This window comes from Xanthomonas sp. Leaf148 (genome assembly GCF_001423585.1).
GTDB lineage: Bacteria > Pseudomonadota > Gammaproteobacteria > Xanthomonadales > Xanthomonadaceae > Xanthomonas.
Genome location: NZ_LMOP01000012.1, coordinates 459,088 through 516,758 on the forward strand (window position 1 = coordinate 459,088; position 57,671 = coordinate 516,758).

45 protein-coding genes and 5 other RNA genes (2 of these 50 only partly in view) are annotated in these 57,671 nt (G+C 65.5%); 15 read left to right on the plus strand and 35 right to left on the minus strand.

Going from position 1 to position 57,671, the window contains the following annotated elements; all coding sequences use genetic code 11:
* Positions 1-27 carry the 5' portion of a YbhB/YbcL family Raf kinase inhibitor-like protein gene (locus ASF90_RS19100; RefSeq protein WP_055853760.1) on the minus strand. Its footprint begins 585 nt before the window's first position, so 27 of the gene's 612 nt are visible here — the first part of the coding sequence; it begins with the start codon at positions 25-27; the stop codon falls past the left edge of the window.
* Between the two features lie 937 nt (positions 28-964).
* Positions 965-3,037, minus strand: coding sequence for a tetratricopeptide repeat protein (locus ASF90_RS19105; RefSeq protein WP_055853764.1), 2,073 nt, complete (start codon positions 3,035-3,037; stop codon positions 965-967).
* A gap of 675 nt (positions 3,038-3,712) precedes the next feature.
* Here ASF90_RS19105 and ASF90_RS22945 point away from each other — a divergent pair.
* Positions 3,713-3,787, plus strand: a non-coding RNA gene (locus tag ASF90_RS22945) — sX9 sRNA.
* 3 nt (positions 3,788-3,790) lie between these two features.
* Here ASF90_RS22945 and ASF90_RS19110 read toward each other — a convergent pair.
* The 11 genes from ASF90_RS19110 to ASF90_RS19155 form a co-directional block, all read right to left on the minus strand.
* Positions 3,791-4,777, minus strand: coding sequence for an alpha/beta fold hydrolase (locus tag ASF90_RS19110; protein WP_055853767.1), 987 nt, complete (start codon positions 4,775-4,777; stop codon positions 3,791-3,793).
* Positions 4,778-4,840: 63 nt separating this feature from the next.
* Positions 4,841-5,740 (minus strand): lysophospholipid acyltransferase family protein, encoded by a 900-nt coding sequence (locus tag ASF90_RS19115; RefSeq protein WP_193552551.1) that lies wholly within the window; start codon positions 5,738-5,740, stop codon positions 4,841-4,843.
* Positions 5,741-5,761: 21 nt separating this feature from the next.
* On the minus strand, positions 5,762-6,190 hold the full coding sequence (locus ASF90_RS19120) for a hotdog fold thioesterase (RefSeq protein WP_055853774.1): 429 nt from the start codon (positions 6,188-6,190) through the stop codon (positions 5,762-5,764).
* A gap of 254 nt (positions 6,191-6,444) precedes the next feature.
* Positions 6,445-6,518: non-coding RNA, sX9 sRNA (locus ASF90_RS22950), on the minus strand.
* A gap of 73 nt (positions 6,519-6,591) precedes the next feature.
* Positions 6,592-8,607 (minus strand): phospholipase D family protein, encoded by a 2,016-nt coding sequence (locus tag ASF90_RS19125; RefSeq protein ID WP_055853778.1) that lies wholly within the window; start codon positions 8,605-8,607, stop codon positions 6,592-6,594.
* Positions 8,604-9,176 (minus strand): YceI family protein, encoded by a 573-nt coding sequence (locus ASF90_RS19130; protein ID WP_055853781.1) that lies wholly within the window; start codon positions 9,174-9,176, stop codon positions 8,604-8,606. The genes ASF90_RS19125 and ASF90_RS19130 overlap by 4 nt, the downstream gene beginning before the upstream one ends.
* A 3-nt stretch (positions 9,177-9,179) precedes the next feature.
* Positions 9,180-9,656, minus strand: a complete 477-nt coding sequence (locus tag ASF90_RS19135; protein ID WP_055853785.1) for a histidine phosphatase family protein — start codon at positions 9,654-9,656, stop codon at positions 9,180-9,182.
* A 15-nt stretch (positions 9,657-9,671) separates the two neighbouring features.
* On the minus strand, positions 9,672-10,304 hold the full coding sequence (locus tag ASF90_RS19140) for a ParA family protein (protein ID WP_055853787.1): 633 nt from the start codon (positions 10,302-10,304) through the stop codon (positions 9,672-9,674).
* Positions 10,305-10,456: 152 nt separating this feature from the next.
* Entirely contained in the window at positions 10,457-11,515 is a 1,059-nt protein-coding gene (locus tag ASF90_RS19145; protein WP_055853984.1) for a hypothetical protein, read from the minus strand.
* Between the two features lie 66 nt (positions 11,516-11,581).
* On the minus strand, positions 11,582-12,499 hold the full coding sequence (locus tag ASF90_RS19150) for an AEC family transporter (protein ID WP_055853790.1): 918 nt from the start codon (positions 12,497-12,499) through the stop codon (positions 11,582-11,584).
* A 599-nt stretch (positions 12,500-13,098) separates the two neighbouring features.
* Entirely contained in the window at positions 13,099-13,734 is a 636-nt protein-coding gene (locus ASF90_RS19155; protein ID WP_055853793.1) for a hypothetical protein, read from the minus strand.
* 195 nt (positions 13,735-13,929) lie between these two features.
* Here ASF90_RS19155 and ASF90_RS19160 point away from each other — a divergent pair, with 195 nt between their 5' ends.
* The 3 genes from ASF90_RS19160 to ASF90_RS19170 all read left to right on the plus strand — a co-directional run bounded on the left by ASF90_RS19160 (position 13,930) and on the right by ASF90_RS19170 (position 19,697).
* Positions 13,930-17,622 (plus strand): indolepyruvate ferredoxin oxidoreductase family protein, encoded by a 3,693-nt coding sequence (locus tag ASF90_RS19160; protein WP_055853795.1) that lies wholly within the window; start codon positions 13,930-13,932, stop codon positions 17,620-17,622.
* A 117-nt stretch (positions 17,623-17,739) separates the two neighbouring features.
* Positions 17,740-18,423, plus strand: a complete 684-nt coding sequence (locus ASF90_RS19165; RefSeq protein ID WP_236699314.1) for a helix-turn-helix transcriptional regulator — start codon at positions 17,740-17,742, stop codon at positions 18,421-18,423.
* Entirely contained in the window at positions 18,420-19,697 is a 1,278-nt protein-coding gene (locus tag ASF90_RS19170; RefSeq protein ID WP_055853798.1) for a type II toxin-antitoxin system HipA family toxin, read from the plus strand. Before ASF90_RS19165 ends, ASF90_RS19170 begins: the two co-directional genes overlap by 4 nt.
* Positions 19,698-19,755: 58 nt before the next feature.
* Here the strand turns inward: ASF90_RS19170 and egtD are convergent, their stop codons facing one another.
* A complete protein-coding gene (gene egtD, locus ASF90_RS19175) occupies positions 19,756-20,742 on the minus strand; it encodes an L-histidine N(alpha)-methyltransferase (RefSeq protein ID WP_055853801.1) in 987 nt (328 codons plus the stop codon).
* Positions 20,739-22,028 (minus strand): ergothioneine biosynthesis protein EgtB, encoded by a 1,290-nt coding sequence (gene egtB / locus ASF90_RS19180; protein ID WP_055853805.1) that lies wholly within the window; start codon positions 22,026-22,028, stop codon positions 20,739-20,741. Before egtB ends, egtD begins: the two co-directional genes overlap by 4 nt.
* Positions 22,029-22,093: 65 nt before the next feature.
* Here egtB and ASF90_RS19185 point away from each other — a divergent pair, with 65 nt between their 5' ends.
* The gene (locus ASF90_RS19185; protein ID WP_055853808.1) at positions 22,094-23,275 is read left to right on the plus strand and encodes an aminotransferase class V-fold PLP-dependent enzyme; all 1,182 of its coding nucleotides are present in this window, start codon (positions 22,094-22,096) and stop codon (positions 23,273-23,275) included.
* A gap of 536 nt (positions 23,276-23,811) precedes the next feature.
* On the opposite strand, the gene ASF90_RS19190 is transcribed toward ASF90_RS19185, so the two are convergent.
* The 4 genes from ASF90_RS19190 to ASF90_RS19205 all read right to left on the minus strand — a co-directional run bounded on the left by ASF90_RS19190 (position 23,812) and on the right by ASF90_RS19205 (position 27,657).
* The gene (locus tag ASF90_RS19190; RefSeq protein WP_055853811.1) at positions 23,812-25,284 is read right to left on the minus strand and encodes a glycine betaine ABC transporter substrate-binding protein; all 1,473 of its coding nucleotides are present in this window, start codon (positions 25,282-25,284) and stop codon (positions 23,812-23,814) included.
* On the minus strand, positions 25,281-26,018 hold the full coding sequence (locus ASF90_RS19195; protein WP_055853989.1) for an ATP-binding cassette domain-containing protein: 738 nt from the start codon (positions 26,016-26,018) through the stop codon (positions 25,281-25,283). The genes ASF90_RS19190 and ASF90_RS19195 overlap by 4 nt, the downstream gene beginning before the upstream one ends.
* A gap of 48 nt (positions 26,019-26,066) precedes the next feature.
* On the minus strand, positions 26,067-26,384 hold the full coding sequence (locus tag ASF90_RS19200) for a calcium-dependent protein kinase 21 (protein ID WP_082473630.1): 318 nt from the start codon (positions 26,382-26,384) through the stop codon (positions 26,067-26,069).
* Positions 26,385-26,451: 67 nt separating this feature from the next.
* Entirely contained in the window at positions 26,452-27,657 is a 1,206-nt protein-coding gene (locus ASF90_RS19205; RefSeq protein WP_055854001.1) for a fatty acid desaturase, read from the minus strand.
* 151 nt (positions 27,658-27,808) lie between these two features.
* Between ASF90_RS19205 and ASF90_RS19210 the strand changes: the two genes are divergently transcribed.
* Complete coding sequence (locus tag ASF90_RS19210) at positions 27,809-28,645, plus strand: ATP-binding cassette domain-containing protein (RefSeq protein WP_055853814.1); 837 nt, start codon at positions 27,809-27,811, stop codon at positions 28,643-28,645.
* A gap of 4 nt (positions 28,646-28,649) precedes the next feature.
* On the opposite strand, the gene ASF90_RS22960 is transcribed toward ASF90_RS19210, so the two are convergent.
* Positions 28,650-28,727, minus strand: a non-coding RNA gene (locus tag ASF90_RS22960) — sX9 sRNA.
* A 317-nt stretch (positions 28,728-29,044) separates the two neighbouring features.
* Here ASF90_RS22960 and ASF90_RS19215 point away from each other — a divergent pair.
* Positions 29,045-30,064 carry a TIGR00266 family protein gene (locus ASF90_RS19215; RefSeq protein WP_055853817.1) on the plus strand — a complete coding sequence of 340 codons (1,020 nt, stop codon included), beginning with the start codon at positions 29,045-29,047 and terminating at the stop codon, positions 30,062-30,064.
* Positions 30,065-30,163: 99 nt separating this feature from the next.
* Here the strand turns inward: ASF90_RS19215 and ASF90_RS22965 are convergent.
* Positions 30,164-30,240, minus strand: a non-coding RNA gene (locus ASF90_RS22965) — sX9 sRNA.
* Between the two features lie 426 nt (positions 30,241-30,666).
* Here ASF90_RS22965 and ASF90_RS19220 point away from each other — a divergent pair.
* A complete protein-coding gene (locus ASF90_RS19220) occupies positions 30,667-31,704 on the plus strand; it encodes a patatin-like phospholipase family protein (RefSeq protein ID WP_055853820.1) in 1,038 nt (345 codons plus the stop codon).
* Between the two features lie 805 nt (positions 31,705-32,509).
* Here ASF90_RS19220 and ASF90_RS19225 read toward each other — a convergent pair.
* Together ASF90_RS19225 and ASF90_RS19230 are read right to left on the minus strand one after the other, a co-directional pair.
* Positions 32,510-34,711 (minus strand): TonB-dependent siderophore receptor, encoded by a 2,202-nt coding sequence (locus ASF90_RS19225; RefSeq protein WP_055853822.1) that lies wholly within the window; start codon positions 34,709-34,711, stop codon positions 32,510-32,512.
* Between the two features lie 362 nt (positions 34,712-35,073).
* Positions 35,074-35,556 (minus strand): Lrp/AsnC family transcriptional regulator, encoded by a 483-nt coding sequence (locus ASF90_RS19230; protein ID WP_055853825.1) that lies wholly within the window; start codon positions 35,554-35,556, stop codon positions 35,074-35,076.
* 129 nt (positions 35,557-35,685) lie between these two features.
* Here ASF90_RS19230 and phhA point away from each other — a divergent pair, with 129 nt between their 5' ends.
* Complete coding sequence (gene phhA, locus ASF90_RS19235; protein WP_055853828.1) at positions 35,686-36,576, plus strand: phenylalanine 4-monooxygenase; 891 nt, start codon at positions 35,686-35,688, stop codon at positions 36,574-36,576.
* A gap of 315 nt (positions 36,577-36,891) precedes the next feature.
* Complete coding sequence (locus ASF90_RS19240) at positions 36,892-37,536, plus strand: DUF4375 domain-containing protein (RefSeq protein WP_055853834.1); 645 nt, start codon at positions 36,892-36,894, stop codon at positions 37,534-37,536.
* Positions 37,537-37,770: 234 nt separating this feature from the next.
* Here ASF90_RS19240 and ASF90_RS19245 read toward each other — a convergent pair whose 3' ends face one another.
* Positions 37,771-39,507 carry a peptidase M61 gene (locus ASF90_RS19245; RefSeq protein ID WP_055853839.1) on the minus strand — a complete coding sequence of 579 codons (1,737 nt, stop codon included), beginning with the start codon at positions 39,505-39,507 and terminating at the stop codon, positions 37,771-37,773.
* Positions 39,508-39,708: 201 nt separating this feature from the next.
* Positions 39,709-40,833 (minus strand): GDSL-type esterase/lipase family protein, encoded by a 1,125-nt coding sequence (locus ASF90_RS19250; protein ID WP_055853840.1) that lies wholly within the window; start codon positions 40,831-40,833, stop codon positions 39,709-39,711.
* Positions 40,834-40,845: 12 nt separating this feature from the next.
* On the opposite strand from ASF90_RS19250, the gene ASF90_RS19255 reads away from it, so the two are divergent.
* The gene (locus ASF90_RS19255) at positions 40,846-41,163 is read left to right on the plus strand and encodes a hypothetical protein (RefSeq protein ID WP_156364987.1); all 318 of its coding nucleotides are present in this window, start codon (positions 40,846-40,848) and stop codon (positions 41,161-41,163) included.
* A 520-nt stretch (positions 41,164-41,683) separates the two neighbouring features.
* Here the strand turns inward: ASF90_RS19255 and ASF90_RS19260 are convergent.
* From ASF90_RS19260 to ASF90_RS19300, 9 genes are all read right to left on the minus strand, one after another.
* Positions 41,684-42,340 (minus strand): RpiB/LacA/LacB family sugar-phosphate isomerase, encoded by a 657-nt coding sequence (locus tag ASF90_RS19260; protein ID WP_055853843.1) that lies wholly within the window; start codon positions 42,338-42,340, stop codon positions 41,684-41,686.
* Between the two features lie 282 nt (positions 42,341-42,622).
* Complete coding sequence (gene kduD / locus ASF90_RS19265; protein WP_055853846.1) at positions 42,623-43,378, minus strand: 2-dehydro-3-deoxy-D-gluconate 5-dehydrogenase KduD; 756 nt, start codon at positions 43,376-43,378, stop codon at positions 42,623-42,625.
* A gap of 181 nt (positions 43,379-43,559) precedes the next feature.
* A complete protein-coding gene (gene kduI / locus ASF90_RS19270; RefSeq protein WP_055853850.1) occupies positions 43,560-44,414 on the minus strand; it encodes a 5-dehydro-4-deoxy-D-glucuronate isomerase in 855 nt (284 codons plus the stop codon).
* 368 nt (positions 44,415-44,782) lie between these two features.
* The gene (locus ASF90_RS19275; RefSeq protein ID WP_055853853.1) at positions 44,783-45,841 is read right to left on the minus strand and encodes a LacI family DNA-binding transcriptional regulator; all 1,059 of its coding nucleotides are present in this window, start codon (positions 45,839-45,841) and stop codon (positions 44,783-44,785) included.
* A 141-nt stretch (positions 45,842-45,982) separates the two neighbouring features.
* Positions 45,983-47,566 (minus strand): family 43 glycosylhydrolase, encoded by a 1,584-nt coding sequence (locus ASF90_RS19280; protein ID WP_055853855.1) that lies wholly within the window; start codon positions 47,564-47,566, stop codon positions 45,983-45,985.
* 99 nt (positions 47,567-47,665) lie between these two features.
* Positions 47,666-48,949: a TRAP transporter large permease gene (locus ASF90_RS19285; RefSeq protein WP_055853858.1), complete on the minus strand. Its 1,284-nt coding sequence runs from the start codon at positions 48,947-48,949 to the stop codon at positions 47,666-47,668.
* Positions 48,949-49,470: a TRAP transporter small permease subunit gene (locus ASF90_RS19290; RefSeq protein ID WP_055853860.1), complete on the minus strand. Its 522-nt coding sequence runs from the start codon at positions 49,468-49,470 to the stop codon at positions 48,949-48,951. The genes ASF90_RS19285 and ASF90_RS19290 overlap by 1 nt, the downstream gene beginning before the upstream one ends.
* Before the next feature lie 10 nt (positions 49,471-49,480).
* The gene (locus ASF90_RS19295; protein ID WP_055853862.1) at positions 49,481-50,479 is read right to left on the minus strand and encodes a TRAP transporter substrate-binding protein; all 999 of its coding nucleotides are present in this window, start codon (positions 50,477-50,479) and stop codon (positions 49,481-49,483) included.
* Between the two features lie 37 nt (positions 50,480-50,516).
* A complete protein-coding gene (locus ASF90_RS19300) occupies positions 50,517-51,338 on the minus strand; it encodes a 2-keto-4-pentenoate hydratase (RefSeq protein WP_055853865.1) in 822 nt (273 codons plus the stop codon).
* Positions 51,339-51,476: 138 nt separating this feature from the next.
* Between ASF90_RS19300 and ASF90_RS19305 the strand changes: the two genes are divergently transcribed.
* Both ASF90_RS19305 and ASF90_RS19310 read left to right on the plus strand, forming a co-directional pair.
* Positions 51,477-52,529 carry an alpha/beta hydrolase gene (locus ASF90_RS19305; RefSeq protein WP_055853868.1) on the plus strand — a complete coding sequence of 351 codons (1,053 nt, stop codon included), beginning with the start codon at positions 51,477-51,479 and terminating at the stop codon, positions 52,527-52,529.
* Positions 52,526-54,145, plus strand: a complete 1,620-nt coding sequence (locus ASF90_RS19310; RefSeq protein WP_055854006.1) for a carboxylesterase family protein — start codon at positions 52,526-52,528, stop codon at positions 54,143-54,145. Before ASF90_RS19305 ends, ASF90_RS19310 begins: the two co-directional genes overlap by 4 nt.
* A gap of 150 nt (positions 54,146-54,295) precedes the next feature.
* Here the strand turns inward: ASF90_RS19310 and ASF90_RS22975 are convergent.
* Positions 54,296-54,370: non-coding RNA, sX9 sRNA (locus ASF90_RS22975), on the minus strand.
* A gap of 109 nt (positions 54,371-54,479) precedes the next feature.
* On the opposite strand from ASF90_RS22975, the gene ASF90_RS19315 reads away from it, so the two are divergent.
* The gene (locus ASF90_RS19315; protein WP_115560349.1) at positions 54,480-55,433 is read left to right on the plus strand and encodes a rhamnogalacturonan acetylesterase; all 954 of its coding nucleotides are present in this window, start codon (positions 54,480-54,482) and stop codon (positions 55,431-55,433) included.
* 250 nt (positions 55,434-55,683) lie between these two features.
* On the plus strand, positions 55,684-57,671 hold the 5' portion of the coding sequence (locus tag ASF90_RS19320) for a TonB-dependent receptor (RefSeq protein ID WP_055853871.1). It continues 1,096 nt past the right edge of the window; the window shows 1,988 of its 3,084 coding nt (coding positions 1-1,988); it begins with the start codon at positions 55,684-55,686; its stop codon lies off the right edge, out of view.

Consider the following 57,671-nt stretch of genomic DNA (forward strand, 5'->3'; position numbering starts at 1 on the left):
TTCGATGCTGTTGCTGGTCAGACGCATGCAAAGTCTCCGTGGATCGAAGCCCTCAGCCTGCCTGGATTGGCACGGCAGCGGAAGCGGTCGCAATGGAACCTTGTGTGGCGCGGTTGGGTGCATGCGTTGCGAAACAGTTGACCGTGCAGCGAGTAGTGCGGCCTTGGCTAGCACTGCCGGCCACCCGATGTCACTCCACTGCCGCGGATCGCATGCATCGTTGATCGCGCACATGTGATCTGTAGCCCGCCGTCCACGCGCACCGCGCCATCCGAACATCCGTAGGAGCGGACCTGGCCGCGATGGGCTTCACCGGTATCGGTAACGCCTCATCGCGGCCGGGTCCGCTCCTACGACAGCACTGCGGCTGCGAGATGTAAGCGGCAGGCGGTGTGCTGGTCAGTGTTCAACATCTTCCGTCGATGCCATGGCGAGCGGCGCGGCGGCGGCGAACACCACACCAGTCGTACCTGTGTCACCGCTATAGCGCGGATCGCTGCCATCGTTATCCGTAGCCCGCTTTATCCGCCGCCCGCGTCCACGCGCACCGCGACATCCGGACATCCGTAGGAGCAGACCTGGCCGCGATGGGCTTCACCGGTATCGGTAACGCCTCATCGCGGCCGGGTCCGCTCCTACGACAGCACTGCGGCTGGGAGATGTAAGCGGCAGGCGGTGTGCTGGCCAGTGCTCAAGATCTTCCGTCGATGCCATGGCGAGCAGCGCCGCCGCAGCGAACACCACACCAGCCGTACCTATGTCACCGCTATAGCGCGGATCGCTGCCATCTTTATCCGTAGCCCGCTTTATCCGCCGCCCGCGTCCACACGCATCGCGACATCCGGACATCCGTAGGAGCGGACCTGGCCGCGATGGGCTTCACCGGTATCGGTAACGCCTCATCGCGGCCGGGTCCGCTCCTACGACAGTACTGCGCCTACGAGTACAAGCGGCAGGCGGTGCGTCAGTCCTGCGGATACCCGAAGCGCACTGCGATCAAGGTGAGCAGGTCGAACTGGGCGCCGAGTACGCCGCGATAACTGCGCCAGCGACCGGACGCCAGGCGTGCCGGGCCGCGCGGTTCGACCAGCGGGAAGTTCAGTCCGAACGCCTGCTCCAGCGCCGTGGAAATGCCCTGCGGATCGCTTTCGATGCCATCCAGGCGGATGATCCGGTGCGGGTACAGATCGCGTTCGTGCAGCACGGCCAGCTGTTCCAGCGCAGCCAACAACCAGTCGGTGGCCTGCTGCGGCGACTGCACGGCCAGCGGCGCGGATGCGCCGGCCGAGAGCCAGTCCAGCAGCATGTCGCGCGGGTCGCGCAGCGCGATTGCCAGGCGCCCCTCCGGCAGATGCGGGCGTAGCGCGGTGAGCAGGGTGTTGTCCCACCACAGCAGCCAGTCGATGACATTGCCATCGTCGATACCGCGGCGCAGCAGCTGCGCTTTCCAGCCTTCCACCAAGGCCATCGGCGCCAGTTCCCCGGATGCCAACTGCTCGACGCTGCGGTAGCTCTGCAACGCATCGGACGGCGGCGTGGAGCCGTAACGGTCGCCGCGCACCAGCGGGGTGGCGGCGTCCATCACCGCGATCAGGCGTTCGACATGCGAGCCCGGGGTGCCCCAGACGAACAGCGGACGCGCGGTAACGGTGTCGGGAATGCTACCCAGCGCCGGCCACTGCATCGGTTGTTTGGCAGCCTGCGGCGGCAACGGCAGGCGGTGCTGGGCCTGTTCGCGATGGAACTGCATCCAGGTGGCCAACGCGGCGTCGGGCTGGCCGGCGCGGTCTTGCACATTGCCTAGCCACGGCCGCAGCACGGTCTGCTGCGGTGCGGGCAACGACTCGATCAAGGATTCGACACAAGCGATCGCCGCCGGCGGGTCGCGCTCCAGCAGCGCTTCGACGATGCGCTGTTCGCCGCTGATGCGGCCCGGCTCCACCGCCACGATCTGCCGCGCCACCATTTCCGCGTCCTCGGCGTGGCCCTGCATGTCGTGCACGCGCATCAACGCTTCCAGCGCCGGCAGGTGCTCGGGCATGCCGAGCAGCCAACGCTCGATCACCGCCTGCGCCTGCGGCCCGCCGACCGGCTCCACCGCCAGCCGTGCCAGCCATAGATCGTGCGCATTGCTGGAGGTGGCCAGCGCCGCATCCAGGGTGTCGCGCGCATCGTCCACCGCGCCCAGACGCTCCCAGGCGGTGAGCAAGGCATGCAAGGTGCGGCGGTCGGCAGGCCAGTGGGCCAGCGCCAGGCGCAGATGCGCAGCCGCCTGATCGGGGCGACCGGCCTGCAATTCCATCTCGCCGGCCAGCCGGCGCATCGCCGGGATGTCGCCATCGGGCTGGGCCAGCACGCCCTGCATCGCGGTCAGCGCATCGTCCAGGCGGCCCTGGCGCTGAGCCAGCTGGGCGATGAACGCGCGCAGCGCGGTGCCCGGCGGATTGAGCTCGACCACGCGCTCGAACGCGCGCTCGGCAAACGCAAAATGTTCCTTCTGCAGATACGCAAAGCCCAGCGCGAACATCACCCGTGGGTCGTCCGGCAGCTGCTCGGCAGCGCGGGTCAGCAACGACAGCGCGCGGTCGCTCTGGCCGCGACGCATCTCCACCACGCCATCGACCGCCAGCAGCTGCGGGTGGTCCGGCGCCAGGCGTGCGGCGGTACGGCTCAGTCGCTCGGCGTCGTCCAGATCGCCGCGCCCCACCGCCAAGTGCGCCTGCATCACGTAGGCGTTGAACTGGTTGGGGTCCAGCGCGGTGCTGCGCGACAACGCGGCATCGGCAGCCGACAAATTGCGCGTGGCCAGCAGCAGCCCGGCGTGCAGCAGGTGCAGATCGGCGTCTTCCGGGGTCAGCGTCAGCGCGGTTTCGATGCTGGTCAGCGCCAGCGCCGGTTGGCTTTGCTGTTGCAAGGACAGCCCGAGCCAGCGGTGCGCGGCAGCGCTATCGGGCGCGGTGGTCGCCCACTCGCGGGCCAGCGCCACCGCATCGTCGGCCGCATTGCGGCGCAGGGCTTGAAGAATGGCGTCTTGCATGGCGGCGGCGTGTCCCGGACAAACCGCTATTGTAACGATGCGCGCTGCGGCGGCTTGGTGTGCGACCGACGCTGCGATCTATCGCCACGCCCGCGTTGTGACTGCCCGGCGTTCAAGTGGAAGTTCAACGCCTGTGCAAGGCCCTGCATCCAGCGCCATTGCGGTTCTCAAAGCGATTGATCGCGCGGGTCGGGCGTTGAGACGCGTGCCGACATCCGGCGCAGCACGCTTGCGCCGTCGGCCACGCAGAGCATCCCAAGGACCAGATGCCCCGTGTACCAGATCGCAGCTTGGGGACCAACGGAGGCCGGCCCGAGGCGTGGACGGAACAGGATCTAGCCGGTCTGCAGAGACGCGTAGAGCCTGATCGAGCTGAAGTAGGCCATCAGACCGCCTGTAACCGCTGATAAAACCGCGACCAGGGCATCCAGAGACGGATGTCTTTTCAACATGACTTAAGGAAGCTCTGAACAACTCTTTCATAGGCTTCCGATCGATCCCTTGGACAGACTAAATCACGCGCAAGTGCTTTATTTTAAGCGCCGGCGATTGTCTTGATTAGGCTAGATTGCAACTCTCTCTCGCTGGGCCATGAGTTATTCAGAGGTTCCTTAAAAGTAGCTAACAAAACTCCTAGGCGGCCGCCAGGCGGACGCGGCCGGCGCTCGGTACGGAATGGACCACGCATACACGCCGGTTCTAAGCGCGCCGTCCGCAGCCACCTGACCACTGCTCGCTAAGGTTTGAGCCGCCCTAAAGAGCGGAGGCCAGCCGCTCGGCCACCCAGCGTTCGGCAAAACCGTCGCCGCGGGCGTTTTCCAGAAAGCCGCAATGCCCGCCCCAGCGCGCGATTTCCAGATGCGCGTGCGGCGGCAATTGCCAGCCGGCGAAGTCTTCGAACGGAATCACCGGGTCGTCTTCGGCCATCAGGATGTCCGAAGGCACCTGCAGGCCGGCCAGGCGCTCGCCGGCGATCGAATAGCTGTCGAAATACGCTTCCAGCGAGCCGTGGCCGGTGTGCTGCACCGCCAGCCAGGCCATCAGCTCGCGCATGTCCAGCGCCAGGGTGGCGTCGTCGTAGCCGTGCTGGTCCGGAAACAGCTTGCGCTTGCGCAGCAGCGATTCGCGCCATTTGCGGCGGAAGTACCAGTCGTAGAACTGCGGGCCTTTTTCCAGCTGGGTCATGGTGGCGGCCGGGTCCAGCAACGGACACACCGCCGCCACCCGCGCCAGCGGCAGGCCCGCTGCCGGTGCCCGCAACGCTAGCCGCAACGCGAAGTTGCCGCCCAGCGAATACCCCGCCGCCAGCAGCTGCGGCGCGGGAAAGCGCCGCCACAGATCGCCGGCCGCGTTGACCACCTCGTCGATGCGATCGGAGTGGAACAGGTCCACATTGAGATGGTGGGTGCCGCCGTGATCGCGAAAATTCAGCCGGAATACCTGGTAACCCAGGCCGAGCAGGCGCGCGGCGGTCAGCCGCATGTAGTTGGAATCGGCGCTGCCTTCCCAGCCGTGCAGCAACAGCACGGTGCCACGCACCGGCGTATCGCCGGGCGGTACGCTCATCCAGCCCTGCAGCCGCACGCCGTCGCCGCCGTCGAGAATATGTTCGCTGGTGACCGCGCCGCTGGCGCTCAGCAACTGGCGGCTGCGCAACCGGCGCAAGCCGCTGCTGGCCAGCACCGATTGCACATGCGGATTGCGCAGCCAGCGCGGCGGCTGAAAGTCGGAGGCGTTCATGCGCTCATCGGGCCAGCCACGAAAGCGCTGGCCGCAGGGTGGATGAGCGCGCGCATCGCCGGCTCAGGACTCCATCGCGGCGATGATGCGTTGACGCGAGGTGTCGGCCAGGCGGCGACGTCCTTCGATATCGAACGCGCCGATCGGCTCCAGGAAATGGATTTCAGCCAGGCGCGACGGCTCGCCGAGCAGGCGCACGATGTTGGCGAAGAAACTTTCGCGCTCGCCAAACGCCACCACCGCCTGCGCAGCGCCACGCGTGCCGTAGCGCAGCGCCACCGGCTGCACCGGCACGCCGGCTTCCACCGCCGCCTGGAAGATGCGCGCATGGAACGGGCCCACTTCGGTACCGCCGCGGGTGCGCCCTTCCGGAAACACGCCTACCGGCTTGCCGCTGCGCAAACGCTGCAGCATTTCCAGCAGCACCCCGCCCAACGATTCGGTGTTGCCGCGTTGATGGAAGATGGTCTGGCCCTTGGCCGCCAGCCAGCCCACCAGCGGCCAGCCGGCGATTTCGCGCTTGGCCACAAAGCCCATCACGCGCTGGCTGTGCAGCATGGAGATGTCGACCCAGCTAACGTGGTTGGCCACGAACAGGGTGGCGCCCGACAGCGGCGTGCCGAAGCGACGCAGACGAAAACCGAAAATGCGCATCAGGTTGCCCTGCCACCAACGGATCATCAGCTCGTCCAGGGTGTCCTCAGCGCCGGTGCGGATGCGCGCCAGCGGCGGCGTCACCACGCACAGCATGGTGATCGGCAGGAACACAGACAGATGCAACAGCAGCAGCGGCACCCGGTACAGGTACCGGAACCAACGCAGCGGGCCGCCAGCGTCGCGCGTGGCGTCCAGGGATGACTCGCTCATTCGACGAACGGGACCGGTAACGGGGGAAGGAGGCACGGCTATTGTGACAGCAGCTCGGCCGCGGCGCAGTGCCGGCAGCGGATGGCGCTGTTCCACCCATGCAGCTGCCAGGCGTGCTCAGCCACTGGTGCGCGCCACCACGGCCAGGGTCAGGCGCGAGACGCAGACGCGCTTGCCGGCCGGATTTTCGATGACGATGTCCCAGACATGGGTGCTGCGCCCCACATGCACCGCGCGTGCGGTACCGGTGACCAGGCCCTCGGTGGAGGCGCGCAGATGGTTGGCGTTGATCTCCAGCCCCACGCACATCTGGGTGGTCATCTCCACGCACAGATTGCCGGCACTGCTGCCCAGGGTTTCGGCCAGCACCACCGAGGCACCGCCATGCAGCAGGCCAAACGGCTGCTTTGTGCGCGTGTCCACCGGCATGGTGGCGCGCAGCCAATCGTCACCAGCCTCGGTGAACACGATGCCCAGATGTTCGATCAGGGTATTTCGGCTGGAGGCGTTGAGGACAGCAAGATCGACGGGAGCGCGGAAGGTCATGGGCTGGGATTTGGGATTTGGGATTTGGGGGGAATCGGGAATCGGGAATCGGGAATCGCAACAGCATCTGCGAGAGTGCGACTGGTGCAACGCCTGCCGCTGTCTGGTGGATTCAAGGCTACTGCAATCGTCGGTGTCGCTGCTTGCCCCGGAGTGGCGGGACGAGTCGCGCGGCGCGGCTGCCAGCGTGGTCCGACGCCATGCCGACAGCGCGCGCGCCGCTTGCCGCCGTCGAACCATTGCCGCCTCGGAGCGGCTGACAAACCGCAGCGAGCAGTCGTCAAGGCGTGGACCGCGCGCTCAGAGCCGGAGTGTACGCGTGGTACATGCCCACACCGAGCGCAGGCCGCGCCCGCCTGGCGATGAGCACAGTCGTTTTGTTGGCTGCTCTTAGCTGTCGATCAAAGAATCGGCACCAGGCCGGCGCCGAATGCGGTCAGCATGCGTACCAGCAACCATTTGGGGCCGACGTTGACCTCGGGGAAATCGCCCACCGCCACATAGCACTGCCGGAACTGCGGGTCCTGCCGCTTAAGCGGGAACGGGCAGCCCGGGCCGGGCTGGAACTCGTAATTGGTCGCGTAGCGCCACGGCCAGAAGTCCAGCACCGGCAAGGCTTCGGAAACCTTGCCCACGCTGTAGTTCAATCCGCTCAACACCGGCGGCTTTTCGCGCGGAGCCACCGTCCAGGCGTTTTCCGGGTTCATATCGCGCTCGATGCTGGCCGCCAGCGCCTGCGCAAAGCGCGGATCGTCGATCACCACCGCCGCTTCGGTGTTGTAGTTCTCGCTGCGCGGATCGAAGTTGTGCGTGCCGATCACGCCGATGCGGCGATCCACCACCAGCGATTTGGCGTGCAGCCCCATGCGCGCACCGGCGCGGGTCACCGGCAGCGGTTTGTTGACCGCACGCGTTCCCAGAAACGAGGGCCGGGTTTCGGTGCGCAGCACACGGCGATCGACTTCGCTGCCGCCGGGCGTACGGCCGGCGCCACTGCTGCCACGAATCACGCTGCCGCCAGTACTGCGGGTGTCTGCACCGCTGCTGCCACGCACCGCATTGCCGGCCGCACTGCCGCCGATCAGGCGATTGTCGCGACTGTCTTCGTTGATGTCGGAGGCAGGATTGAGCGGGTCCGGCACCAGATTGGCGTAGTCCACCGGCGCATCCAGCGGAAACGGCTTGAACTCGTACAGATTGAAGCCCAGCTCGCGCATGTTGCGGCGTTTGAACTTGTACGACAGCGCATACACGATGGGGTTATCGGTGGCCGCCAAGCTATTGGTCGACACCACGATGCGCGGCGGCTGCGGGCGTTTGCGCAGCTCCCGGAAGATCGCCTGGGCCTCGTCTGACAACACCAGATACGGCGTTTGCAGCAGCACTTCCTGCTGTGCGCCGGCGATCAGGCTATCCAGCTCCGGCGCCGTCGACACTGCTTTGGAGGCATGTTCCTTGCGATGCTTTTGCGGCAGGTCGGCCACGTAGAGCACGCGCTGCACCGACATCGCCGGGGTGACGAAGGCGTCGCGCACGAACTGCGGATCGCGCGCTTCCTGGTCCACCCGCGCCACCCGATCCGGGCGGCGGAATTGTGCGGGCGGCATCTGCGGTGCGCCCTGTTCCAGCAGCAGCTTGCCCACATCGTTCAGGCGCTCGGCCGGGACGCTGCGCCGCGCGCGCCAGAATGCATCGAAGTTGGCCGCCATCGCGCGTACCTCCGGGCCGGCCAGAATCACATCGCGGTCGCGGAAGTTGTATTCGCTGTCCCAGTCGTAATAGTCGTCCTGGTAATTGCGCCCGCCGACCACCCCGAGTACGTCGTCCACCACCAGCAACTTGTTGTGCATGCGCTGGTTGAAGCGCCGGAAACAGCACACCACGCTACCGGCGTAATCGAAGTAGTTGAGTTTGACCTTGCCGAAGGTGGGGTTGTAGATGCGCAGCTGCAGGTTTTCGTGGGTGCTGGCGAGCGCACCGAGAATCTGCAGGTCGGCGATTGCCGACAGCTGATCGATCAATATGCGGACCTTGACCCCACGCTGCGCCGCATCGGTCAGCGCGTCCAGAATCATGCGCGCACTGTCGTCCTTGTCGAAGATGTAGGTCTGCAGGTCGATAGTGCGGGTTGCGCTGCGAATCAGGTTGAGCCGCGCCACCAGCGATTCTTCGCCGTGGTCGACGATGGTGGCGTAATGCCGCGGCGCGGCCGGCGTGGACGCAGTGATGGCGTCGCCACCCAGGGTGCGCAGCGGCGAGGGCTGGGCGCAGTGGTTGGCCTGGGTGCAGCTCACCACGGTGCTGCGTGCCGCAGCGGCAACGCCAGCGGCACGGTTGCGTTCGATTTGCGACAGGCCGGCGCATCCGGTGCCGAGCAACAGGGTTGCCAGCACGAGGACCCTCAACAGGAACCTCACGGGCGCCGCGCCTCCTGCAACCGCCCACGCAGAATGAACGTCACCCTGTCGCCCAGGGCCATCTGCCACGCATTCATTCCGTAACGTCCACGCAGGACCGTACCTCGACTGATCACGTCGCAATCATAGCCCGGCCGCGCGCATTCAGCCGGTGCCACATGCAGGGTCTCGATGTGGGTGATTCCGCGGATGGTCAGGTTGCCGGTGATGTCGCCCCCTCCCCTGACCACCTCTTCGGCATACGGCAGCGACTCGAATTCCACCACCGGGTAGCGCGCCACGTCGAAGAAATCCTCGCCCCGCATCCAGCTGGTGTAGCGGTCCTTGCCCGGAATCTCCACCTGGGTAGCGTCCAGCCGAAAGCGCACCTGCATGCGCCGATCGGGCAACTCCACCAGCTCACCGCGAAACCGCGGGAAAAACCCCTCCATCTTCATGCCGAAGCGGGTTTTGATCTCGAACCCGAAGCGCGATTGCGCCGGGTCGATGGCGTGCACTTTCTGCTGTGCAAGGCAGGGGAACATGACCCAGAGCGCGAGCCAGGCAAACCAGCGCAGCGACGATGACACAGATCAAGGCCACCAGAAGGCGGTCAAACGGGCGATCCCCGGCTCGATGGTGGCGTCCAGTGGCAGGGCCAGCAAGACGATCGACGCGGTCGGCATGCCGCGGTAGTCGCCGGTCTGCCCGCTATGCATCAGCGCGGCCAGCCGCTCCAGGCCCGGGTTGTGGCCAACCAGCAGCAGGCGCTCGGCCTCGCGGTGTTCGTCCACCAGGCTGGCCAGGGTGCCCGGAGTGGCCTCGTAGATGCGTTCGTCCAGCCGTTGTTCGATATAGCCGGTGAGCTCGAGCACCGCCTCCAGCGTCTCGCGGGAGCGCCGGGCCGGCGAGCACAGCACGCGGTCGGGGACCAGCCGCTGTTCGCGCAGCCAGCGCCCGGCAGACTCCGCTTCGGCGATGCCGTGCGGGGACAGCGGGCGGTCGAAGTCGGCCTGGCCGGTATCGGCCGGCTCTGCATGGGCGTGTCGCAACAAGATCAATTCGCGCATAGGAACTTTCCGGTTCTAGGACTTCTTGAGCCACTTCAACAGCGGCTCCCAGTCCTGTTGATGGTCGCGCACCTGCGCCGAGCGGTAATCGAACAAGCTGCGCCCCAGCCCGGCCATGACCACGTAGGCCTGGGTGTCGCGCAATTGGGTCACCAGCGGATATGGCCAGGTCCCGATCATCTCGGCGGCCTGCTGCGAAGTTTGGGTCCAGGGTCGGGCGCGGTTGAGCACCAGGCCGACGGGGAGCTTGCGCTGGTGCACGCGCGGCACCTTGGCCAGCGTGTTGAGAAAGCCCACCACCGCTTCGATATCCAGTGCCGAGGACAGCACCGGCACCACGATGGCGTCGACGTGGTCCAGGAACCCGCTCAGGTCGTCGGCCATCGCACCGGCCGGCGCGTCGATGATCAGCTGGTCGGTACCATCGGGGACCGCCGCCTGCCAGTTGCGGCGCTTGGTGGCATCGATCGGCAGCACCGCACTTTCGAGGCTGGCGCGTCGCTGCGCCCAGCGCGTGGACGAACCTTGCGGATCGGCGTCTGCCAGCACGGTGCGCTGGCCCTGCAGGGCCGCATATGCGGCCAGGTTGGTGGCGATCGTGGTCTTGCCGACGCCGCCTTTGGAAGCGGCCACCAGGACTGTCTTCATGCACGCCTCGCTTCCGGGAGCAAGCCGGCAGCGTACACCGCGGCAAGGTGAGGAAGTAGTCGAAACGCGTTAAACGCGATGCGTGCGTTTGTCATCGCAGTGCAGCATCGGCGCACGGTTCAGCCGCGTACGTTTGCGGCGCACCTTGTGTCTCAGCGAATTGCGGCGACGGGATGCCAGTCCGCCGGCGGCAAAGCGGCAATGCCGCTGCGTTGCAAGGACGCGCGCAATGAGGGGATTTCACCTTGCGTCAACGTGATCTCGACCTCAGCAGCGGCCGTGGCAAAACTGGGCGTGCGGCGCTGTTGATGCTGCTGCAACCACCACAACTCGCGTACCCGCGCGTGCCAATACGCAGCATCGCGGCCGGTGCTCAGGTCTGCCATGCGCTCGGAGCCGATCAACGCCGTTACCAGCATTGCGTCGTCGTTGCCCAGGTTGCCGAGGATGGCCATGCACTCATCGCGCAATGCAGGTGCGGCGATGGGCGGGGTGCATCGGCGCGTGACCTCGGCCAGCGACGGAATCACGTGCGCCGCCCAGGCGCCCATCACGTAGCCCATCGCCATCTCCGCACCAGTGGACGGCAGATCTTGTGCCTGCAGTTGCGCGCGCAGCTGCACCGATTGCAGTTGTGGCCATTGCATCCCGGCATAGGCGGCGTGCAAGGCCTGCCCCAGCGCAACGGCGCCGCTGTCGAAATGGTCTGCGCGTGCGGCGGCCTGCCAGGCGGATTCGGCGGCGAGCCGATCGCCACGTCGCTGCGCGGCGCTGAAGGCCCGCAACGGCGCATCGGCGTTGCCGGCATCGGCCTGTTCCAGAAAAACCACTCCGCCGGCTGGGTCGCAGCGCAGCTCCGCCGGGCAGCCGTTGGCCTCCACGCGCGCGACCAGCAGATCGCGGGGCCGTGCATCCAGCGCTCCTTGCAGCACTGCCCGCTGGGCTGGCGCGTAGCCGGTGGCGGCGGACTGCGCATCAGCCTGCGCGTCGTCGCTGAGCCATAGCAGGCCTGCAACATAACGCTGACGCGGCTGTTGGCTGGCGGCCAGGGTCTGCAGCCGCGCCTGCATGGCCTGGCCAACTTGCTGTGCCCACTGCTGCACCTCGGGTGCATTGGCGGGCTCGGGCATGGCAGGCGCTGTTGCCGCAGAGGCCGACAGGCTGGTGCCAAGGCACAGCAGCGCAACTGCGATCTGACGATATCCCTGCATGTGCTTGTCTTCCGTGTGAGCGCGGCGCCATGCCGCAGGCCAGCATTTCATGCCGCTGCGGGCGTATCAAGCCACCAGGCGCGCCAGCAACCAGGACCAGGCGGGCAAGGTCAGCAGCGAGAGCAGGATGCTGTAGCCGACCATGGCGGCTGCCAGCCTGGGGGCCAGCCGATGGGAGATGGCCAGCGCGGCGGCGGTGATCATGGTGGGCATGGCCGATTCGAGCACGTTGGTCTGCAGCATCAGCCCGCGCAGGCCGAGCGCCCAGGACAGCGGCAGCGCCAGGATCGGCATCACCGCCAGCTTGAAGATCAGCCCCACCGCAAGTGGCTTGAGTTCGTCGGCGGGCAGACGCAACTGCAGCGAAAAGCCCACCGCCAGCATCACCAGCGGCAACATCGCATCGGCCAGGCTCTTGAGGCCTGCGCCGATCCAGGCCGGTGGCTGCGCGGGCATCAGCGTCAGCGCGAACAGCAGCGCCCACAACGGCGGGAACTTGAGGACACGGGTCAGTATGATTTTTGCGGTGGGCGGCGTATCGCCGCTGTAGCGCGCCAGCACGTACAAGCCGAAGGTGGACAACAGCACGAAGGTGCCGAACTGGTCGTACACCACCGCGTACGGCAGGGCCTGGTCGCCCAGCAGCGCGCGCACCATCGGAAACCCGATGAAGCTGGAGTTGGTGAACACCACGCACATCAGCAGCGCGGCGTACTCGGCACGGCCGAAGCGCAACACGCGGCTGCAGCCCCACAGCAGCGGCACGATGATCGCGGTCAGCAGCCATGGCGTGGCGATCACCCCAGCGAGCGAGGCGTCCAGGTGCAGGCGCGGCACGTAGGTCAGCACCGAGGCTGGCAGACAGATGTACAACACGATGCGGTTGAGCACGTCGGCGCTGTTGTCCGGCAGCACCTTGAGCCGCGCGAACACCAGGCCAAGCCCCAGCATCGCCAGGATCAACGCAAATGCATCCACCGCCATGGCTGATCGTGTCTGTTGGAGAGCGATGCACAGAATCGCACAGCGCCGGGGCCAGGCACTGGGGAGGAGTGGAGGAGAGCTAGCGTGGCGTCGCGCTTACGCGAGGAACGCGTCGGCCAGATGGCCAGGTCCCTTTACGGCGCAACAGATCGAGCCGGAACAAGCGGTCGCGCGCGCCATTGAATCCCTGCACGAAGAACGCGTCGCCATCGGTGCGCAGCGAGACTTCCATCGTTTGCCTATTCCGAAGCCAGTCTGTCGAGGGCGCGGTGCCCTCTCCGCTCGCGGGACACGTTGTGAACCCATCGCTGGGAGCTCGATGGCCGCATCCATGCCGCCAACGAGCCCGCAATCGGCGAGGACACCGCGCTAGGCAGGTTGCTGGCTGCTTCATTGAAACCCCTGCATACCGACCACCTGGACCGGTCCTGGCCCGCTCACCATCGCGGGACCTTAAGCGGTATGGCTGCCGCGTAAGGGCTGACAAGGACGTCCTTACAGCGTGTCCCGCGATGGTGGGCGGGCACGCACCCTGCGGCAAACCTGCAGATCACTGCACGGCATGCGCTGCAGGCGATCCCTGCAGCGCGGTGCGTCGCTTACGGAAACGCCGGCGGGCTGGCCTGCCATGCCGCAAAAACCTCGGCCAGGCTGGTGCGCTCTGCGTCGCGCCAATCCGGCAGCAGGCTGGCGTAATTGGCGGTGCTGCTCCAGCGATCGGGCCAGGTGCGCACGGCGGCGGCATACCACTCGGTGGCCTCCTGCTTGCGACCGGCCCGCCACAACGTCAGAGCGGCGGTGATGGGCAACCATTCCGGCGTGGCCGGGCGGCCATTGGCCAGGTTGGCCCACTGCTGCAACGCCTTGTCGGGCTTGTCGGCGCGCACCAGGTCCCAGCCGTAGTTCCAGCTGATGGCCCGATATTGCTGGCTGCCACTGGAGACCAATGCCAATGCCCCCTGGTACAACTCATCGCCCAATTGCGTCCGTCCGCCGGCATAGGCCAGCGAGGCCAGCTGAGCGCGCGGTTCGGCGGCGCGTGCGTCACGCTGCACCATCGCTGCCAGACGGTCGACCACGGCATCGCCCTGCCCCGGCACCGCGACCACGGCCTTGGTGGTGCTGCGGTCTTCGTCGAAATAGAACTCCTTGGGCTTGGGCAGGCTCTGCGCCTGCGCCAGCGACCACACGCCTCCGAGCAGGACCAAGGCGGCCCATGCGTATTTCCTTTTCACTGTATTTTCCCCTGAAACAGCAAACGACCCTTCCCGTCCCCATCCTACCCGCAGCGCGACGGCTGTGCATCCGGGTGCGAACGGGCGCGTGAAGGCTGACTGTTACACTTTGCGCCGCCGTTTTGGAATCCGTCGGGCGGGTCATTGGTTTCAGATGACACGCACCGGGTCCCAGCCACCCTTTCCGGGCACGCCATGACCAGTACCGCTGCACTCTCTTCTCCCGACTCTGCCAACACGCCGGAGCTCGGCCGGGTGGATGCGGACTACACGCTGGACCACAAATACACGCGCACCGATGGGCGCATCTATCTGTCCGGCGTGCAGGCCCTGGTGCGGCTGCCGTTGCTGCAGCGCCTGCGCGACGACGCGGCCGGCCTGGACACCGCCGGCTTCATCAGCGGCTACCGCGGCAGCCCCTTGGGCGGACTGGATCTGGAACTGTGGCGCGCGCGCAAGCATCTGGATGCCGCCAGGGTGACCTTCACCCCAGGCCTCAACGAGGACCTGGCCGCCACCATGGTGTGGGGCACCCAGCAGACCAACCTGTTCCCCGGCGCCAAGGTGCAGGGCGTGTACGGCATGTGGTACGGCAAGGGCCCGGGCGTGGACCGCAGCGGCGATGTGTTCAAGCACGGCAATGCTGCCGGCACTTCGCCGTTTGGCGGCGTGCTGGCGCTGGCCGCCGACGACCATGCCTGCCGCAGCTCGACGCTGCCGCATGGGTCGGAAGACGAATTCGTCAGCGCAATGATGCCCATCCTCAACCCGGCCGGGGTGCAGGACATCCTGGACATGGGCTTGCTGGGCTGGGCGATGAGCCGCTACACCGGGCGCTGGATCGGCTTCAAGACCATCGCCGAGACGGTGGAATCGTCCGCGTCGGTGCAGGTGGACCCGTTCGCGCGCAGCATCGTGCTGCCGGAGGATTTCGCGCTACCGCCGGGCGGCTTGAGCATCCGTTGGCCCGACCCGCCGGTGGACCAGGAAATGCGTCTGCATCGCTATGCGGTGACGGCGGCACAGGCATTCGCACGGGCAAACCAGATCGACCGGATCGTGCTGGATTCGCCGCGCGCGCGGCTGGGCATCGTCACCACCGGCAAGAGCTATCTGGACGTATTGCAGGCGCTGGAATACCTGGGCCTGGATGCGCAGGCCTGCGCACAGATCGGTATCCGCGTGTACAAGGTCGGCATGACCTGGCCGCTGGAACCGGTGGGCATCAGCGCGTTTGCGCAGGGGCTCGACGACATCGTGGTGGTGGAAGAAAAGAAGGCCTTCATCGAGCGCCAGATGAAGGAGCTGTTCTATAACTGGCCGGCCAACGCTGGTGCGCGGCCGAGCATCGTCGGCAAGTACGACGAACACGGCGCATGGATTTTGCCGTCGACCGGCGAGCTGACCCCGGCCACGATCGCTGCGGTGATCGGCAAGCGCATCCAGCGGTTTTTCACTGCCGATTCGATCGAGCAGCGGTTGCGCTGGATGGAGACCAAGGAAGCGGAAATGGCCTTGCCGCGCGCGCAGTTCCCGCGCGTGCCGCATTACTGCTCGGGCTGCCCGCACAACACCTCCACGGTGGTGCCGGAAGGCTCGCGCGCGCTGGGCGGCATCGGGTGCCATTACATGGTGACCTGGATGAACCGCTCCACCGACACCTTCACCCACATGGGCGGCGAAGGCGTGACGTGGTCGGGGCAAGCGCCGTTTACCGACACCCCGCACGTGTTCCAGAACCTGGGCGATGGCACGTATTTCCATAGCGGCTCGTTGGCGATTCGCCAATCGGTCGCCACCGGCGTCAACATTACCTACAAGATTCTCTACAACGATGCGGTGGCCATGACCGGCGGCCAGCCGGTGGACGGCACGCTCACCGTGCCCGACATCGCCCATCAGCTACGCGCCGAAGGCATCCACGAGATTGCGGTGGTCAGCGACGACATCGGCAAGTGGACGCGGCGGCGCGATCTGTTTCCCGCTGATGTGGCATTTCATGATCGTGGCGAGCTGGATGCGGTGCAACAGCACCTGCGCACGGTCAAGGGTGTGTCGATCCTGATCTTCGATCAGACCTGCGCCACCGAAAAACGTCGGCGCCGCAAGCGCGGCAAGCTGGTCGACCCGCCCAAGCGCGTCATGATCAATTCGCTGGTCTGCGAAGGCTGCGGCGATTGCGGCGAGAAAAGTTTTTGCGTGTCGGTGCTGCCGAAGGAAACCGAATTCGGGCGCAAGCGGCAGATCGATCAATCCAATTGCAACAAGGATTATTCCTGTGTCTCCGGGTTCTGCCCGAGCTTTGTCACCGTGCATGGCGGTGCGCCGCGCAAGGGCAAACAACGCGATGCCAGCGCATTGCTGGATAACCTGCCCGCACCGCCGCAACGCACTACGCTGGAGCAACCCTGGAACATCCTGATCACCGGCGTCGGCGGCACTGGCGTGGTGACCATCGGTGCGCTGCTGGGCATGGCCGGGCATCTGGAAGGCAAGGGCGCCACAGTGCTGGACCAGACCGGCCTGGCGCAAAAAGGCGGCGCGGTCACCACGCATATCCGCATCGCGCGCACGCCCGGCGACATCCATGCGGTGCGCATTGCCGCCGGCGAAGCCGACCTGGTGGTGGGCTGCGACATGGTGGTGGTCAACGATTATTGGGCGCTGTCCAAGGTGCGCGATGGCCGCACCCAGGTGGTGCTTAACACCTATGAAGCGATGCCGGGCAGCTTCACCACGCAGCCGGATCTGCAGTTCCCGGCTGCCGAGATCATTGCCGGTGTGCGTACCGCGCTTGGCGGACAGGAGCCGTTATTGCTGGACGCCACACAACTGGCCACTGCACTGCTGGGCGATGCGATCGCCAGCAATCTGTTCGTGTTGGGCTATGCCTGGCAGCACGGGTTGGTGCCGTTGTCGCATGCGGCATTGATGCGCGCGATCGAACTCAATGGCGCGGCGGTGGCGATGAATCAGCAGGCCTTCGCCTGGGGCCGGCTGGCGGCGGTGGATCTGCCGGCGGTGCAACGCGCTGCAGGTCTGGTCAACGCTGACGCGTCTGCACATCGACACGGTGACACACCCGCCGCGCGTGCGCCCGGTAGCTGGGAAGACCACACTCTCAGCGGACAGAACGCACCGCGTGCGTTGGCGCAAACCGATGGCAGCACACTGCATGGCGATGTGGATGCACCGGTGCATCCACTCGACGATGAGCAGCTGGCGCAGTCGCTGGACGAAGTGATTACCCGCCGCATCGCGTTTCTCACCGACTACCAGGACGCTACCTACGCGCAGCGCTATCGCGCGCTGGTGGAACGCGTGCGTGCACACGAGGCACAACGCGTCCCCGGCAGCAGTGCATTGACCGAAGCCGTGGCGCGTTACGCCTTCAAGCTGATGGCCTACAAGGACGAATACGAAGTGGCGCGGCTGTACACGCGTGGCGATTTCCAGCGCCGGCTGCAGCAGCAGTTCGAAGGCGACTACACGGTCCGCTTCCACCTGGCACCGCCGCTGCTGGCCAAGAAGGATGCACACGGCCATTTGATCAAGCGCGAATACGGGCCGTGGATGTTCAGCGCTTTCAAGCTGCTGGCACGTCTGAAATTCCTGCGCGGAGGCAAGCTCGATGTGTTCGGCTACACCGCCGAGCGGCGCAGCGAGCGCCAACTGATTGTCGATTACCTCGCCACCGTGGACGGGCTGCTGGACAGCTTGGATGCCGACAACGTGGGGCTCGCCGCGCAGATCGCCAGCATTCCCGAACACATCCGCGGCTATGGGCACGTCAAGGAGGCGCATCTGCGTGAGGCCAAGGCGCGCGAAGCGGCCTTGCTGGCGCAGTGGCGCAATCCGAAGGTGCTGCATGTGGTGCAGGCAGCTTGATGTCGCCGAGCGGTGACACTTCGCCGATGTAAGCGATCGACGACATCCAGCTGGAGATGACTGGGTGCTTGAGCGCGAATCGACCTGTCGATGTAAGCGATCGACGACATTGCGTCAATGTCGTCGATCGCTTACATTGCAGCCATGGATACTGTCCGCACGCCTTCCGATATCGGCAACATCATCCGCGCCAGGCGCAAGCGCTTGAGCTGGGATCAGGCTCGCCTGGCCAACGAAATCGGCGTAAGCCGGCAATGGGTCGTCGATATCGAGAAAGGCAAGCCGCGCGCGGAGCTGCAATTGATCCTGAGAGCACTGCAGGCGTTGGGACTGGAGTTGATGCTGGGCCCAGGCGTTACTCAGGCTCCGCAAGCGCGCGTACCCGATCGCGGCACCGTGACGCCGATCAATCTCGACGCGATCGTTGAACATAACCGGTCCAATCCACCAGTGGGAACCGACGTTCTCAATGCGTTCAACAACACCCTCCTCAAGAACCAATTCTCGTCGCTCGATAGCCTGAAAAATGCAGGCTTACTCAGACCATCCTCGGCATTGGATGCTCTAAAGCAGTCTCCGGCACGGGCAGTATTGGATGCTCTAAAACAGTCTCCGGCGCAGGCAGCCTTAACCGCAGCGCTGAATCAGTATCCCTCAATGATCAATGCACCGAATGAAAAACATGTAGTGAATGAAGTCTTGCAGAACCAGGTCTCCGCACTTGATCGTTCGAAGGTCGGCAAGGCAGCGAAAATTTCCAAAGTCATATCGGCATCTTCTAAAAAGAAGGGCGATCCGTGAGACTAATCGCACTGATCGAAAACCAGGTGATCGGCTATCTGGCGCCCGACCCGCATGGGCATCCACGGTTCACCTACACGCCGGACTGGCAGCATTCGAAAAGTGCGATACCGCTGTCGTTGAACCTTCCCCTTAGCAAGGAGGATCACCGCACCGAGGCGGTCAGTGCAGTGCTATGGGGCTTGTTGCCAGACAACGAAGCCACCTTGCAACGCTGGGCCTCCAGGTTCCAGGTCTCTCCGCGCAACCCGCTCGCCCTGTTGTCGCACGTCGGCGAGGATTGCGCTGGTGCGGTGCAGTTCGTCACCGAAAGCCGGCTTGAGGATGTGCTGTCCGGCGCCAGCGACAGCATCGAACCGCTCACGGATGGCGAACTGGAAGCACGCTTGCACAGGCTGCGCCAGGACATCGGCGCGGCGCGCCAAGTCGATGACGTCGGGCAGTTCAGCCTGGCCGGCGCGCAGGCCAAGATCGCGTTGCTGCACGACGGGCAGCAGTGGGCCATCCCGGCCGGACGCATCCCGACCACGCATATCCTCAAACCACCGAGCGGCGAATACGACGGGTTCGTCGAGAACGAGCTGTTCTGCCTGCGCCTGGCGCGCAGCATCGGCCTGCCGACCGCCGCCGCCCAGGCGCTGCGCTTCGGCGATGAAACCGCCATTTGCGTCGAACGTTACGACCGCATCGCCAGCAACGGCAGGCTGCTGCGCGTACACCAGGAAGACGTCTGCCAAGCGCTGGGAGTGATGCCGCAGATCAAGTACCAGAACCAGGGCGGCCCGGGGCCGGCTGCGCTGTCGCAACTGTTGTGGACGCACTCCTCGCAGCCGCGGCAGGACATCGAAACCTTGTTCCAGGCGTTGGTCTTCAACCACCTGATCGGCGGCACCGATGCGCACGCGAAGAACTATTCGCTGCTGCTCGGCCAACACCGGCAGGTCCGGCTGGCACCGTTGTATGACATCTCCAGCGCCCTGCCGTATCCGCAGCTGCAACAGCGCAAAATCAAGATGGCAATGAAGGTCGGCAGCCACTATCGCTGGTGGGACATTCGTCCAGGCGACTGGCGGCAACTGGCCGAAACGCTGCGCCTGGACGCCATGACCTGCCTCGCCTGGATGGAGATGGCCGCAAGCGATCTGCCCGATCAGGCGCGTGATCTTGCTGTCGTGCTTCGGCAGGAAGGCGTCGCGCATCCGGTTCTGGATGCGCTGGTGGATGCCATCGCCGCTTCGTGCCACCGCATGCGCACACTGTTGCAATCGAACTGATCGATGGCTGGAACCGGATCGCCAGGCCGCACTCGGCCATGGTGGCGATCCGGTTCGCTCACACCGGGCGCAGCAGGCGCAGCCCGAACCAATCCTTCGCATCGTTCCAGCCGTGCGTGACCTTGAGCCCGGCGGCTGCGGCCAGTTCGGCAAAACGCGCATCGGTGTATTTGTAGCTGTATTCGACCTGCATGGCTTCGCCTTCGGCAAATGCGAATTCCTTTCCGCCCACGTGCACGCGTTGGTCGCGCTGACTGATCAAAAAGGTTTCGATGCGGCCGCGTTCGCGCGCATACACCGCGTGGTGGCGGAAGCCTTCCAGATCGAAGTCGCTGCTGATCTCGCGATTGAGCCGCGCCAACAGGTTCAACGTGAACTCGGCAGTGACGCCGGCCGCATCGTTGTAAGCGGCTTCGATCAGGCCGGAATCCTTGTCCAGGTCGATGCCGATCAAGGCGCAGCCATCGCTGCCCATGGTCTGGCGCATCGCATCCATCAGGGCGATGGCGGCGGTGTCGGTGAAGTTGCCTAGCGTCGAGCCGGGGAAGAACACCACGTGTCGGCGTGAAGGGCGCTGCGCATCGGGAAGACGCAACGGTTTGGTGAAGTCGGTGCAGACCGGCAGCATCTGAATCTGCGGAAATTGCTGGGTCAAGCGAGCCGTGCTTTCCAGCAATGCGGTGCGCGAAATTTCCAATGGCGTGTACGCCACCACATCGCGCAGGCCTTGCAGCAGCAGCTCGGTCTTGCGGCCACTGCCGCTGCCGTATTCGACCACATGCACGTCGGGGCCAATCGCCTGCGCGATCGAGGACATGCTGGCTTCCAGCAACGTCAATTCGGTGCCGGTGAGGTAATACTCCGGCTGCCGGGTGATGGCTTCGAACAGCTGCGAGCCGCGGGCGTCATAGAAATACTTGGACGGCAGCGTCTTGGGTGTTTGCGACAGGCCCGCCAATGCGTCGGCGGTGATGTCGTCCGGCTGTGGACGCAGATCGGTCAGCGCGGCATGGGCGCGTTGCATGGCATGGGCGGCGGCGTTCAAGGCAGATCCTTGGCAAGACGCACGCCGGCAAACTGCCAACGCGCATCGGAGGGGAAAAAGTTGCGGTAACTGGCGCGCAGGTGGCTGGCCGGCGTGGCGCAGCTGCCACCGCGTAGCACCCATTGCGCATTCATGAATTTGCCGTTGTATTCGCCCAACGAGCCAGGCCATGGTGCGAAACCCGGATACGGCAGATAGGCACTGCCGGTCCACTCCCACACATCGCCAAACAGCTGCTGCATGCCGGTATCGACGGCCTGCGCAGCGCGGGGATGCAGTGCGTCGGTATCGACAAAATTGCCCTGCACCGGCACCCCGGCAGCCGCTTGTTCCCACTCTGCTTCGGTGGGCAGACGCGCACCGGCCCAGCGTGCGAACGCATCGGCTTCGAACAGGCTCAGGTGACAGACCGGCGCGTGCGCATCGCGCGTGCGCCAGCCATCCAGGGTGAATTCGCGTCCATCTGCATCCCAGTACAGCGGATGCTGCCAGCCCTGCGCCTGCACCATCGCCCAGCCATCGCTGAGCCAGGCACCGGCGCTGAGGTAACCGCCGGCGTCGATGAACTCCTGGAATTCGGCATTGGTAACGACACGGTTGGCCAAGGCATGCGCCCCGATCAGCACGCGGTGACGCGGCGACTCGTTGTCGTAGGCAAACGTGTCGCACTGCGGCCATGCGGCTGCACCGATCTCTGCAATCTGTTCGTCACGCGCGTGCCAACGCAGTGCACTCGGCGATGCAGCTTCGGGTGCGGGCGCATCGCGGTAGGCCGGCTGCAGCGGATTGCTCCACAGCGCGTGCTTGATGTCGGTCAGCAATAATTCCTGGTGCTGCTGCTCGTGCTGGATACCGAGTTGCACGATGGTGCAGGCCTGCGCGTCGAGCGCGCCATCTTGCAAGCGCTGCTGCATGTGGGTGTCGACGGCCGCGCGGTAGTCGCGCACCTGCTGCAGCGATGGCCGCGACAACAGACCGCGACGTGTGCGCGCATGCATCGGGCCCACACTTTGATAGTAGCTATTGAACAAGAAATCCCACGCCGGGTCGAAGACGCGGTACGCAGGGTCGGCCTGCAGCACGAAGCGTTCAAAAAACCAGGTGGTATGCGCCAGATGCCATTTGCTGGGGCTGGCATCGGGCATGCTCTGCACCATCGCGTCTTCCGCGCTCAGAGGTGCGGCAAGACGGTCGCTCAGCGCGCGGGTCTGCGCGTAGCGTTGCAGCAGCGTCAACTGCTGTTGCTGGCGGTTGACCACCAGGGGTGAGAGTGCAGACATCGCCATATGCTTGAGGAGCGTCCGTGAACGCGCCGTGTCGGCGGCATGGCAGCCAGCGGTAAGCTGTTGGCATGCCATCGTCTTCGCTGCCCAGTTCGCTCCCCACCCCTGTCGCCTGGGAACACCGGCACCGCGCATTTGCGCTACCCGATGAGGTCATCTATCTGGACGCTGCCTCGCGCGGGCCGTTGCTGACTGCGGTGCAGGCTGTGGCGCATCAGGCGGTCGATGCGATGGCCACGCCGTGGCGGTTGCCGTTCGATGCATGGCTGCACGACATCGAACAGCTGCGCCGCTTGGCCGCCAGTCTGTTCGACAACGATGTCGATGCGGTGGCGCTGTTGCCGTCGGCCGCGCATGGGCTGGCCACGGCTGCACGCAATCTGCCACTGCATCGCGGCGACGCCGTGCTGCTGTTGGACGGGCAATTCCCGTCCAACCTGCTGATCTGGCAACGGCGCTGCACGGAGGTGGACGCACGCATTGTGGCGGTGCCGACCACTGCCGGCACGGTGCTGACCGACGCGGTGCTGGAAGCGGTTGAACAGACACCTGCGCTGCGCATCGTGAGCCTGCCGCATGCGTACTGGCTGGACGGGCGGCAGCTGGACCTGGACCGGATCAGCGCGGCGGTGCACGCGCGCGATGCGGCGCTGGTGCTGGATCTGAGCCAAAGTCTGGGCGTCATGCCGACCGACCTGCCGCGCTGGAAGCCGGAGTTCGTGGTCAGTGTCGGCCATAAATGGTTGCTGGGGCCGATGGGCCTAGCCTGGCTATGGGTGGCGCCGCAGTGGCGCACGCAGGGCGTGCCGATCGAAGAACACTGGATCGGCCGGGATGCCGGCAGCAGCTGGGAATTTCCGGTGGCGCAGGCGCCGGAGTATCGCGAAGGGGCACGGCGGTTCGATGCCGGCGGCGTTGCAGACCCGTTGCGGATTGCGATGGCAATGGCCGCCCTGCAGCAGGTGACGGCCTGGCAACCCGCGCGTATCGCTGCGGCGCTGGGCGCACTGACCGCGCAGTGGGATGCGGCGTTATCCGCGCGCGGGCTTGGCCATTGGTGCACGCCTAGTCATGCGCCGCACCTGACCGCGTTGCAGCCGCCGGCCACCCAGTTGGATGCGGTGGCAAAGACGCTCGGCGAGCAGGGCGCGATCTGCACGCGGCGGCATGGACGTTTACGTATCGCACCGCACTTGAGTGTTGCCGACGATGCCCTTCTACGCTTGATTGCTGCGCTGCCAGGGCAGTGAAGCGGTACGCCAGCGCATGTAGGAGCGGACCTGGCCGCGACGGAGCGTTGTCCGAGTAAGGCGGTGTCGCGGCCGGGTCCGCTCCTACGGGTTCATGGGGGATTGTTTGTCCGCTGCACCACCGCGCTGGCTGAGTCGCAAGTAGTGCGTGCGTGTCGCCGAAGATAGCTATGACGCTTGATTGCTGCGCCGCTAGGCCAGTGACGCGGTACGCCAGCGCATGTAGGAGCGGACCTGGCCGCGACGGAGCGTTGTCCGAGTAAGGCGGTGTCGCGGCCGTGTCCGCTCCTACGGGTTCGTGCGCATTGGTTGTCTGCGGTTGAATCGCTGCACCACCGCGCTGGCTGAGTCGCAAGTAGGGCGTGCGTGTCGCCAAAGATTCGCTATGACGCTTGATTGCTGCGCCGCTAGGGCAGTGACGCGGTACGCCAGCGCATGTAGGAGCGGACCTGGCCGCGACGGGGCGTTGTCCGAGTAACGCGATGTCGCGGCCGGGTCCGCTCCTACGGGTTCATGGGGGATTGTTTGTCCGCTGCTCAACCACGCTGACTGAGCCGCAGGCCGCGTGGGGTTGCCCAACGCTCCAGCCCTTCGAATGCCGCCTGCACCAGCAGGGCGAGGATGGCGGCGGGGATCGCGCCTTCCAGAATCAAGCCGATATCATCGAGACGGATGCCGGTGAGAATTGGCTGGCCATACCCACCGGCACCGATCAGCGCACCCAAGGTGGCGGTGCCCACGTTGATGACCGCAGCGGTCTGGATACCGGCCACGATGGTGCGGCGGGCCAGCGGCAATTCCACGCGCCACAATCGCGTCCAGGCCGGCAACCCGATCGCTTCGGCGGTCTGGCGTAACTCACGCGGAATCGAAGTGAGCCCGGCATGGGTATTGCGCACGATCGGCAGCAGGCTATACAGAAACAACGCGGCAATTGCCGGTTTTGCGCCGATGCCGAACAACGGAATCATGAAGACGAACACGGCCAACGAGGGCAGCGTCTGCAACACACCGGTCAACGACAGCACCACCTGGCCTAGCCGCGGCCGCCGCGCTGCGAGCACACCCAAGGGCAGCGCGATCAGCAACGCGAAGCCCAGCGAGATGCCGACCAGTGCCAGATGCTCGCGGGTGTGGCGCAGCAACCGGCCGATGCGCGAATCCGCCTGCGCCGTGGCCGCAACGCCCAGCCATTGCGCGGCCACCGCCGCCTCGGACTGCCGCTCCAATTTCACCTGCGCATTGAGCCGCTGCATGGTGGCTTCGTCGATCCGTCCCTGCAGACCTTGCAAAGCCTTGAGCATCGCCGGTGCGCGCTGCGCCAGGTCCTTGCGATACAAAAACACCGCTTGATACTCCGGGAAGTATTGGTGGTCGTCGCGCAGCACTTGCAGCTGGTAATACGGAATCTCCGCATCGGTGCTGTATAGATCGGTGACCTCGATCGCCCCGCTTTGCAGTGCGCGATAAGCCAGATCGTGATCCAGCCCGGTGGCGGTTTGCGGCAAGCCGTAGGCCGCACGCACGCCGGGCCAGCCGTCGGCGCGCTGCATGAATTCATTGCTCAAACCGATCTCCAGTGCCGGGTGGCGGGCCAGATCCGAGAGCGATGCGATGCCCAGCGCCTGCGCACGCGCGCGGCGCATGCCAAACGCATAGGTGTCCTGAAACCCCAGCGACTCGGTCATCGCCAGACCGCGCGCGTCCAGCGCGGCGCGCAGCTCGGCGTGGCTGGCCTTGGGCAACTGCAACAGTTCCTGCGCCAGGGTGCCGGTGTATTCGGCATAGGCGTCGATCTGGCCGGTTTCCAGCGCGCGCCACAGGATGCGCGTGCCGCCGAGCTGGGCGCGGTGTTGCACGTCCACGCCATCGCGCCGACCGGCCGCAGTGGCGATTTCGCCCAGGATCACTGCCTCTGTGAAGTTCTTCGAGCCGATGGTCACCGGCGCGGCCTGCGCGCCGAGGCTGCAGATCAGCAGCAGCATTGCCGCAAAGAGGCGCGCCATCATGCGGCGTCGCCGATGCTGCGTTGTGCAGTGAGAAACCGCTGCACGAACGCGTCGGCCGGCTGCTCAAGCAGCTCGCGTGCACTGCCCTGTTGCACCACGCGGCCAGCGCGCATCAGCACCAGGGTGTCGGCCAGATACGCCGCTTCGGCGACATCATGGGTGACCAGCACCACGGTCTTGCCAAGCTGCGCAAACAGCGCGCGCATCTGCGCCTGCAGGTCGTAGCGCACGATCGGGTCGAGCGCCCCCAGCGGTTCGTCCAGCAGCAGCGCGGGCGGGTCCAGCATCAAGGCGCGGATCAGCCCCACGCGTTGGCGCTGCCCACCGGAGAGTTCGGCCGGATAACGCGCCAGCAACTCCGGCGGCAACTGGCACAGCGTGCACAGGCTATCCAAGCGCGCATCGATGCGTTGCCGCCTCCAGCCCAGGGTCTGCGCCAGCAGCACCACGTTGCTGCGCGCGTCCAGGTGGGGAAACAGCCCACCTTCCTGGATGACATAGCCAATGCGTTGGCGTTGCGCCTGCAGGCTGGCGCGCGCCAATGGCACGCCATCGACAGCGACCGTGCCGCTGTCAGGCCATTCCAGCCCCACCAGCATGCGCAACACGGTGGACTTGCCGGCGCCGCTGGGGCCGATCAACGCCGTCGTAACGCCGCTGGCAAAGCCCAGCGTGACCGTGTCGAGTGCGATGGCCTGGCCGTAGCGGCGGCTGACCTGGTCGAGAGTAAACATGCGCGCGAGCTTGCCGAACGCGACGTCAGACACGCGCGAAGGTGCGCATCAGCGCGGCGGCGCCAGCAGTTCGCGCGCGCTCAGAGTGCCATCGCCGTTGGCGTCCTGGCGTGCGAAGCGCTCGATCAAGGTCGCGCGATGCGCAGCGCGGGTGATTGGCTTGCCGCGCCGGCCCGGCAGTTCGTCGCCTTGCAGCACACCGTCGTGATCGACATCGCGCTGATCGAAGGCGTAGCTCATCCAGTCCAGATATTCATCGCGACTGACACGGCCATCGCCATCGGTGTCCATGCGCTTGAGATAGTCCTGGCTGTCCTGCACCTGGGCATGCGCTGCAGACGCGCACGCACAGACGATGCAGGCCATCAGCAGCGCGCGCGTCACCGAACGTTTCCAGCCGCGTGCGCCCACCGCAGCACGCGTGCCGCTGCGCTTATGCGCCACTCAGTGCATAGCCCTTGAGCCGCGCCGCGTACGCCTGCAGCGCGGCGTTGCCACTGGCTTCGGCCTCATGGCACCACTGCTGCAACTGCTTGAGACGCTCGGACGCATCATGGCTGCGCGCTTCCAGCACCGCGGTCAGGCGCGCGCGGTACTCGACCAACGTACGCATGCGCGGACGCTGCGCCACCCAGGCCTGCAACTGCGCGCGCGCATCCGGCTTGAGCCAGCGCCCGTCATCGACCAGGCCCTTGCGCAGACGCCGCGGCAACAACTCGCGCAGCTTGGCGCCGGTGGCGGCGGCTTCCTCGCGCAAGGCCGGCTTGAGCACGTTGCGCTGGTAATCGGTCATGGCCTGGAAGCGATGCGACAACAGTGCTTTCAGCGTATCGGCATCGGGCACGGCGATATTGGGGCGGATATCCAGCGACGGCGCAACACGCAGCACCTTGGCCAGACCCATGGCCTGCAGTCCGCGAATCGCGATCCAGCCGATATCCAGTTCCCAACGCCGCATCGAAAACCGTGCCGAACTCGGAAACGCGTGATGGTTGTTGTGCAGTTCTTCGCCACCGATCCACAGCGCCCACGGGGTGAGGTTGGTGGAGGTGTCGGCGGATTCGAAATTGCGATAGCCCCACCAATGGCCCAGGCCATTGACCACACCCGCCGCCCAGAACGGAATCCACGCCATCTGGATCGCCCATAGCGCAATGCCGGGCAAGCCAAACAACACGCCGTTGAGCACCAGCAGTGCGATCGGCCCGGCATTGGCGTGCGGGGTGTACAGATGCCGCTCGATCCAGTCGCTGGGCGCGCCCTTGCCGTACTGCTCGATGTCGGCGCGTTGTGCGCGCGCTTCGCGATACAGCTCCACGCCGCGCCAGAACACCTGCTTGATGCCCTTGGTCTGCGGGCTGTGCGGATCTTCGTCGGTTTCGACCTTGGCGTGATGCTTGCGATGGATCGCCACCCATTCGCGGGTGATCATCGAGGTGGTGAGCCAGGTCCAGAAGCGGAAGAAGTGCGCTACCACCGGATGGAAATCCACGCCGCGGTGCGCCTGGCTACGATGCAGGTACAAGGTCACCGCAAAGATGGTGAGCTGGGTGAACACCAGCAGCACCGCGAGCATGCCCCACACACCCAGCCCGGCCACGCCGGCGGTCAGGAAGTCGATGATCGGATCGGACAGCATCGGCAGTTCCACGGCGGCGGTTTCTCGTTGGTCGATGCAGACATGATGGGGGCGATCGCGGCAAACTTCACCCTTCGGATGCGTAGGGTGACGCCTGCCTTGCTAAAGCGGTTCACACGTATCTTCTCCCTTACTGCCTGATGTCTTGCGTATGACTGTTTCCACCGATGTTGCCGATACGTTTGCCGATGCGCCTGCGCTGATCGAACTCGACCAGGCAAGTGTGATGCGCGGCCAGATCCGTGTGCTGCATGCGTTGCGTTTGCGGATCGCGCTTGGCCAGCACACTGCCATCCTCGGCCCCAACGGCTGCGGCAAATCCTCGTTCATCAAGCTCATCACGCGCGAGCTGTATCCGCTGGCGCGTGGCGATGGCCAGCCCGCGGTGAAGGTGCTGGGGCAGGCGCGCTGGCAGGTGGAGCGGTTGCGCTCGCAGCTGGGGATCGTCAGCGGCGATCTGAGCGTCAATCTGGCCGACATGCCGGGGCTGGATGTCGAAAGCGCTGTGCTGTCCGGCTTCTTCGCCAGCTACGTGGTGCCGCCGCATCACGAGGTCAGCGACGACATGCGCGCGCGGGCACGTGAGGCCTTGGCGCTGGCACGTGCCTTGCCGTTGCTGGATCGACCGTTTGCCGAGTTGTCGGCCGGCGAGACCCGCCGCGTGCTGATCGCGCGCGCCCTGGTCAACCGCCCGCAGGCGCTGTTGCTGGACGAGCCGTCCACCGGCCTGGACCTGGTGGCGCGCCAATACATGCTCGACACCTTGCGCGACCTTGCCCGGCAAGGCATCACGCTGGTGCTGGTGACTCATCACATCGAAGAGATCGTGCCGGAAATCGCGCGGGTGATTCTGCTGCGCGCCGGCACGGTGATCGCCGATGGTCCGCGCGATGCGCTGCTGACCGATGCCAGCCTGTCGGCAGCGTTCGACGGCCCGGTGCGCGTGCACCGCGACGGCGAGCGCTATTGGGCGACGGTGGGGGAATAAGCGCAGCTCACAAGACGTGGCGAGCCGTCGTCAGGATAGGTGCGGACGGCACACTCAGAACCTGAGTGGACGCGTGGACCATGCCGCACCGAGCACCGGCCGCGCCCGCTTGGCGGTGAGTGAGCGCAGTCGTTTTGGGAGCTACTCTAAGCCGGCGGCGCCAATGCTGCAGTCAACGTGACACCGTTGCCCGATGCAGGCGCTCGCCACGCTGCGGCCTACTTCAGCGCATCCGCCTGACTGCGACCGCCTTGGCGGCGTGCAGGTCTGGCTGGCCCGCGTGCGGTGTCTAGCGTCGCAACCACGCCTGACCGCCTTGCACGGTATGACCTTGGACACGGGACGCGGTGCCGGTTGCTGCGGCTAGACTCGCCGCACACACCGACAGGAGTCTTCCCGATGGCCCAGTGGTATTTCCATATTCCCGGACAGGCCGACCGTATCGGCCCGCTCGACGATGCCAGCGCCCGCGCGCATGCCCAGCGCCAACCCGACGCGCTGGCCTGGCGCGATGGACTCGATGGCTGGACGCCCGCCCGTCAGCTGGCCGACCTGCAGGGCGCCGGCAGCGCACCGCCTCCGCTTGGCAACATTGCCAGCGCCGGACGCGCCGATGAAATCGACTACCGCATCGTCGGCAACGATATGCAGTTTGTCGAAGTGGAACTGGACCCGGGCGAGAGCGCCATCGCCGAGGCCGGCGCGCTGATGTACAAGGATTCGGCGGTGCAGATGGACACCGTGTTCGGCGACGGCTCGCATGATGGTCAGGGCGGCAGCAGCGGCGGGCTGATGGGCAAATTGCTCTCGGCCGGCAAACGCGTTGTCACCGGCGAAAGCATGTTCACCACCGTGTTCACCCACGCCGGCAGCGGCAAGGCCAAGGTGGCCTTCGCAGCGCCCTACCCCGGTACGGTGCTGGCGCTGCGGCTGTCCGAGCACGGCGGGCGCCTGATCTGCCAGAAAGACAGCTTCCTGGCCGGCGCGCGCGGCGTGTCGTTGGGCATCGCCTTCCAGAAGAAAATCCTCACCGGCCTGTTCGGCGGCGAGGGCTTCATCATGCAGAAACTCGAAGGCGACGGCTGGGTGTTCGTACATGCTGGCGGCACCGTGGTGGAACGCGACCTCGGCCCTGGCGAGCGCATCGACGTGGACACCGGCTGCGTGGTCGCCTATCACGCCGGCGTAGACATGGACGTGCGTCGCGTGGCCGGATTGAAGAGCATGTTCTTCGGCGGCGAAGGCGTGTTCCTGGCCACCCTCACCGGCCCCGGCAAGGTCTGGCTGCAATCGCTGCCGTTCTCGCGCATGGCCGGCCGCATGCTGCAGGCCGCCCCGCAAGCCGGTGGTCAGCAACGCGGCGAAGGCTCGGTGCTCGGCGGGCTAGGAAGGCTGCTGGATGGCGATAACCGGTTTTGATTGGGTAACGCGGCAGCTGAGTGCGATGGTCAGGTGCAAGCACACCTCGGTTCGACTGCGCTTGGTGCGGGCTGAGTGATTCGGCGGTCGCTTTCGAGCGGTTACCAAAACGTAGCGAGTCGTCGTCAGGTGGGTGCGGCCAGCGCGCTCAGAACCGGAATGTCCGAGTGCTCCATGCCGCACCGAGCACCGGCCGCGCCCGCCTGGCGGCGAGCACAGTCTTCTTGGTAGCTGCTCTTGGGCCAAGGCGGACCAAGGGCGATCTAACTGCGGGGCGAGACCGCACTGCTTCCGCGCGTACGCGGAAACGCCGGCGCTGTCGGCGCGGGTCTGCGCGCGGAATGCGAGTGAGGTGAACGGATGAGCAGGGCGATTGCTGTGCACTGTCACCGCGCAGTGCCGCACCCTCATCCGCCCGCTTCTCCCGGTGGGAGAAGGGACACGCACCGGCCGATTGGTGTCATGACAACGGTCCGAGCGCAGCCGGCGACTGTCCTGGCGGAGCCAACGCGCCTGTTAGCGTGAGCGATGAGGTCTACGTCCGCAGCGGTCGTCTCGGCGCGCGTGTATTCTCCCTCGCCTTTCCCATCGACGTTTTCGCCATGACTGCGCTCCGCCGCTCCCGCTCGCTTGCCCTGTTGTCCATGCTCGGTCTGCTTTCGGCCTGCGGTGGCGAGCCACGCCCGGCAACGCCTGCGCCGGTGGTCCAGGCGCCCTCGGCCGCTGCGGCCAAACCGGTGAAGATCGGCATCGCGCTTGGCGGCGGCGCAGTCAAAGGCTTTGCGCATATTGGCGTGATCAAGATGCTCGAAGCCAACGGGTTTGCGCCTGTGGTGGTGTCCGGCACCAGCGCCGGCAGCGTGGTCGGCGCGCTGTATGCCAGCGGCATGGACGCGTTCGAAATGCAGGAAAAAGCGGTGGCGCTCGACCAGACCAGCATCCGCGATGTGCGACTGTTCTCCGGTGGCCTGGTGCAGGGCCAGAAGCTGCAGGACTACGTCAACGAGCAACTCGGCGGCAAGCCTATCGAGAAGTTGCGCAAGCCGTTTGCGGTGGTGGCCACGCGCCTGGAAGACGGCGAGCGCACCGTGTTCGTGCGCGGTAACGCCGGCCAGGCGGTGCGTGCGTCCAGCAGCATTCCCGGCGTGTTCGAGCCGGTGACCATCGGCAAATACCATTTCGTCGACGGCGGCGTGGTCAGCCCGGTGCCCGTGGATGCCGCGCGTCAGCTCGGCGCCGAATTCGTGGTGGCAGTGGATATTTCCAGCAAGGCCAGCGGCAAGAATCCGGGCGATCTGCTGGGCACGGTGAACCAGTCGATCTCGATCATGGGCCAGCGTCTGGGCGAAGCCGAGCTAAAGCGCGCAGACGTGGTGGTGCGCCCCAAGGTCAACGATATCGGCTCGGCCGATTTCAATCAGCGCAGTGTCGCCATCCTGGAAGGCGAACGCGCCGCAATGGCCGTGATGCCGCAGATCCGCGCCAAGATCGCGCAGCTACAGGCCGCGCGTAGCAGTGCCACGCGTAACGCCGCCGACCAGGCTGCGGCGGCAAAACAGCAGGCCTACCAGCGTTGCCTGGAACAACGGTCGCGCTGGCAGAAATTGCGCGGCAAGGACGAGGAATGCGTGGCGCCGTAAGGGGCTTGTGGTGCGGCGGGATGTCCGCTGCGCTCGATGCCTTGCTGGATTTGGAGGTACAGGGTGATCGCGGGGCTTGCTGGTGGCAGGCAGGTGCTGCGGTTTTACTGCTCACTGTAAGCCGCGGTCCGCGAGGTCAAGGAAGAAACCGCGCGTCTGCATGTCGCGGGGTGCGTGCGACGGTGAGTTGCATGTGCTCGCTTGGGCGCGGATGAGCGGGCTTTGTGCTGCTGTGTAAAACGTTTTTGCGCATCGGCGCTATCGGGACGGCATCGCGGCCGGGGCCGCTCCTACGAAATGCCGCATCTTGCTTGCTTGATGTAACGCGTTCGGCGCGTTTTCTGCTCGCATGGGTTTACGGCTTTATCTGTCTGCTATTTGCACGCTGTTGCGCGAGGTGTTGATTCAGGCGAACTAGCTTTTTCGCATTGGTCGATGCCTGCTAAGTAAGCACTGACGCTGTGTCGGGACGGCGTCGCGGCCGGGGCCGCTCCTACGAAGTGCCGCATCTTGCTTGCTTGATTTAACGTGTTCGGCGCGTTTTTGCTCGCATGGTTTATGGCGTTATCTGTCTGCCATTTGCACGCTGTTGCGCGCTAGGTGTTGATCCAGGCGGGCGAGCTTCTTTCGCCTTGCTCGATGCTTGATGCGGAAGCACTGGCGCTGTGTCGGGACGGCATCGCGGCCGGGGCCGCTCCTACGCAACGGTAGATATTTTGGATTCCGCTTTAGGACCTTGGTTGCGATGCCGGCCGATCATCGTGGTGCATGCACCGCGCGGTGATCGGCCGGCATCGCTGTTTCCTCAGTACCGCCAGCGCAGGGACACGCTGACAAAGCGCGGTTCGCCGTAGTTCTGGTAATCCAGGTTGGCCCAGTAGGTCTTGTCGAACGCGTTGCGTACCGCCAGCGTGGCGGTCCACTGGTCGCTGATGCGGTAGTTGGCGTTGAAGTGCACCAACGCATACGGGTTCTGCACCACGGTGACCGGTGTGGTGGCGCCGCTGCCATCGCCGGTGGGCCGTGCGATGTTGAAGCCGCGCACCGCGCTTTGCCAACTCACGCCACCACCGATGCTCAGGCGATCCCACACGCCGGGCAGGCGTACCTGGGTGGACAGCTGCAGATAGTCTTCCGGCAGGTTGGCGTAGATCGCATCGGTGGGTGCGCGCGTGACCTTGACGTGGGTGTAGCCGGCATTGACCGTCCAACCCGGCAGCATCTCGCCGTTGATATCCATCTCCCAACCGCGACTCTTGGTACCGTCCACGCCGATAAACGCGGAGGTTCCATCGGGCAACGACGATTCGGGCTGGGTCATGTCGCGCACCGCGTAGTTGTCCTGCTTTGCTTCGAACACGGCGGCGGTGGCCATGGCGCGGCCGTCGAGTAATTGCGCCTTGATGCCGGCCTCCAGGTTGGAGCCTTCCACCGGCGCGAGCAGGTTGTTGTCCTTGTCGCGGTAGTTTTGCGGATTGAAGATTTCGGTGTAGCTGGCGTACACCGACACGTCCGGCACGATGTCGTACACCAGGCCCACGTACGGGGTGACTTCATCGCTCACTTTGTAGCGGCCGGTGGTACCGGTGTAGCCGCCGCTGACGTTGAAGGCCTGGGTGCGCGTTTGCCAGGTGCTCAGGCGCGCGCCGGCAATCAGCGACAACGGGTCGGCCAGGCGCAGGCGTGTGGAGGCGTACACGCCGCGCTGCGTGGTGCGTGCCTCACGGCGCGCGCCGGTGCGGCTGTAGCTCACCTCGGGTGCATCGCCATCCCAGTTGCGGATGTTGGGAATCCGATAGCAGCGCTCAGACCCACCGCTTTCGTTGATGCACGATCCCCAGCCGCTGGGGTACTGCTGCGCGATGCCGTAGGTGGTCGATTGCAGATCCTGCCAGCTGCCACCCAGCACCACGTCGTGCCGGCGGCCGAACAACGAGAACCCGCCCGACAGATACACATCCACGCCATCGCGGGCGTCGCTGGTTTCGCCGACGCCGGTGCGCAAGAACACGCCGCTGCCATCGGCGGCCGGATAGCCGGTGCCGTACACGCGAATGCTTTGCACATCGCCCTTGGTGTGCGCGTAGTTGACGCGCAGCAACCAGTCCTCGCCGAAGCGTTGTTCCAGATTGGCGAAGGCGGTGCTGGTTTCGCGCTGCCAGCGCGTCCATTCCGGTGCCATGTTGGTCGAGCGCGACAGATTGGCCAGCGTGCCATCGGCCGCAAAGAACGGCACCGTGCCCCAGGTCGAACCGACCGGGCTGTTGTCCTGACGTTGATAGCCCACGGTGAGTGTGGTGCTGTCGGTCAGATCGCCTTCCAGCACCGCCATGCCGGACATTTTGTTGTCGTGGTAGCGGTCGTAGTAGTAGTCGCGATCTTGCCAGGCCGCGACCACGCGGCTGCGGAAGCGGCCGTCGTCGGTGAGCGGTGCATTGACGTCGGCCTGGGTGCGGCGGAAATCCCAGGTGCCGGCGCTTGCGGCAACCGAGGCGTCGAACGTCTTGCCTGGGCGCTTGCGCAACAGGTTCACCGTGGCCGAGGGAATGCCTGCGCCGGTCAGCAGGCCGTTGGCGCCGCGGATCACTTCGATGCGGTCGTAAAACACCGTGTCGTATTCCTGATTGGTCGCACCGCTATAGGTGGGCAAGCCATCGACCTGGAAGTCGGTGATCTGGAAACCGCGCGCAAAATACAGCGGGCGCTGGGTGTCGTAAAACGACACGTTGACGCCGGTGACGTTGCGCATCACGTCATCGATGCTGAAAAGCGACTCATCCTCAAGGCGCTGCAATCCGATCACGCTTACCGACTGCGGCGTCTCCTGCAGGGTCAGCGGCAGGCGCGTGGTGGTGGCCGGCTGTGCGCGGCTCACCGTGCCGTTGACGGTGACCTGGTCGAGCGTCTTGGCATCGGCCAGGTCGGCTGCGTGCGCAGCGGCAGGCCAGGTCAACGCGCACAGCAGGGCAACAGACAGGCAGGTCAGTGGGTGAGTCAGTGCAGGCATCGGTCTCTCATCGATCGTGGGCGCACGCTAGGGCGTGGCGACAGGAAGCAGGCAGGCATCGGCGTGCTGCTCGGGCGACGAGCTGGCTGGCCTGGCAAGGCTGGCGGATCGACGAACAGGACATGGCCGGAGCCGGCCAGACGTTATGTAAATGTAAATCGTTATCGTTTGCTGAGCAAGTGCGGTCTGCCCTGGATCGTCTGCTCCTGCCGGCGCGATCTGCGTGATCTGCGCGACGGCGCCCGCTGCCGGACGTCGCAGGTCAGCCAGATTCGTTGATCGCAACAGGTTGTACGCGCGATCGGGTGCGCCCTATTCCGCCGGCACAACGCGTTTCGCATCCAGGCTAGGCGACTGACGCATCACGCCAGATGCGACAGCGGCAGGCCTTCGGGCGCCTTGACCGTGCGCAGGACGAAGCTGGAATTGACGTCGGACACGCCGGTGGCATTGAGCAAGCGATCCAGCAGAAATCGCGAAAAATGCTCCAGATCGCGCACCTGCACCTGCAACAGGTAATCCATGTCGCCGGTCAGCGCCCAGCACGCCACCACTTCGTCCCAACCGCGCACGCCGTCGGCGAACAGCTCGATATCGGCCTGACCGTGCTGCTCCAGCTGCACCCGCACAAAAGCTTGCAGACCCAGCCCCAGCGCGCGCGCATCCAGGCGCGCACCGTAGCCGGCGATGATGCCGGCGGCCTCCAGCCGTTGCGTGCGCCGCAGGCAGGCCGACGCGGACAGATTCACCTGCACGGCGAGCTCGGCGTTGCTGGTACGCCCCTGCGTCTGCAGCAAAGCGAGCAACCGCAGATCGGTGCGGTCCAAGGCGATCGGTTGGTCCATATGTTGCGCAGCAGCAGATCGAGACGCATGAATCTTGCGCGTAAGTGCCAGCGCTGCGCAAGATTCGCAATCCTGTTGCGCAGCGATCCGGCTAAGGTGAATCCTTAGTCGCTACGGAAGTCCTGCCGCATGAACACTGCCCCGCGCCGCGTCGAAAACCAGCTCACCGACAAGGGTTATGTGCCGGTCTACACCACGGCCGTGGTCGACCAGCCGTGGGACGGCTACAGCAGCGACGACCATGCCACCTGGGGCACGCTGTACCGCCGCCAGCGTGCGTTGCTGGTGGGTCGCGCCTGCGATGAGTTCCTGCAGGCGCAGGACGCCATGGGCATGGACGATAGCCAGATCCCGCGCTTCGACGCGCTTAACGCGGTGCTGCAGGCGGCCACCGGCTGGACGTTGGTCGGCGTGGAAGGCCTGCTGCCGGAACTGGATTTTTTCGATCACCTGGCCAACAAGCGTTTTCCGGTGACCTGGTGGATTCGCCGTCCCGATCAGATCGATTACATCGCCGAGCCGGACCTGTTTCATGACTTGTTCGGGCATGTGCCGCTGCTGATGAACCCGTTGTTTGCCGACTTCATGCAGGCCTATGGCCGTGGCGGGGTCAAGGCGCACGGCATTGGCCCGGACGCGCTGCAGAACCTCACCCGGCTGTATTGGTATACGGTGGAATTCGGCCTGATCAACACACCGCAAGGCTTGCGCATCTACGGCGCCGGCATCGTGTCGTCGAAAGGCGAATCGCTGTATTCGCTGGACTCGCCCGCGCCAAACCGCATCGGCTTTGATCTGCAGCGCATCATGCGCACGCGCTACCGCATCGACAGTTTTCAGAAGACCTATTTCGTCATCGACAGCTTTGCGCAGTTGATGGACGCGACCAGCCCGGACTTCACGCCGATCTACGCTGCACTGGCGCAACAGGCGCAGGTGCCGGCCGGCGATGTGCTGAGCAGCGATCAAGTGATTCAGCGCGGCAGTGGCGAAGGCTGGAGCCGCGACGGCGACGTGTGAAGCAGCCACGTTGGCGCTGCGCTGCCCGCCGCGGTGCAACGCAGCGGTCCAACGCGGTTAACGCCGCGAAGGACTCTAGGTACGTTTGACCTGCGCTGCGTGTCTGACACCTTGAGGTACGAGGCTGAAAGCCGCGCGCCGTGGTGCGTCGCTGCATTGCGCTGTCCTGTCGCGCCTTGGCCAGACGGCGGCGTCACCCTGGCAAGGCGATGCGACGCACGTGCAGTTCGCGCTGCGGGACAACGCAGTGCGCAGCGACTCGACACCATCGCCAGCGCGGACTATGGTCGAGACTCCCCACATCGCATTCGCTCAATGGACCTGACGCATCTGCGCATCCGGCGCTTGGAGCTGGACGACACCCGCCTGCTGTTCACCCTGGCCAACGGCATCCGCATCGACGAGCCCATCCAGGCGCATCGGTTGTTGCTCAAGGCCACGCCACCACAGCGCGCGCACTGGCAGATCACCGAGGACGGCCATGGCGTGAATTGGCCTGCGGTGGCGCCGCCCACAGCGGAAGGGCTGATCAACATGCCCGAACTGCTATGGCGCCGTCGCGCCGCACGCGCGCAGGCAAAACTGGCAACGTTACGCGGACGCCTGGACGCGCTATCGCCGGGCGAACGCGAGCTGGTCGCGCTTGCCCGGCTGGATGCGGACATGACCGAAAGCGGCTACGCCCGCTACTTCGACCGCTGGGATGCGGCCACCCGCAGCGACGCAGTGCGCGGTCTGGCAGCCATGGGCGCAGCGCAAACCCGGCAGGCCATCGAAGGCCTGGGCGCGGTGTTTGAACGGCTGGAAGAAGACCCCGACCTGCTCAGCATCGAAGACATCCTGGACGCCATGAACGAGGCCGACCGCCAACGCGTGCAGGGCTGGGAAGAAGTCTATTACCGCCGCTCCGGCGACCTGGCGCGGCTGGGCCTGGTGCATTACGGGGTGGATAAGGCCTGAGCCTTCACCCATGCGCTGCGCGACGTGTGCGACGGGCATGCAGGATGACGCAGACGGACACGCCGCGATCGCGGCGTGCGAGGGCAATCTCCAGGGCAATCCCCGTCGCGCATGCGGGCACCTCAGCGACGCATTGATCCGGCAGCGGCAGCGACAGCGGCACGTGCGCGACTGCGCATTAGATCGCCGGGTGCCTATCCGCAGACAGGCACGCCTGCGCGCATCAGCGCCGACTCACAGCCGGCATTGCGCATCGTCCACCCCAGGCACGCGCTCCCATTGCCAGGCGTCCACCTGCTCGCCGCGTGGCAGATAGTCCACGTCGAACTCCTTGCCGTCGCGACGCAAGCGCAACTGCAGATGCTCGGTCTGATTGCCCTGGATGCCGTCCTGCGGCACCGGACGCACGATCTCATCGCCATTGCGCACTCCTGCCTGCGCGGCCGCCGACGCTGCCATCAGCCCGCGCACGACACGCTTGGGTTCGGCCAGCACCGCCGGCTCGAATCCCAGCACATACCGCCGCAGCGGCTTGCTGGTCCTGCGAAAGCACGGCCCGAACGCGTCCGACGCCGGCAACGGCGGCGTACCGGCCAGGAAGGCATGAAAGTCCTGCACCGCCGCCTCGCCCAGCTCCGCCTTCAGCAAGGCCTCCCAATCGGCCTGCGTTGCCTCGCGCTGCGGCCCGATCGCCAGCAGCGCACGCAGCAGGTCATCCAGCGAACGCTGGCCCTGCGATCGCTTGCGTAGCGCATCGTTCACCGTGGCCAGATACAACATGCCGCGGTCGTAGGCGAGCATGCGGATGCGGGTGTCCTTCCAGAATCCCTCATCGATGCGTGCGTTGGGCAGATTTCCCAGCGCATTGGTGTAGTAACGCGCTGCGGTCGTGTTGAGCGAATCCAGAAACTGCTGCGGGGAAAGCAAACCGAATCGCAGCGGCAGCAGCGCCTGGTAGAACACCGCCGAGCCTTCGGTGAACCAGGTCGTGGACTCAGGCCCGTGCTCGGAAAGGCGCGGCTGATAGGTATGGAACATTTCATGCGACAAGGTGATCTTGATCAGGTTCACATCGGCGCCGTCCCCTGCGCCATAGGTGGTGACGAAGGACTGGTTCAATGCGGTCCCGCCGCCAGCGTTGACCGGGTTGTAGCGCAGGAAGATCGTGTAGGGCCTGGACTCGGGTTGCGGAAACGCCAGCTCGAACTGCTCGTGCAGCTTGCCCACCCACGCGGATAACGCATTCGCATCGAAGGGCGGCTGCCCTTGCCAGGCGACCGAAAACCCGTCCGCACGCGGCACGCTCGGCCAGCGTCCGACCTCTCCGGCCATGAAGAACACGAAAGGCAAACTGTCGTTGTCGATCTGCGCGACCTGCACCGTCCCTTCGCCGAACGAGCTCACCCCCTTGGCGCCATCGGGTAGCTGCGACAGATCCCAGCGAATGGTCAACGCGTACGTTTGGGTCTGCGGCGGCAGCACCAGAAACATGCTCGACACTGCAGAAAACGCATGCGCATCGTTACGGAACGAAATAGGCGGCGCCGGGCCGCGCGGCGGCCGGGTCGCACTGGCCGGGACACGGTAGTGCAGGCTGAGCGGGCCGCCGAGCGCGCGTGGCGCAGTCCAGACGCGCAACGGGCCTTGATCGCCGCGCTCCTGCGCGGTGGCCGCGCGCCCGGCAAGCTGCACCGTCCCTTGCGCATCGGTGGCTTCGATCGAGACGATGTGCTCGGCAGCGCTATCCACGTTTCCCTCTTGCATCGGCAGCTGCGCCACGATGCCGCCGCGGGCCACGGTCAGCGTGGCCAGGCGCAGACGCACCTCTAACGTGTCCACGTTGCCCTTGGTTGCATGCGGTGCAAGCTCCAGGTCCAGCGCAATCGGAGCAGGGACGGCCGATGCCGGGCCGGCCAGTGCGCCAGGTGCCAGCGCGATGAGCACACACAGAAGCAACCAGGGAGTTTTCATGCGCGCCGAGCAGTGTGGGATCGCCAATCATGCCGCCGGTCGAGGCCGCCTGCCAGCATGCCGAAGGTCATGCGGCGCAACGCACGGCGATGGCTGCAGGCCTGGATCGAATGCCACCGGGGTTGCAGCGCTGGGTCGGCGGGGCATTGCTTGGGTGGCGCGTCTGCTGCGCCCGTACCTGCGATGCATCGCGCCGACGGTTCACCCTGCCGGCGCTGGCAGGTAGGCCAACAACAGCACCAATGGTGCATCACCGGTCTGCTGCAATGCATGGGTGCTGCCCGGGCGCGTCAGCAGTGCATCGCCTGCTGCGACGTCGTATTGCTTGCCATCCAGCGCGTACAGGCCGCGGCCGCTGACGATGTAGTAGACCTCGTCCTTGTCGTGCAGGTGCAGGCCGATGCCGGCACCTTTGTGCAGCACGCGTTTGCGCAGCACGAACTTCAACTCCGGCGCGTCTGCGAAGAACGGATACGCCGTGGTGGGGCCGGCGCCGCCGTGCGGGCCGGGTTGTTCGCGGGCGAGATCGCGCTCATGCACAACCAGCGATGGATACGCCTCTGCGGCGCGTTGCGCGGCGGTATCGGGGACTGCGCCGCAATCGGCGTCGCGACGCAGCTGGGGTTTTAACTCAGGCTGTAGCTGCACCCAGCCGTGCACGACCAGGCAAGCCACTGCGGTAGCGCCGGCGCGGCTGAAATGAGTGCCATCTGCTTTGCCCTGTTCGGGGACGAACAGAAAGTACGGCTTGGCGGCTTGCTCGCCGAGTGCGCGAATCCAGTCGCTGGAACTGGCGTTGAGATCGATCAGGCCGACGTGTTGGTCGGCCGCCAGTTGCTGCATGGCCAGGGTGTAGCGGCCATGCGTATCGAGCAATGCGCCGAAGTCGTAGAGCAGGCGTGCGGCCGGGGTGATCAGGATCGGCGTGGCGCCCTTCTCGCGCGCGGTGGCGATGTATTGGCGCAGGAACCGCACGTAGTCGCCTTGCGGATCGGTATAGCGTGTAGGGTCTTCGCGTTTGGCATCGTTGTGCCCGAACTGGATCAGCAGGATGTCGCCCCGTTGCAACTCCTTGGCGATGGCGTCCAGGCGCCCTTCGGCGATGAAACTGCGGGTGCTGCGGCCGCCTTTGGCGTGGTTGTGCACCTGCCACTGGGCGGGGTCGAACCACGCTTGCAACATCTGGCCCCAGCCGGCTTGCGGTGCACGATCGGCGCCGTACTCGGCCGCGGTGGAATCGCCTGCGATAAAGATGCGATAGGGCGCAGCATGGGCATGGGCGATGCCAGTGCAGAGCAGCAGCATGGCGATGAGCAGTCGACGCATGAGGGGCTCCAGGTGAGTGCGGTGTTTGTTGCTGTTGCTGTTGCTGTTGTTGCTGTTGTTGCTGTTGTTGCTGTTGTTGCTGTTGTTGCTGTTGTTGCTGTTGTTGCTGTTGTTGTTGCTGTTGCTGTTGCTGTTGTTGCTGTTGCTGTTGTTGCTGTTGCTGTTGCTGTTGTTGCTGTTGTTGCTGTTGTTGCTGTTGTTGCTGTTGTTGCTGTTGTTGTTGTTGTTGTTGTTGTTGCTGGTGTTGTTGCTGGTGTTGCTGCTTTTGGATCTGGTCTTGCTGCTATCTGCAGTGCGGTACCGACGTATGGCTGCACGCTTGATGCGTGATTTCGAAGCGACTGGCATCCGTACTTCGTGCATTGGCTGGATCCAGAACGGGCGACGTGATGCTTCGGTGGGTCATCGTCAACATCGGCACTTGCTGGTTATTGAGCGAGTCCGATACCTGCGCTTGACTGCCGGTTGGCTGCCTTCCGCCCTACCCGCGTCCCGACCCGCGCTTGCGGCACGCGCGCCCATGGCGCGTAAGCAGTGCCTTCTCGCCTAGGTGCGAGAGGGGCTCGATGCACGCGCGCTTTCGGTTAAATGCACGAGTGCTTGTGGACGAATGCACACTGCTTCTGCTCGCGTCCACGCACGCTCTCTGTTCGCAACGGATGCACTCACGCTTTTGGGCGCCTGCATCGGAGTCAGTCACAGCAGGGCGTGCAGTGACTGTCACCCACTGCTTGTCTCAGCAGTGGGTGACGCCGTACGTGCCTGACGCGTCAGCGACGTCTCAAGCACTCACCTTGCGGCGCATGCCTGCTCCCGGTGCAGGAACACAGGCATGCGCATGCGGCTGCACTCAGGCAGCAGCGGCTTCGCTCTTGCCCAGCAGGCCGGCGACGAAGTTGCGGATCTCCGCATCCTGCGCATTGTCGAAGAAGCACTGCTGGAAGCGCTCGCCGCCGATGGCCTGCTTGATCAGTTCCGAGTCGATGGCGCGCAGGCCGTCGAGGTAGGACTTGGCGGTGGCCTGCTTGACCTGGGTCAGGATGCCGGCATTGGCGGCCTGCGATTCGCGACGCTCGGCCGGGTAGCCCAGACCGCGCTCGCCGCTGAAGGCTTTTTCGAAGATGTAGCGCACGTTGATTTCCGCGCCCCAGCCGTAGCCCTTGGCAAATGCCAGCGACAGTGCGTTGCCGTTGTTGACCTGGGCAAACAGGTAGGCGTCGGTCGGCTCGATGCAGTAGCCGCAGAACACGCCCGGGTGAGCGTTGAGCGACATCAGCGCGCCCTGGCCGGTACCGCAGCCGGCGACGACAAAGTCGACCGCCTTCGAGTTCAGCAGCAGGCTGGCGACAATGCCCAAGTGGATGTAGGTCAGGCGGTGATCGTTGTCGCCGTCCATGCCGACGTTGAACACGTTGTGGCCTTGTTCGCCGGCGATGTCGTTGAGCTGCTGCAGGATCACCGGGTTCTTGGCGGCCTGACTAAACTCATTCATGAGTGCAATTTTCATGGGAATGCTCCGATTGGTTGGGGAAGAGTGGTTCGGAAAAGGATGGAGGCTAGGGACTGCCGCGAGGTGCTTTCGATTGCGGTCCCATCCGGGGCTTTCGGCGCGAAACGAACAAGACGTGACCAAGACTCTGCGCACCCTTGATACGGTCCCGGACGAGTTGCTACCCTCATCCGCCCTGCGGGCACCTTCTCCCGCTCGCGGGAGAAGGACGTGGTATCGCGGGACACCAGGGGCGGCTGCGCGCGTCTGACAGTGCGCGCCATGGCCATGCGATCTGGATCAGCGCGCCAGCCAGCCGCCATCGACCGGGATGATGGCGCCGTTGACGTAGTCCGAGGCGCTACTGGCCAGGAACACCGCGGTGCCGCCGAGATCGGCCGGCACGCCCCAGCGCGCGGCCGGGATGCGATCCAGGATCGACTTGTTGCGGTCTTCATCGGCACGCAGCTGCGCGGTGTTGTCGGTGGCCATGTAGCCCGGCGCGATGGCGTTGGTGGTCACGCCCTTGCTGGCCCATTCGTTGGCGAGCAGGCGGGTGATGCCGGCGATGCCCGACTTGCTGGCGGTGTACGAGGGCACGCGGATGCCACCCTGGAACGACAGCATCGAGGCGATGTTGATGATCTTGCCACGGCCCTGGGCGATGAAATGACGGCCGGCCGCCTGCGCCATGAAGAACGCCGACTTCAGGTTGACGTTGAGCACGTCGTCCCAATCCTGCTCGCTGAAATCGACCGCGTCGGTGCGACGGATCAGGCCGGCGTTGTTGACCAGAATGTCCAACCCGCCCAGACCGGCGATGGTGGCGTCGACGATGCGCTGCACCGGCTCGATGCTGATCAGGTTGGCTTCGATGGCGATAAAACGGCGGCCCAGCGCCTTGACCTTTTCTTCGGTCTCGGTGGGCGCCTGGATGCCGGCGGCGGCGATGTCCGCGCCCGCTTCGGCCAATGCCAGCGCGATGCCCTGGCCCAAGCCGGTGTTGGCACCGGTGACCAATGCGACCTTGCCTTCGAGACTGAACGGATTGCTCATTACCTTATCGCTCCTGCTGGATGTGCCACGTTGTGATGAGTGAGCCGCGCAGTGCGCGGCAGAGTGCATTTGTGCTGTTTGAACTGGTGCTTCGCCAACGCCGCGTCGGGGCGCGCTGACGTTGCCAGCGCTCGCCTGGAAAAACGGCGTCACTGGAGCGAACGATGGATCGAAACCGGGCTTACTTGAGCTGGCAGATATCCAGCACGTGCATGTCGGTGTAATCCAGGTTTTCGCCGCCCATCGCCCAGATGAAGGCGTAGTTGCTGGTGCCGGCGCCCATGTGGATGGACCACGGCGGCGACACCACCGCTTCGTTGTTCTGGATCACGATGTGACGCTGCGCTTCGGGCTCGCCCATGAAGTGATACACGCGGTCGTTGGCGCCGAGGTCGAAATAGAAATACACCTCGCTGCGACGGTCGTGCAGATGCGGCGGCATGGTGTTCCAGACGCTGCCCGGCTTGAGCACGGTCAAGCCCAGCAGCAACTGCGAGGACTGGCAGGTGGCCGGCACGATGTACTGGTAAATGGTGCGCTCGTTGCTGGTTTCCAGCGCGCCACGGTCCAGCGCCACTGCATCCTTGATCGACAGCTGCTTGGTCTCGAAGCGCGCATGCGCCGGTGTCGAGGCCAGATAGAACTTGGCCGGGTTGGCGGCATCGTCCGAGGCGAAGCTGACATCGGTGCTGCCCATCGCCACGTACAGGCCGTCCTTGGGACCGAGCGTGTAGGCGGTGCCATCCACGGTCACGGTGCCGCTACCGGCGCCGACGTTGATAACGCCCAGCTCGCGGCGCTCCAGGAACGGGTGACCGGCGGCGGAGGCCGGCTCGGTCTGCTTGGGCAGTTCCAGCGCGGTGCCCAGCGGTGCGGCGCCACCGAGCACGAAGCGCTCGTAATGGGTGTATTTGAGCGTCACCGCACCATCGACGAACAGGCCGTCGAGCAGATACAGCTCGCGCAGGTCGTCGTTGCTGGCGCCCTTGATGGCATCCGGGTGGGTGGCGTAGTGGGTCTTGCAGTACAGGGACATGCGCGATCTCCATGGCAAGCGGGGGGAAGAGGGCTTGCTCCGTGGGTAGTCTACCGGCTCTGGTTAACCGGTGTCATTGCGCAGTGCACGATAGTGGGATGGGTGGGTCTGAGGGACTGCCTGCTTCCTTCTCCCACCGGGAGAAGGTGGCGCGTAGCGCCGGATGAGGGTGCGAGGCGGCGCGCTGTGTTTGGAGGCGCGGCCTGAGTGGTAAGTGCTGCCTTCCCCCGCCTGCGGGGGAAGGTGCCCGAAGGGCGGATGGGGGCCAGCCGTCGGCCGATCGAGGCAGCTGTTCTCACCTTGACCGGCACAACGTCCTGCAAGGTGGAGCGGAAGGCCGCGCCGCGTGGGATCGCGGCGCGCGGTGCTCAATCTTCCGGCGGTTGGCAGGAGTCGCGCACGATCAGATGCGGGCGCACGCTGGCGGTGGGCAGTTGCGGGGCGTTGTCGGGCTGGATCAGCATGGCCGCAGCGGTGCGGCCGGTGTCGCGGGTGTGGCGGCGCACCGAGGTCAGCGGCGGCCACAGGCGCGAAGCCAGCGAGCTGTCGTCGTAGCCGATCACCGACAGCTGGCGCGGGATGTTGATGCCGGCACGCAGCGCGACCTTGTAGATACCGGCGGCCATTTCGTCGTTACCGGTGAAGATGGCGGTGGGGCGCTTTTTCCCCAGCAGCAGCTTTTCGGCGGCGGCCACGCCCGATTCGAAGGTGTAGCCGGCTTCGACGATACGCTCGGACGGCAGTTCGATGCCGCGCCGGGTCAGCGCGTCGGCAAATCCCGAGGTGCGTTCGATCGAGGAGCGGTAGGCGCTGGGGCCGGTGACCAGGGCGATGTCGCGGTGGCCGAGCGAGAGCAGGTAATCGGCCGCCTCGGCGGCGCCGTCGCGGTCGTGGGTGATCACCGTTTGCGAGGTGGTATCCAGCGCGACCGAGGCGATGCGGGTGTAGCGGCAGCCGATCTCGGCCAGCATATCGGCCAGCGCCTGATCTTCGGACGCGCGCGGCACCAGGATCACCCCGTGCAGCTTCTGCGCCTGGGCGAAACGACGCACGCCTTCGATGTAGCCGGGGCTACGGCTGTCGCAAGGGTGCACCACGAGCTCGAAACTGGAGCCGCGCAGCGCGTCCAGCGCGCCGTACTGCATGTCCACGATGTATTGCGCGGTGGGATTGTCGTAGACCATGCCGATCAGGAACGAGCGCCGGAACGCCAGCCCGCGCGCGAGCGGGTCGGGCGAGTAGCCAACCTCGCGCATCAACGCCTCGACCTTCTCGCGGGTGTCCTGCCGCACCAGCGGCGAGTTGTTGATGATCCGCGAAACGGTCTTCTTGGACACGCCCGACATCCGTGCGATGTCGTTGATCGTGGCTACCTTGCCCTTCGGCAGGCCGGGCATTCCCTCTTCAGGCATCTTGCGGGCGGGCATAGCGGTCAACCAGTGAAGTTGATTGGATTCTACCGGCCAGACGGCCGGCAGACCTGAGCGAAGCCTGCCGCCACCCCGGACCCGCCGCGCAAGGCACGCCACAGCGGCCATCGCGGCGGCATGCCCGGCGATGCAGAACGGTCAGTCCAGGGCGCGGTAGCGGAAGTTGCGGAACTCCACCTGGCCCGGGCCGGCGGCATACAGCGCCGGCTTCAATGCCAGGAACTTGCCGGCCACGTTGTGGTGGTACCCGGACACTTCCATCTGCACCGGGTACTTGGTCCACGTCTTGCCGTCGGTGCTGCTGTGGATGGTGACGATGTGGCGGTTGTTGGTGACCCGCAGCCACAAGGTGCCACCGGTAGCACTGGGGGCCAGCGTGCCGGGGCGTTCTTCGCCGTAGCGGTGCATGACGAAGTTTTCGCCATTGCTGCCCACGCCGGCGTAGAGCTTGTCGCTGTAGAACAGCAGCGCCCCGCCCTGCCCGCCCGGTGCCACGGTCATCTGCACTTCGAACTGGTAGGCCTGGTCGGTGGCGATCACCGTCAGCGGCGAGGCGTTGCGCGGAGCGGTGCCCTTGCCCTGCAGACGCAACACGCCATCGCCCACCTGCAGGCGCTTGGCTTCGTCGGCCGCCGGGTTGAAGAACGCCCACTGCGGGCCGAGCGTCTTGGCGCGGAAATCGTCCGACAGCGCCAGGCCGTGGGTCAGCGCCTGGCCGCTGGGTTTTTTCAGCGGGGTGCCCAGATCGCCGCCCTTGGCGACGAACCAGCCGTCCGGGGTCCATTCGATCGGGTCCAGCAAGGCCTGCCGGCCCAACGTCCAGAAGCCGTGTTCGTAGCCGTGGTAGAGCATCCACCAGCGTTTGTCGGTGCCTTCCACCAGGGTCGCGTGGCCACGCGACCACCACGGCTCGTCGGCGCTCTTGGTGCGGGTGATCGGGTTGTTGGGCGCGTTCTGCCACGGACCATGGATGGAGCGCGAGCGCGCGGTGATCACCATGTGCCCGGTCGGCGGGCCGGCGGTGCCGCCTACGGCGGTGGTCATGTAGTACCAGCCGTTGTGGCGGGTGATCTTGGGGCCTTCCTGCGCGTAGCCTTCCACGTCCCAACTTTCCGGGTACTTCCAGCCGTCGTAGACGTGCTTGGGCGTGCCGACCACGGTCAGGCCGTCGTCGGACAGCTGCACGTAATCGCCGCCGCTGAGGAACAGATACCGCTTGCCGTCTTCGCCCACCGCATGACCCGGGTCGATGTACTTGCCCAGGCCGATGTCGATCGGCTTGCTCCACGGGCCCTTGATGTCATCGGCCCACACCACGAAGTTGCTGCGCTCGGCCTGGTCGCCACGACGGGCCGGGAAATAGATGTAATAGCGCTTGCCGTGCTTGATCAGGTCCGGCGCCCAGATCGCACCGACGTTCTGGGTGATGGCGTGGCCCAGCGGCTGCCAGTTGACCAGATCGCGCGAATGCCAGATCGGCAGGCCGGGATACGCGTCGAACGAGGACAGCGTGAGGTAGTAATCGTCGCCGTCCTTGAGCACCGACGGGTCGGGGTGATCGCCGGCCAGGACCGGGTTGAGGAAGGTGCCATTGCCTTGGTCGGCAATGCGCTGATGTTCGATACCGCGCTTCCAGTCGGCGGCCATGCTCAGGCCGGTGCACAGCACCAGCCCGGCGGCCAGCAGCCAACGCAAGCGCGCGGATGTCATACGGTGACGCATGCTTTCTCCTTGTCCCCGTCGCGCGGGGCGATGCAGGGCCGGCGCCTAGATCGCCGGCTGCTGGATGAAGGCGGGAGACTCCCGCCAGCACCGACGCGCTTACGCGCGCAGTGCCCTCGGCAACCAGAGCGACAGCTCCGGGAAAAACGCCACGATCAACAGCACGCACAGCGCCGCCAGCCAGAACGGCCAGATGGTGCGCATGCTTTGGGCGATGGTGATCTGCCCGATGGAGGTGCCGATAAACAGCACCGACCCGATCGGCGGGGTGATCAGGCCAATACCGCCGGCCAGCACCATCACCAGACCGAAATGGATCGGGTCGATGCCGTAGGCCTTGACCACCGGCAGGAAGATCGGCGTGCAGATCAGGATCTTCGGCGCCAGGTCCATGAACATGCCCAGCAGCAGCAGCATCACCACGATCATCAGCAGCACGGTGTTCTTGCCGTCGGCCACCGACTGCAGCAGTTTCACCGCCGCTGCCGGCACCTGCAGATACGCCAGCAACCAGCCGAACACCGCCGCTGTGGCGATCACGAACAGGATCACGCCAGTGGTGCGGGCGGCATGCGTGACGGCGGCGAAGAACTCGGCCCAGCGCAGCTGGCGATACAGCAATGCCGTGACGATCAACGCGTAGACCACGGCGATCGCGGCGCTTTCCACCGCGGTAAAGATGCCGGCGCGGATTCCGATGAAGATCAACGCCACCAGGCCCAGGCCCGGCAATGCACCGAACAGGCGCAAGGCCACCGCACGCCAGCCGGGGAACGGCTCGGTGCCGTAGCCGCGATGGCGCGCCACCACATAGCCGGTGACCATCATTGCCGCGGTCATCAGCAGCGCGGGGAAGATGCCGGCCGCAAACAGATCGGCAATCGACAGGCCGCCACCGGCCGCCGCCGAGAACAGGATCAGGTTGTGCGAGGGCGGCACCAACAGCGCCACCAACGCGGCGGTCATGCTCACGTTCACCGCGTAATCGCGGTCGTAACCGCGTTTGATCATCTGCGGAATCATGGTGCCGCCCACCGCCGACACGTCGGCGATGGCAGAGCCGGACACACCACCGAAGAACAGCGACGACAGCACGCTGACCTGACCCAGGCCGCCGCGCACGCGCCCGACCAACGAGGACGCCAGCGCGATCAAACGTTCGGAAATCCCGCCGCGCAGCATCAGCTCGCCGGCAAAGATAAACAGCGGAATCGCGATCAGCGATGCCGAGCCGCTGCCTGCAGAAATCTGCTGCACCAGCACCACCGTGGGCAGGTCCAGATACAGCAACGTGGCCAGTGCGGCCGCACCCAGTGCATAGGCAACCGGCACGCCGATCAGCAGCAGCACCACGAAGGTTCCCAACAACATGGCGATGCCCATCAGCGCACTCCTCCGGTGTGGATCGGGCGCAGCACACGCCACAACTTGTACAAGGCAAACACCACCATCAGCGCACCGCCAACCGACAACGGCAGGTAGTTGATGCTCTGCGGCATCTGCGCGCCGGCCATCTTGATGTCCAGGCCATCGATCAGCAGCGCCGCACTCCACCACGCCAGCACGGCGCCGATGGCCATGATCATCAACGGGCGAATCAGATCGAACAGTTTGCGCACCAGCGGTGGCACATGGTCGCCAAGCAGGTAGAAGCCGAAGTGGCGATTGGTGTGCACACCGGCGGCGGCCGCCAGGCTCAGCGCGGTGCTCAGCAGCAACAGCGTCACCGGCTCGGTCCAGCTCGGGGAATTGTTGAGCACATAGCGGGTGAATACCTGCCAGCCCTGCACGACCACCAGGCCCAGCAGCGCCAGCGACGCCACGCCAATGGCAATATCGGAAACGCGGTCCAGCGCGCGCTGCAACGGCGCGGCCGGGACGGCGACGGTCTCGGGTACGGTCATCGGGATACCTCTATGCGAAATCGCGGATGCGGCGGTACAGCGCTTCGATCTCCGGCTGCTTGCGGTATTCGGCCAGCAGTGGGGCGGCGGCGGCGCGGAACGCCGGCATGTCAACCTGGTTGAGCTTCACGCCGTAATCGATCACCTGCTTGCGTGCGACCACCTCCGACGCATCCCAGAGGTTGCGCATCACCGGCACCGACGCGCGCGCCAGTTCCACCACCAGACCGCGATCGGCCGGGCTGAGCGATTCGAAGCTCTTGCGCGACATCACCAAAATGTCCGGCGCATAGGAATGCTCGCTCTGCGACCAGTAGTGCGCCGCTTCGAAATGACGGCTGGACTGGAAGCTGCGCATGTTGTTTTCCGCACCGTCGATCATGTGCGTTTCCATCGCCGAAAACGTCTCGCCCAACGACATTGGCGTGGGGTTGGCGCCCAGCATGCGCATCAGCCTGAGAAAGATATCCGACGAGGCCACACGCAATTTCAGGCCCTTGAGATCTTCCGGGCGATGCAGCGGATGCTTGGTGTTGTAGAAGCAGCGCGCGCCCGAATCGTAGATCGCAAGACCCACCAGATCGCGCTGTTCGAAGCTGCGCAGAACGCTGTCGCCGACATGGCCGTCGATGGCGCGGCGCAGATGCGGCACCGAGTCAAACACGTACGGCAGGCACAGCGCCTGGGTCAGCGGAAAGGCGTTGTTCAACGCACCCGAATACACGCGGGTGATGTCGATGGCGCCGAAGCGCGCCATGTCGATGGCCTCCGACTCGCGGCCCAGCTGGCCGGAGTGGTACTGGCGCAGCTTGAGCCGGCCGTTGGTGCGCGCTTCGAGCTGTTTGCCGAACCACCGCACCGCCTCCACGGTGGGGTAATCGCCGACGTGGACGTCGGTGGCGGTGAGCAGCTGCCCGCCGGGAATCGGTGTGGTGGCGCCAGCGCCCAGCCAAGGGGCGGCTGCGGCGGCGCCAAACCCGGCACCGAGGAAATGTCTGCGTGTGATCATTGGCGCCCTCCCAAGCGTCTGGTCACGGGGTCCACCGTTATTTGGCGGACACAGCCGTACAGGAAATGTCGCCGATGCCGGCGAAGCGAATCAGGGCACGCTGTCCCACTTCGATGTCATGGATACCGGTGGCATTGCCCGTGGCAATGAGATCACCGCGCTTGAGCGGGCGTCCGCGCTGAGCCGAACGGCTGAGCGCAAATGCGTAGGCCGCGCGCAATCCGCCGGGCAGCGTGGTGGCGCCGCCGGTGCCGACGACCTGGTCGTCGATCAGGGTTTCGGCGCTCAGCGTGGCTTCGTCGCGGGCCAGCCAGTCGGTCACTTCCGGGCCCAGAATCAGGCCGTTGTTGTTGCCGAAATCGGAAATCACCACACGCGGGCCCAGTTTGTTGATGGTCGCCAGCGGGCTGCTGGCAATCTCCACGCCGATGAACAACGTGGCCGGCAGCTGTGCAGCCTGCTCCGGAGTGAAGTGGCTCTGCTCGGCCGGCGCGTCGGCGTCCAGACGCAGCACGTACTCGGCCTCGACCGCACCGAAGCCGCCTTCGTAGATCGGAAACTCGGTTGTTCCACCGGTAGCATTCCAGAGCTTCTTCGAGAAGATCGGGCCGAGCAGACGCTCATCGCCGGAGGCATCGCGGCGTTCGGCGGCGATATAGCCCACTTTCCAGCCGACCACATGGTCGTGCCACTGGCTGATGGCGATGTCCTGCACCTGGTAGGCGGTGACCAGATCGTCGGGGATTTGCCCGGGAAAGTCGGGAAGCGAGGCCCCTGCACGGCGTGCCTCCACAAAGCGCTGGGCGATGTCGGACAGCGTGGATGTGGACGTTGGCGGGGTGGCGGCGTCGTTGCTCAAGGGTGACTCCCTGATAGGTGTTTTGTTGCACTGCCAATCGACAGCGGCACGGTGTGCTGTATATGGTAAACCGGTGTCATTGGCAATGTGCAGTGCGACATTGTGACCGCGATACCGAAGTGGCCCTGGGAGGGGTAGATGCAGCAGACACGCCAAAAACGTAGTGGAAACCGGGCATTGCAGGCCCTGCGCCGCTGCCTGACAGTGACCGTCGCCGCTTTGGCACTGGCCAGTGCGCCGGCCTGGTCGGCAGAACGCGCCAGCGCCGATACCGCCGCCGAACAGGCCAGCCGGATCGCCCTGTGGCCGAAGGCGATGGCACCGGGAGACACGGCGTTGCCGCAGCCGCAGCGCATCGTGGACCGCAGCAGCGATGCCGCCCTGCCCGACCGCTATATCCAGAACATCGGCCAGCCCTATCTGGTGGTCTACCGCCCCAAGCAGCCCAACGGCACCGCGCTGCTGGTCACCCCCGGCGGCGGCTATCAGCGCATCGTGCTGGACAACGAAGGTAGCGCGCTGGTGCCCAGCTTCGTCGACCAGGCCGGCATCACCTTGTTCGTGCTGCGCTACCGACTGCCCGGCGAAGGCCACCCGAATGGCGCCGACGTGCCGCTGGCCGATGCGCAACGTGCGCTGCGGCTGATCCGCGCCAATGCGGGCCGCTATGGCATCGATGCGCAGCGGGTCGGGGTGATGGGGTTTTCGGCCGGCGGCCATGTCGCCGCCAGCCTGGACACGCGTTACGCCGCGCAGGTGTACCCGGCGCAGGACGCCGCCGATGCGCTGAGCGCGCGGCCGGACTTCGCGTTGCTGATCTACCCGGTGATCGACATGGACAGCGCCAATGCACACATGGGCTCGCGCGAGCGCCTGCTCGGCAAAACGCCCAGCGCTGCTCAGGTCAGTGCGTACTCGCCGCAACTGCACGTGGACGCGCGCACTCCGCCGACATTCTTGCTGCACGCGCAGGACGACACCGTGGTGTCGGTGCGTAATAGCCTGCTGATGCACGACGCGCTACTGCGCGCCGGCGTACCCAGCGAGCTGCATGTCTTTCCGCAGGGCGGGCATGGCTTCGGCACCGCGGCCACCACCGGGTTGACGGTGGCGGTGTGGCCGCAGCTGGCGCAGGCGTGGATTGCGCACGTCAGCAAGCCACCGGCTGCGGCGCAGGACGCGGCGCGATGACGGCGCCATCCACGCCCGACGTGCGCCGACGCACGCTGCTGCGCAGTGGATTGCTCGTCAGTGCTGCCGTCGCGTTACCCGGTGTCGCCAGTGCCGTAGCGCCACCGCCGCGCGATGACAGCGCACCGCTGGCACAGGTGCGTAGCGGTGCACTGCGCGGGTATCGCGAGCAGGGCATCTGCGTGTTCAAGGGTATCCCGTACGGCGGCGACACCGCCGCGCGGCGCTTCCAGGCGCCCGTGCCGGAGACAGCGTGGAGCGGCGTGCGCGATGCCACCGGCTTCGGCGCCGCCGCCCCGCAGCCCAAAGCCAGCGAACCCACCAGCGAGGACTGCCTGTTCCTCAATGTCTGGACGCCCGGCCTGCGCGATGGCGGCCGGCGGCCGATCCTGTTCTATATCCATGGCGGCGGCTACACCACCGGCTCCGGCAGCGACCCGCTGTACGACGGCGTGCGCCTGTGCCGGCGCGGTGATGTGGTGGTGGTCACCGTCAACCACCGGCTCAACCTGTTCGGCTATCTGTCGCTGGCGCAGCTGGGCGATGCCAGCGTTGCCGATTCCGGGAATGCCGGCCAGCTGGATCTGATCCAGGCGCTGCAGTGGGTGCGCCAGCACGCGGCCGAATTCGGCGGCGACGCCGGCAATGTCACCGTGTTCGGTCAATCCGGCGGCGGCGCCAAGATCGCCACGCTGATGGCCATGCCCGCCGCGCGCGGCCTGTTCCACCGCGCCTGGACCATGAGCGGGCAGCAGGTCACTGCGGCCGGGCCGCGCGCGGCCACCCAGCGCGCGCAATTGCTGCTGGAGGCGCTGAAGATTGCGCCAGGCGATCTCGCGCGCCTGCGCAGCGTGCCGGTGGCGCAGCTGCTGGCCGCCGCGCAGGTGCGCGACCCGTCGCGGGTGGAAAACAGCGCGTTGTATTTCGGCCCGGTGCTGGATGCGCGCAACCTGCCGGTGCATCCGTTCTGGCCGACCGCACCGCTGCAGTCGGCGACGATTCCGATGGTGATCGGCAATACTCGCGACGAGACGCGCGCGTTTCTCGGCAACGATGCGGCCAACTTCGCACTCACCTGGGACACGCTGCCGGCCAAGCTGGAAGCGCAGCAATACGTGGACCTGTTGCCGCAGGTGGTGATCGCCGAATACCGCCGCCTGTATCCGCACTATTCGCCATCGGAGGTGTTCTTTGCCGCCACCACCGCCGGGCGCTCGTGGCGTGGCGCGGTGGAAGAAGCCGAAGCGCGCGCACGCCAGGGCGCACCGACCTGGGTGTATCAACTGAACTGGGGCTCGCCGCTGGACGGCGGCAAGTTCGGCGCCTTCCACACGCTGGATATTCCGCTGGTGTTCGACACCATCGGCCAGCCCGGTTCGCGCACCGGCGACAGCGCCGATGCGCAGCGCATGGCCGACCAGATGAGCGCTGCGTTGATCGCATTCGCGCGGCATGGCGACCCCACGCATCGCGGAGCCCCCCGCTGGCGGCAGTATTCGTTGCAGCGCCGCGAGACGTTGCTGTTCGATGTGCCGAGCCGGATGGAAAACGACCCGCGCGGTGGCGAACGTCGGCTGTATCAGCAAGCGCCGTTTATTCAACGTGGCACGTTCTGAGCGCTTGTTCTATTGAACAACGAACAGCACATGGCAGGCAGTCGCCATTCGGATTCTTATGGCGCGCTCGCTACACCGGGTTCCGAGCGATACAGACCGACTCGGGCACCGGCCACGCTCTTGCTGCGATCGCGCAGCAGTATTTAGAGCGACCAATCAATCGTAGCGAGCAGGTGTCAGGTGGGTGTGGACGGCGCGGAGGAACCGGAGTGTCCGCGTGGTAATGCGCACCGCGCACCAGCTCCGCCCACCTGGCGGTGAGCACAGTCGGTTTGTCAGCTGCACTTATTCGATCTTGAGGTGATCCATGCTTAGGTACTCCGTTGCCCCATCCATGCTGCTGACTGCGCTGGCAGTTGCCTGCCTTGCGTTCGCTGATGCCACCGCTGCCACCGTGGTCGACACACCGCTCGCCTCCACGGCATCCACCACCAACACCTTAAGCAGCAACGCGCCGGCCGCCACGCCTGCATTTGCCGCCAGCAAGATCGTGCTGGTGGGCGATTCCACCACCGCCGTGCAAGGCGGCTGGGGCCCGAGTTTCTGTGCGCAGCATGTGACCTCGTTCCTGAGCTGCCTCAACCTGGCACGCGGGGGACGCAGCACCTCCAACTATCGCGCCGAAGGCTCGTGGGACATCGCGCTGAAGGAGCTGCGCAGCGGCGGCTATCAGCACGTGATCGTGTTGATCCAGTTCGGTCACAACGATCAACCCGGCAAGCCGGGGCGCTCCACCGACCTTGCCAGCGAATTCCCGGCCAACCTGCGCCGCTACGTGGCCGAAGCGCGCGCCGCCGGCGCGGTGCCGGTGCTGGTGACGCCGTTGACGCGGCGGCAGTTCGAGGCCGGCCAGTTGGTGGATGACCTGGGCCCCTGGGCGCAGGCCACGCGTGCGGTCGCGCGCGAGCTGCAGGTGCCATTGGTGGATCTGCATGCGCGCAGCCGCGCTCTGGTGCAGGGCATGGGGCCGGTGCTGGCGATGCGGCTGGCGCAGCGCCCCGCCGAGCCGGCGCAGATCGTCGCCGCACAATCGGGCACTACCATCGGCAAAACACCGGCGCAGGCGGTTGGCCCATCTCCGGCGTCTGCGTCAACGTCGAAGAACACAGCCACGACCAACCCCGCTGCCACGGCGCAGGACAACGCCAGCGCCGAGCCGATGGGCCAGGCCAAACTCGCGTTCGACTACACGCATCTCGGCCCGGACGGCGCCGATCTGTTCGCCGCCATCGTGGCCGACGAGTTGGCGCAGCAGCTGCCTGCGCTGCGGCCGTTGTTGATTCCCTAGAGCGTGTCACGCAGTTGCCGACCGAGCGGCAACGCGGTAGTTGCAGACGAAATGGATAATTCGCATGCGATTGTCATGCGAATGTAAGGAAGTGTGATGGTGGTTCGTCGGGTCTAGTACGACTGCAACCGCACCTAGGTCAGCGGATGGTCCACGCGCGGCAAGGTTCCACTTCTCACTCGGGGCAAGACTCATGCGATCAGGTGTTCCCGTCGTACCTTATGTGGCCTGTGCCACGTGTGTGGCCGTCATGGTGGTGTCGGGCGCCGCAGCGGCCCAGTCGCACACTTTCGAGGTGGCGGCCCAGCCGGCGCAAAGCGGCATCCGCGCCTTCGGCCAACAAGCCGATGCACAGATCCTGATCAGCGAAAAAACCGCCGCAGCGGTCGACACCGCAGAAGTGAAAGGCACTTACGAGGTCGAGCATGGCCTGGACGTACTGCTGAGCGGCACCCGTCTCAGCTGGCAGCGCACCGGCCCCAATAGCTTCTCGATCGTGGAAAGGAAGTTCCGCGAAGACACCGTCGCCCTGCCCGAAATTACGGTGCAAGGACGCCGGGAGTGGACGCTCAACACGGGCATCAGCCGCTCCGAGAATGACAGTCAGCCCTTCGTGGTGATCGATGGCGAAACCATCCGACGCTCCGGTGCCCCCAATCTCGAAACGTTTCTGCGTAACCAGCTCAGCGTCAATGCATCGCCAGGCACCTCCGACCAGGGAGGCGCATTTGAGACCCGTAATGTCAGCTCTATCAATCTGCGTGGACTGGGCGAACGCGAAACGCTGATCCTGGTCGACGGGCGCCGCATCGCCGGCACCACCAACAGCGACGGCAGCCTGGGTCAGCCGTCGCTGTCCGGCATTCCGATGGCGGCGATCGAGCGAATCGAGGTCTTGGCGTCCTCTGCTTCCGGCATCTACGGCAACGGTGCTACCGGCGGGGCGATCAACATCATCATGCGCCGCGATTACGCCGGCAGCGAACTGTCCAGCACCTACAACAACACGTTCGACGGCGGCGGATCAGGCCGGCGCTTCGATCTGACCGGCGGCCGTTCGCTGCAGGATGGACGCACCAACATCACCTTCAATGCAAGCTGGTCCACCGCCAGCCCGATCATGAATCGCGACCGCTCTGCGCTATTGCTGGACAGCAAACGCCGCGGACTTGCCAACAACCCCAACTACTACAGGTTCGCTTCGCCGCTGGGCAACACACCCAATATCCGCTCAACCGACACGCGCAACCCACTGCAGCTGGATCCGGAATACGGCGGCGCCACCCTCCCCTCGTTCTATACCCACGTGCCAGATGGCTATCGCGGTTTGGCCCAGGACGGGGTGAACCCGCTGATTGCCAACGCCGGCACCTATCAACTCGACTTGTCCACGACCGACGCACGCGACGGTGGCCAGCGCGAACTCATCTTCGGCACCGAACAACAGGCCGCCTCGATTGCGCTGCGTCATGACGTCACCGATTGGTTGAAGCTCTACGCAGAGGCCAGCATGACCCGTGCGGTCAGCAAGGCACGCCGCAACTCGATTCCCAACGATCTGGTACTGGCCGCCGATGCGCCAAACAATCCGTTCGCGCAGGATGTCACGGTCACGGTGCCGTTTTCCGGGGGGAATTCCGTGGTCAACGAGAACATCGCGCAGACCTACCGCGGTGTGTTCGGCGCCATCATGCAGCTGCCCGCCAGCTGGCAGGCGGTGATCGATGTCTCGCGCAGCCAGAGCCGCTTGCGCAACGACGACTTCCCAACCGAGGTCGCCCAGGACACCCTCGATACGTTCCGCAACGGCGAACAGGACATCCTGCGCGACGTGCGGCTTGCGCCCAATTTCAACTATGCCTACGAAAACGTACCTTACGGATCCAGGCAGACGCCCACGCGCAACGACCTGACGGTCGCCTCGTTACGCCTGGCAGGCCCGATCCCGTTCAAGTTGCCGGGCGGCGAACCGACCGCCACGTTCAGCCTGGAGCGCACGCTGCAGAAGCAGGCCGAAAGCATGAACGCACAAAACAGTGCCACCCAGTCGTTGGTCAATATCTCGGCGCCCGGCCGCGAGCAGGTCGACTCGGCCTATGCAGAAATCAACCTGCCGCTGATTGGCAGCGACAACAAGATCCCGCTGGTACGCGAGCTGTTGTTGACCATCGCCGGCAGGTACGAGCGCTCCGAAGAGACCGGCTCACCCAATGCCAACTGCCTGTTCATAGACGGGCC

What these genes read in the sequence shown, in the direction of transcription:
- ASF90_RS19250 (WP_055853840.1), bottom strand. Translation starts at nt 40,833, where the DNA reads ATGCGTCGACTGCTCATCGCCATGCTGCTGCTCTGCACTGGCATCGCC.
- ASF90_RS19295 (WP_055853862.1), bottom strand. Translation starts at nt 50,479, where the DNA reads ATGATCACACGCAGACATTTCCTCGGTGCCGGGTTTGGCGCCGCCGCA.
- ASF90_RS19150 (WP_055853790.1), bottom strand. Translation starts at nt 12,499, where the DNA reads ATGGCGGTGGATGCATTTGCGTTGATCCTGGCGATGCTGGGGCTTGGC.
- kduD (WP_055853846.1), bottom strand. Translation starts at nt 43,378, where the DNA reads ATGAGCAATCCGTTCAGTCTCGAAGGCAAGGTCGCATTGGTCACCGGT.
- ASF90_RS19275 (WP_055853853.1), bottom strand. Translation starts at nt 45,841, where the DNA reads ATGCCCGCCCGCAAGATGCCTGAAGAGGGAATGCCCGGCCTGCCGAAG.
- ASF90_RS19205 (WP_055854001.1), bottom strand. Translation starts at nt 27,657, where the DNA reads ATGCTGTCCGATCCGATCATCGACTTCCTGACCGCCGGCGTGGCCGGG.
- ASF90_RS19160 (WP_055853795.1), top strand. Translation starts at nt 13,930, where the DNA reads ATGACCAGTACCGCTGCACTCTCTTCTCCCGACTCTGCCAACACGCCG.
- ASF90_RS19315 (WP_115560349.1), top strand. Translation starts at nt 54,480, where the DNA reads ATGCTGCTGACTGCGCTGGCAGTTGCCTGCCTTGCGTTCGCTGATGCC.
- ASF90_RS19105 (WP_055853764.1), bottom strand. Translation starts at nt 3,037, where the DNA reads ATGCAAGACGCCATTCTTCAAGCCCTGCGCCGCAATGCGGCCGACGAT.
- ASF90_RS19190 (WP_055853811.1), bottom strand. Translation starts at nt 25,284, where the DNA reads ATGATGGCGCGCCTCTTTGCGGCAATGCTGCTGCTGATCTGCAGCCTC.
- ASF90_RS19165 (WP_236699314.1), top strand. Translation starts at nt 17,740, where the DNA reads ATGTCGTCGATCGCTTACATTGCAGCCATGGATACTGTCCGCACGCCT.
- ASF90_RS19145 (WP_055853984.1), bottom strand. Translation starts at nt 11,515, where the DNA reads ATGCAGGGATATCGTCAGATCGCAGTTGCGCTGCTGTGCCTTGGCACC.
- ASF90_RS19230 (WP_055853825.1), bottom strand. Translation starts at nt 35,556, where the DNA reads ATGGACCAACCGATCGCCTTGGACCGCACCGATCTGCGGTTGCTCGCT.
- ASF90_RS19310 (WP_055854006.1), top strand. Translation starts at nt 52,526, where the DNA reads ATGACGGCGCCATCCACGCCCGACGTGCGCCGACGCACGCTGCTGCGC.
- ASF90_RS19290 (WP_055853860.1), bottom strand. Translation starts at nt 49,470, where the DNA reads ATGACCGTACCCGAGACCGTCGCCGTCCCGGCCGCGCCGTTGCAGCGC.
- ASF90_RS19135 (WP_055853785.1), bottom strand. Translation starts at nt 9,656, where the DNA reads ATGCGCGAATTGATCTTGTTGCGACACGCCCATGCAGAGCCGGCCGAT.
- kduI (WP_055853850.1), bottom strand. Translation starts at nt 44,414, where the DNA reads ATGTCCCTGTACTGCAAGACCCACTACGCCACCCACCCGGATGCCATC.
- ASF90_RS19245 (WP_055853839.1), bottom strand. Translation starts at nt 39,507, where the DNA reads ATGAAAACTCCCTGGTTGCTTCTGTGTGTGCTCATCGCGCTGGCACCT.
- ASF90_RS19110 (WP_055853767.1), bottom strand. Translation starts at nt 4,777, where the DNA reads ATGAACGCCTCCGACTTTCAGCCGCCGCGCTGGCTGCGCAATCCGCAT.
- phhA (WP_055853828.1), top strand. Translation starts at nt 35,686, where the DNA reads ATGAACACTGCCCCGCGCCGCGTCGAAAACCAGCTCACCGACAAGGGT.
- ASF90_RS19200 (WP_082473630.1), bottom strand. Translation starts at nt 26,384, where the DNA reads ATGGCCTGCATCGTCTGTGCGTGCGCGTCTGCAGCGCATGCCCAGGTG.
- ASF90_RS19140 (WP_055853787.1), bottom strand. Translation starts at nt 10,304, where the DNA reads ATGAAGACAGTCCTGGTGGCCGCTTCCAAAGGCGGCGTCGGCAAGACC.
- ASF90_RS19260 (WP_055853843.1), bottom strand. Translation starts at nt 42,340, where the DNA reads ATGAAAATTGCACTCATGAATGAGTTTAGTCAGGCCGCCAAGAACCCG.
- ASF90_RS19280 (WP_055853855.1), bottom strand. Translation starts at nt 47,566, where the DNA reads ATGCGTCACCGTATGACATCCGCGCGCTTGCGTTGGCTGCTGGCCGCC.
- ASF90_RS19240 (WP_055853834.1), top strand. Translation starts at nt 36,892, where the DNA reads ATGGACCTGACGCATCTGCGCATCCGGCGCTTGGAGCTGGACGACACC.
- ASF90_RS19185 (WP_055853808.1), top strand. Translation starts at nt 22,094, where the DNA reads ATGCCATCGTCTTCGCTGCCCAGTTCGCTCCCCACCCCTGTCGCCTGG.
- egtB (WP_055853805.1), bottom strand. Translation starts at nt 22,028, where the DNA reads ATGGCGATGTCTGCACTCTCACCCCTGGTGGTCAACCGCCAGCAACAG.
- ASF90_RS19285 (WP_055853858.1), bottom strand. Translation starts at nt 48,949, where the DNA reads ATGGGCATCGCCATGTTGTTGGGAACCTTCGTGGTGCTGCTGCTGATC.
- ASF90_RS19305 (WP_055853868.1), top strand. Translation starts at nt 51,477, where the DNA reads ATGCAGCAGACACGCCAAAAACGTAGTGGAAACCGGGCATTGCAGGCC.
- ASF90_RS19225 (WP_055853822.1), bottom strand. Translation starts at nt 34,711, where the DNA reads ATGCCTGCACTGACTCACCCACTGACCTGCCTGTCTGTTGCCCTGCTG.
- ASF90_RS19220 (WP_055853820.1), top strand. Translation starts at nt 30,667, where the DNA reads ATGACTGCGCTCCGCCGCTCCCGCTCGCTTGCCCTGTTGTCCATGCTC.
- ASF90_RS19195 (WP_055853989.1), bottom strand. Translation starts at nt 26,018, where the DNA reads ATGTTTACTCTCGACCAGGTCAGCCGCCGCTACGGCCAGGCCATCGCA.
- ASF90_RS19120 (WP_055853774.1), bottom strand. Translation starts at nt 6,190, where the DNA reads ATGACCTTCCGCGCTCCCGTCGATCTTGCTGTCCTCAACGCCTCCAGC.
- ASF90_RS19215 (WP_055853817.1), top strand. Translation starts at nt 29,045, where the DNA reads ATGGCCCAGTGGTATTTCCATATTCCCGGACAGGCCGACCGTATCGGC.
- ASF90_RS19210 (WP_055853814.1), top strand. Translation starts at nt 27,809, where the DNA reads ATGACTGTTTCCACCGATGTTGCCGATACGTTTGCCGATGCGCCTGCG.